Here is a 42,417-nt window from a genome sequence, read left to right as displayed (position 1 = left end):
TTGCCACTCAGTCGCAACTTAATAGTTAGTTGACTTGTGGCTTTTCCGACATGCTACACTCCCCGTCGGGTTTCCCGTTCGGATAAGTCGGCTGTTGATGGGCGTTATAAACACTTGCCCAGTGGTTGCCAAACCACATTTGCTATATGCCCTTATGGGCGCACCATATATTCCTCAAGGCTCACTTCTGTGGCATATACCGCAGAGTGCGTGCCGCCCAGTCCGATCCAGACTTCCTTGTAAAGGCGCGAGGGATCATTGTTCATATTAATGGAAAGCACCTGCGCCTTTTCTTTATCGGTAAGACCGAGCATTTTTTGGATCTCATCAAATTTGTTCATGTACTTGCGCTGGTCCAGTAGGATTTTACAGTCCGAATTGTTGATGATGCTTTCCTTGACAATAGGGGACTGGATGATGTCATCGACCTCCTGGGTGACCACAATGGCTTCGCCAAAAAATTTACGAACAGTCTTAAAAAGGTACTTCAGATATTCTGCCTTGATCTGGTTGGCGCGGCTGTAGCGGGCCAGTGAGTGCATATTTCTTGCAGATTTTTCAAACCTGCGAAGGCTTTCCTCACTGTTGTCCAAAAACAAATACTGATTGTAAATATGGTTGCAGCCTAGAAGGAGCCCTGCAGGTGCGGCAAAGGACAATCGGCAGTCGCTGCGGTCCGTTGAAAGCTTTTCATACCGGGTATCTGATGACACCGTACCGGGCAGATCATCGGTATCAGACAGCGTGTGAAAGCATAATCTTTTGCTGCCTACGCGCACCTGTTCGCTACCCAGTGCTATATCCTGAAGCGGCGCTCCGGCTTCCCTGGAAAGGGTCAGGTATTGATCCAGTATTCCCTGTTTTTCTTCTGAGCCGATAATATCCTCTTCGCTCAGAGGTTCCAGCTTGATAAATCCGCTGTCACCCATGATGCGCTCGAACTGCGCCACTGCCTCCATAAAACGGTGTATCGTTTCTTTATCCCTGATTTCCTTTGGCAGCAGCGAGCCTTTGCAGAGCGAGGAGAAATTGCTTTGGGCCGCCATGCGCTCTTTGGTAGTCTTGGTCAGAAAAAGATAGCAGTAATGGTTCAGAAACGGGCGCTCGTTGAAATGGCGCTCGTAGGACTTCGCTAAAAAACTCTGGTCCTTGTTTTGTATTTCTGGCTCGTAGCTTTCTTTGATATACCAGTCCTGTTTGTGCACCACCGTGAAATCGGGCAGGGTCTTAATGGCTTTATGCCAGGCAGCATGTATGGCTTCATACTCAGAAGCGCCAACTGTAAAGAGTTCGGGCAGCTGTACTTTATAACAGGCTGTTATATCTGCATTCTTGGATACTATGCAGTTGTTCTCCACTGCCAGCAGGGGAAACCTGCTCTCTAGTGTGGCGGTCTTTGCTGAATTTCTCATACTCTGTCTTCTTTAGTATTCAACTTTAGCGGGCTCCCTGCAGCCCTTCGGGAGATAAGGTAGCGCGGATGCCTTTTCTTTGCGCCCATTTTCATCAGTCCGTGCTGGCCGTACTTTTTGTTCAGCGCGAAGGTCTGCCACACCAGAAGCGAAGCGCCGCCTGCACCCAAAAACAAACAGATGTAGGAACCGGCGCCAGCCATATAGAGTATCATGACCAGAATAAGGATTCCAAGCAGTCCGCCGGCGAAGATGAACAGGTACTGCGCTTTTAGCCCCTTAAATTCCACTGTTCTTCCAATTCCCTTATTGATGCTGTAAGTGCTCATAACGTTGCAGATTAAAGGAAGAAGGAGCGAAGAATGGTCGCAGCTACGATAAGGAAGATGCAGGCGCCAAACCAGCTTGCTGCGGTTTTGCTGGTATCGGGATCCCCGCTGCTGAATTTGTTGTACACCTTAACCCCTCCGATCAGCCCTACCACAGCTCCAATGGCATAGATGAGCTGCGTGGCGGGATCAAAATAGGAGGTGACCATCTGCGTGGCTTCTGTGATGCCCGCTGTACCGTTTCCCTGCGCCGCGGCGCCCAAACCTGCCAGCATTGTTAGTGCTGCCAGCAGGATTTTTTTTCTTTGTTTTTTCATGATCAATCACTTTAAATTGTTGTCTGTATCCCGCAGGATGCGGGTCTCAGCAGCAAAAGTGTTGTGAAAAACAGCAGTGTATAATGAATTGGAAACCAGCGGTATTACTTGTCTGGCAGTGGCAGTACCAGTAGAGAATCGGACATAAAAAAGCGCCCAAACCATTTGATTTGGGCGTTTGTGTTTCTAATGGAATATGCTTGCGGGCATGCTATAATTTTCGTCCCTTTTTAATTGGTAAAGAATTATCGGGTCCCATTTCATCTGAGGGTTTATTCTGGTCCTGTATTCTTTTTTCCTCCAGATTAAGCTTTATGCTGTTGGGGATATTGGTCGCTTCCCAAGGCAGGGTCTGGGCTTTAAAATGCAGCTTATATTGGTCTTCTTTAATACAGTGGGCGGGTCCAAAGCCATATTTTACATTCCATCCAACCCGGTCCAGCTCCTGAAGATGCGCAAACTTTACTACAATTATGTCTTTGGGCAGTTCTGTAATTTTGAGATGGTCAATTTCCTGGAATTCGTGTGTTTTAGGATTGTAGGGAATGATGTAGGCTCGGGCAAAGCGGTCATAGTACTCGAGGATCTGCTCAAGTGAGATTCCTTTGGATTTAAAATCATCTTTTGGACGCAGTTTTCCGGCGGCTATATCAACAAAAAAAGGATGTCCGGCAATATTTAATATGGGCAGTATTTTTTTATTCCATCTTAAGTCCAGTGGGCTTCCCGGGGTTATAGTCAGCTCAAAATCGGTTTTCCCTTTTATATATTCTACCGTCTGCTTGTACCTTTTGGCCATCCCTTCAGGATCAAGAGCAGTAAGATTGGGAATACTGATGTTTTTTATGTGCCTGTTATTGGTTAAATGAGTATATGATTCAAATGCAGCCAGATTCTTCGTGTTGATGTCATAATGAAAATCATAACCAGAGCCTGTATAAAGCATGTTTGTAATATTCATCCGATTTATAGGATCTGCTTTTTCTATCAATTGCTCATTCAGGCAATCAACGATAAATTCGGTTCCTTCAATGTTCAGTGTAGGGAATATCTTTTCCATGATGGGTGTTTATAAAAAAATGGGGATTTTTATCCTTAGACAAAATCCCCAATATTAAAATCATTCAAATCATCCTTTTGCAAATTAATGAGGCCGGCTCGCTTTTCAGAAGAAAAGCTCTCGTCCAGCAGCGCTGTTATTTTGCGCGAGGCACTGTCAATGGAATTCTCCAGCAGGCTGAATAATTCGGTCCCCTGTATTTTATGAACTAAAGTTATCGCTGTTTGCTTTTCAGAGGGCTCCAGTTTGTTTTTTTGAAGGAGCATCTCTACAGCGCTTAGTTCTTCTAAGGTAACCCCTTGGGCCAGACCGTCATCGCTGATGGAGATTCCATAACTGTTCCATTCCTGCTGCTCTTGTTTCAAATCAGCTGCATTTTTGAAAACATCATCCAGCTCTTCAGACAGATGCTGCATCTGGGGATCTTCGTTGATTTCAATATCAAAATTAGCTCTTTGCGCTTTCCCATTTTTATCGGGGCTCTCAGCAGTACGCTTTGGCATCAAAAGGCTTCTTAAAGGTTTAGACTTCCCCATAATATCGGGCAGTTTGGGACGTTTTTTTTGCTGCGCTGATTTTTTCTTTTGACTTTTAGCTGTCGGGATTTTATCGCGCAGGAGCAGGACAATAATAACGAGCAGGCAGATAACAATCAGATTTTCCATAATTATAAAATAGGTTTGTATTTATCGTTGAAACTTGTGGTAATCTGCTCTCTGAATTCCTGAAAATGATAGTCAAGAAGATTGTCCAGATAGGCGTAAATAGTTATTTTATCTTCGCCGATTACCTGTACGATCCGCGTGAGTTTCTCATGAAAATCCGGCCGGATATATACCGTCTTTCCATTACGCGCATTGGTTGCGGGTCTTTTGAAAAACACGCTTTCATAATCCTTTTCGTTTACTTTTTTAACCTTGTGACGTTCCTTCACTGCAGGCTTTTCAGGTAAAGCTTCAATAGGATCTTCAGGTTCTTCTTTGGGAAGCCGCAGCCCTTCTTTTTTCACACCGTCCACCATCAGACTCATCATCAGCTCCTCGTTGATTTCAGGAATTGGCTTTTTCTTATTGTATTTTTCCATAATCTTACAATTGAACAATTCTTAAAAATTCGCTCATAAATTGATCCAGTCGGCAGGCTTTCATCAGTCGCTCATCGGGTGGCATTAAAGTGGAGCGAAAACAGTTCTCGCACCCGCTTCGCTTTCTTTGCGGAAACGGGTGCTGTTCATGATCTGGGATTGCATCAAAGGGAGGCCAAGCTCATCAATAAGTGAAGTATAAACTTCGTACAGCGGGGAGCGTTCGCGCCCGTCTACCTGATTCCAAAACAGGTTAATGGATTTGATTGCCGTTTCACCTTTTTTCATAATGACATCCCGCATGAGCTGGGTAAAAATAAGCGTACTTTCCATAACCACACGGTCAGCGGTAATGGGAGTGAAGATATGGTGCATACCGGCAAGGGCTTTTAAAATCCCAGGTGTGTTTACAGTTCCCGGAAGGTCAAAAAAGATAAAATCAACCGGGACGGGGAGAGCTTCTATAAAATCATTTGCCGCCTGAAGCACCCCTTCGGCTTTATGCTGGATGACGGGATACGCTTTTTTGTTAATGGCTGTAAACTGTCTGAATGCCGCCCTTTTTAAAAAGTCATTTTCCATGACCATAGCCAAGTCGCGTGCCTTCATTTTCATAAGGCTGTATTGTGGGAAGTCGGCATCGAATACCGCCACGTTGTAACCCATTCGATAATGAAGGGTACTAGCGGCAAGAGCGGTAAAAGTGGATTTACCTACACCTCCCTTCTGGGAAGAAAAGGCAATAAATACGGGTTTGTGTTCTGTTTTCATTTTTAATGGTATTTAATTATTTATTTATGTTGGTGTGCAGGCAGGCAGGTAGCTATCAGCTGATGTATGTATAGAGTTACTCAAAAAAACAGGCAGCTCTTTAAGCAGTTATTGCCGGGCATCCATAGATACTCAAAGAGGTATAATTACAGCTGTGCGGCTAAATATGCTGCTACCATCAGATTTAAATATGTACATCTCCAGTCACTTTTCCTAGACGGATTAAATGATCTCAAAGGCTGGTTTTTTGTTTTACTAGAATCAATCTATTTACAAATTGATTTTTAGCCAGACTCAGCAGCGCTGAGTATTTTGTTAAAGCGCAGGTTTTATATGGCGTTTAGTGTCGCCTTTTGGCAATACATCACCTTATGCTCTTTTTATTCCGATGTCATTACTTTGTAAAGGGTTTAAGCCAGTTCCTATTGTGTTTTGAAAAAAGCAAGCGGGAGTTGGGCAGAGCCTTACTCGCTTGCCCCTTTGCTGGGGCTGCGGGGGTTTTAAGTATACTCGGGGTATATTCACAGACCTGCAGAGGTATTTATGTAAAGCGATTAGGTATACCCGATGGTATACCGCCATATAGAATGAATAATAGGGATTAAAAAAAAGGATGTTATGAAAGAGAGAGAGACCAACAGTATCCGATATCCAAAAGAAACGGATGATAAGATGCAGAAGCTTTCTAAAAACTTCAGGAGAAGCAAGAAAGAACTCTTCTGCCAGATGGTGGATTATTTTTATAGAAGCAAAAAAGATCCGGCAGACCCTGGTGATGAAATGCTAAAGCGCGAACTGTCTTCGGGCATCAGCCGTATAGTGTCTTTTATACGCCAGCAGGAGAAAGATTTTCTGCTGCCGCTGCTCAGCGATACAGGTAATTTGAAGGCTGTTTTTTCCCGGCATATGGAAATTCTTGAAGGGATAGGCAGGCATCTTTTAGCCGAAAGTGAGAAAAATGTTATTCTTGCCAGCCACAGCCAGCAGCTTATAAATGGTATTAAGCACCTCATTTCAAAGCAGAAAGAGAAAGAAATGCTTAAAGAACAGTTCAGCCAGTTACTGGATTATTACATATCTCAGCGCGAAGAAATGGGCTGGGGTAAAGCGGCGGCAAGGAAAGAAGAACTCATGGTTCGTGTAAAAAAGACACTCGCAAACCTATAGTTATGTATATCAGCATTACGGATTCTGAGACCGGCAGCAATAAAGCAGGCTCTGAGCAATTGGTAAATTATCTGGAAAAGGAGAATCGGGCCGTACGTGAAGACGCTGCTAACGCAAGGGAATTGTGGTTCAATACTGCCAGCAAGGAGATCATCCCACAGGAAGTCAGGATAAGAATAGACAATAATATTGCTAAGCTGGGCAGGAATGATGCGAAGTTTTTCCTTATCAATATCAGTCCAAGCCAAAAAGAGATTGGCTTTTTAAAAGAACGTTTCGGGGTGCAGGGAGCAGAAGAGAAACTAAAACAGTATGCTGTGAGGGTAATGGACGCATACGCTGATAATTTTAAACGGCCTTCAGTTCATGACAGTAAAGATCTTTTGTGGTATGGTAAATTAGAGCGCAACCGCTATTACAGTTTTAAGGATGACGAGGTTATACAGGGAACAGTCAAGGCAGGAGACCGCAAGCCAGGGGAACAGCTGCATGTACAGATCATTGTCAGCAGAAAAGACATCTCAAACAAAATAAAACTGAGTCCTCTGAACAATTCACGGGGACTAAACAAAGAGCATTCCGAGAAGCTGGGCCAGTTTGACCGTGTGGCTTTTAAAGGCTCGGCAGAGCAGATTTTTGATCAAATGTTCGGATTTGACCGACCGCTGGAAGAAACCGTTAACTATGCCCTGACCATGAAAAAGGGCTGCACAGATCAGAAACAGGATATTTATCTGAAAAATCAACTTCAAAGCAGACCAATTGATTCACAACAGAACTCGCTCTATGATACAGTCAAGGTTATTTCCCCTCACAATAAACCTGAACTGCAGCAGCTCATTGATGGAATTGATTTTCCCGCAGCAGGCCTTTTTGATATCCTTTCTGCTGACAATGGTTTAGTCTATGAGAATATGGAGGATCAAATCAAGGACTTCAGGAAGAAAAAAAAGAAAAAAAGGCGTCCACCAGGGATTTAAGCAAGCACAAGGTAAATAATCAAACAGTTCCTATCCGTGCCAAATATCGCCATATTATTAATTGCCCTCTGCGCTTGCTATACTTTCATGTCCAATATTGAATAAGTGAAAAATGCAGGGAGACGATGATTTAAGAGGGCTTGCCAAGATTATGGCTTTTATGAGAGCAGTTAGCATACTCATTGTGCTGATGCATTTATATTGGTATTGTTACGGTTTTTTTCTTGAAAGAGGGTGGACTCTGCAGACCATCAATAAAATTTTACGTGGATTCGACCAAAAAGCGGATTTATTTTCGCACATACTATATACCAAAGTTTTCGCCTTACTGCTGCTGGCCTTAAGCTGTCTGGGAACCAAAGGTGTCAAGAATGAAAAAATTACATGGACAAAGATCTATAGTGCTTTAGGGATCGGTTTTGTCCTTTTCTTTTTCAATACTCCATTACTTAAGCTTTCACTGGAAACCGCAGTTTTCTTTTATATCCTCACTATGGGAATTGGTTATATCGCACTTATGATGGCTGGTGTCTGGATCAGCCGTCTTTTACGTACGAACCTTATGGAGGATGTTTTTAACAATGAGAATGAGAGTTTCCAGCAGGAAACCCAGCTTATGGAAAATGAATATTCGGTTAACCTTCCAACCCGTTTTTATTATAAAAACAAATGGAACCATGGCTGGATTAATATTGTTAATCCGTTCCGTGCGACCATTGTGCTGGGTACTCCGGGATCGGGTAAATCCTATGCCATTATCAATAATTATATCAAACAGCAGATTGAAAAAGGCTTTTCGATGTACATCTACGATTTTAAATTTGATGATCTTTCTACCATTGCCTACAATCATTTATTAAAGCATCATGATAAATACAAAACAAGACCAAAATTCTACGTCATCAATTTTGACAATCCTAGAAAAAGCCATCGGTGCAACCCGCTTAATCCTGAATTCATGACCGATATCTCGGATGCCTACGAGGCTGCTTATACCATTATGCTTAACCTGAATCGCAGCTGGATACAGAAGCAGGGAGATTTTTTTGTAGAAAGCCCGATAATTCTTTTAGCAGCCATTATCTGGTTTCTTAAAATCTATGATTCCGGAAAGCATTGTACTTTTCCGCACGCCATTGAGCTGCTTAATAAAAAGTATGCTGATGTGTTTACCATCCTGACTTCTTATCCTGAACTTGAAAATTATTTATCACCCTTTATGGATGCCTGGCAGGGAGGAGCTCAGGATCAATTGCAGGGACAGATTGCATCAGCTAAAATACCACTGTCCCGGATGATCTCTCCGAGTTTGTACTGGGTCATGACAGGTGATGATTTTTCATTGGATATCAATAATCCGAAAGAACCTAAGATACTTTGTGTAGGGAATAATCCCGACCGCCAGAACATTTATTCTGCGGCACTGGGATTGTACAATTCTCGTATTGTAAAACTGATCAATAAAAAAGGGCAGTTAAAAAGTTCTGTTATCATCGATGAGCTGCCCACTATATACTTTCGGGGACTGGATAATCTCATCGCCACTGCCCGTAGCAACAAAGTAGCTGTATGTCTGGGATTTCAGGATTTCTCACAGCTGAACCGTGATTACGGGGACAAGGAAAGCAAAGTGATCCAAAATACGGTAGGTAATATCTTCAGCGGCCAGGTGGTAGGAGAGACCGCTAAGAACCTTTCGGAGCGTTTCGGGAAAGTACTCCAGAAAAGACAAAGTTTGTCCATCAATCGAAATGATACCTCGACATCCATTTCCACACAGTTGGACAGCCTGATTCCGGCTTCTAAAATTTCTACACTTACTCAGGGAGTTTTTGTAGGGGCTGTATCGGACAATTTTGATGAGCGTATCGAACAGAAAATCTTTCATGCAGAAATTGTTGTGGATAATGAAAAAGTGGCAGCCGAAACTAAGTGTTATAATAAAATACCAGAGATTTTATTCTTTCTGGATGAAAAAGGTGAAGATAATATGAAGCAGGAGATTGAAGCGAATTACAAGCAGATAAAAAAAGATATCGTTTTGATTATCGAAAGCGAACTGGAACGTATAAAGAATGACCCTAACTTGCAGCATTTGATACCGAAGGATCCTGGTAAAGCAGATAAATAAATGTAAAAATAATCCGGAAATTCATTTTTAAGATAGCGAGATCTTTGATTGGCTAAATTAAAAAAAACATCCCTATGGAAAGGGCTTAGGAACTGACGGGACATAAATGGCTGTTAACAATTGTGATGCATATTAAAGTGAGCATATCAGAGCAGAGAGAATTGATAAATAGATATTTTCCTGTTATATAATTTTATTACTTTTGAGAAAACATTTAAATTGTAACCAGATTAATTGATGAAAGAAATTGCGGATAAGATATTAGAAACTATTAAAGATTATAGAAATGATGACGGGATTTTTTTAGACAGCGACTATATTATCAATTGGGGAAAACAGTTTAATGAAGATGCTGAATTTGTGCTTAATGAAATCAGTGAGATAATACCGAAGGTTTATGTGTCAAAGGAAAAAGCAAAGGAATATGTTGATCAGCATATTCAAGCTCTGCTGAAAGATTTTAAATATAATAATATATCTCAATTTTTAATTGATACTGAGTTTTTAGATCTGCAGCTGCCTCATAAGAGCCAGCCTGCAATTTTAAGCATACTCGAAACGCTGCTGAATGAAAAATACGACGAGTCATATGTAAAATATAAAACTTATCCCAAAATTAATTTTATTTACTTGGATGATATTTTAGCATCCGGGAGTACAATAGGTAACCATTTGGTAACTTGGCTGAAAGAAACTAATTCGGAAGGTGTGAGTAATTCAGATAATATCTTAAACGATAATTATAAATTGTCAATTAATTTATTTTGTCTTCATAACTGGGGACATTCTTTTCAGAAGTTTAGATTGATGAAAGAATTTGAGGATAAGATTGATAGAAAAATATTTTGGTATTGGAATTATCGTATAGAGAATCATGCTAAATGGAATAATCAGTCTTTAAATGTTGCTTTCCCAACTGATGAACAGCCTACCAATGTCAAATCATATCTGGCAAATTTAGAAGCACCCAAGTATGAGGATTATGCATATAGAAAGTCTAATCAGCCTGCTGCGGAAAGTTTTTTTACATCTGCTGAAAACAGGATTCGTTACGAAAATATTATATTGCAGAAAGGAATATCAATTATCGAAATGATCCAAAATGAAATAAAACCCAATATAAGACCGTTAGGATTAATAAATCCGAGTTACAAAACATTTGGGCTGGGGACACATTTTTTTACTTGGAGAAATATTCCTAATAACAGCCCGCTTGTGTTTTGGTGGGGAGTAGCCGGCCACGATTGGATTCCGTTATTTCCTGTTGCAAATAGAGGTTAGTATAATAAAATTGTTTTAATTTGTATTATGAAAATTAGTGAAAGAATATACAACAAGAATGAAGTAATTACTTTTAGTAAAACTACTGGCAGATTTGGAGGTCTTTCGAATATGGCTCCCGGCTATTCTATATTTGTAAATGAAACTAATATTGCAAATTCTGAAATTCTATATCAGGCGTGCAGGTTTCCATTATTTCCAATGATTCAGGAAGAAATCATTTCCCAGACCAATCCAATGGATGCAAAAGAGATCAGCCGAAAATATAATCAATTTACCAGACAGGATTGGGAGACAGTGAAGTTTGATGTAATGCGCTGGTGTTTACAGATAAAACTTATTCAGAATTTTGATAAATTTTCTGAGATTCTCTTGAGTACAGGAAACAGTACTATTGTTGAGTTCTCAACTAAGGACAGTACATGGGGAGCAATGCCCGTAAATAAAGATGAACTAAAGGGGAAGAATGCATTAGGCAGATTACTGATGGAAATAAGGGAAGTAAACCTCAAAAATCATCAGGATTTAGAATATGTAAAACCATTAAGCATACCCGCATTTTTACTTTTTGACAACCCTATAGATAAAGCATATAAGCCTGAATTTGTCATACATGATCTAGACGATATCTATGCCTATTAAATAGAAAAAATGAAATAAATAAAATGGAAAAGCCCTCATTAATGAGGGCTTTTCCATTTTATAGTAAATTTTTCTTGCACCTGATCATCATCAATTTTAATAGCTTTTTCTTCATTGAGCTGCTCTTTACTTTCAGCAGTAATTGATGACTGTATCTTTCTTTCAATGGCAGCCAATTCTGTTTTTAGTTCGCTTAGTCTGCTCTCTTTAGACCAGCTGGATCTTACTAGCTCCTCAAGCACAGGAAGATCCCTTTGCATTTCTGAAATTTTCTTTTCTTCCTCTTTGATATATCTTGGAAGTTTTTCCAATGCATTGAGAAAATTAAGAGCCGCTGTTTGGGGATCTTTAGCCATTATACCATTGTTGTAAGTGTACTTGATATTGCCGTCGCCCTGAACAAAAAAACGGTTGAATTTTAAATCAATATCCTCTTTTTCCGATATTTCAGTTTTGACCAATGCAATAAAACCATAAAGGGTTCCGATTTCTTGGTATTGGCCTGCTGTTTGGGATAACTCGGCAAGTTGGTTCAGTTTGGTTCCCATTTGTTTAAAATCAGAGTTTATTGGAAGTCCGTCAAGCTGCAGCTGATTTACAATAGTTCCGTCAGGAAGCTTCTGAAGTCGTTTCTTTAAGTTTTCTCAGTCAAGGCTTATACGCTGCAGACGAGTTTGGGAAGAGCCAAGTGATGCTTTAATATCTTCCAATTTATATTTAGAGCCGTACTTGGAACGGTTGAAGGCTTGTTTCTCGCTTTCGAGTCCGGCAACCTGTTTTTCAAGTTTTGCTTTTTCCAAAAGATCCGTATTGCCAGATAGTATGGCAACGTATTCTGAGAAGTTCATCCCCGATTTTTCATCCATGCTTCCTTCATCAATGGTACGCTTGCCTAGGGTGTTGTTCTTGAGCTGGTTTATGAAAAGCTGTTTATTGTAAAGAAGGTTGAATTTATAACTGTCCAGGGATTTCTCTACAGCATAAATAATCACATCGACGTTGTTAGCTGCAAAAAACTTGGCTATCTCATTGCCTTTACGAATAGCCCTGCCATCGCGCTGGGCGAGATCACTTGGCCGCCACGGCGTATCGAGGTGATGTACGGCAACTGCTCGTTTTTGTGCATTTACGCCCGTACCAAGCATATCAGTAGAGCCGAACAATATTCGAATCCTGCCGTCATTCATAGCATTTATGAGTTCCCTGCGCTGTTTATCATTTTTAGCTTCCTGTATAAATCGTATTTCGGGAGCTGGGATGCCGTGGTCCTGCACCAGTTTGCGTTTGATTTCCGAATACACATTCCACGCATCAGGTTTATAAGTTCCTAAGTCCGAAAATACAAACTGTGTTCCTTTTTGTGCCTTAAATCTGCTGTGGTATTTGGCTATATTAGCCGCGCAGTGTGATGCTTTATTATCAGGATGGTCATCATATTTACTGCTTACCATCCGAAGATCCAATGACATTTTACGGGCATAATCTGTTGCAATTAGCATTTTGGCTTTTTCTTCACTCTGCGATAAAGGAGCCCGTCCAAGTAGAGCCGCATTGCCTGTTCTTGCAAATTCCATAAGGTTTTTAATAAAGGCTTCCTGTTGGGGTGTAGGTGTTATGTTGTAAAGGATCTCATTTTTTTCCGGACGGTCAATACCGATATCCCTGGCAGTGCGATAGTCTGTGATTTCGGAATAAAACTGCGCCAGCTCAGGCACTTTTATAAAGTAACGGAATCGTTCTTTCTGCACTATATTATTGGCCACCGAAAATTCATAGTCCGTTGTTTTTCTGGCATAAATAGCTGCCCAGGCATCAAAACAATGGATCCCTTGTTTCTCTAACGCCTGAGGACGCAGGTATTTAAAGAGCAGGTAGAGTTCAGTGAGTGAATTGCTTATGGTAGTGCCCGACAGAAAAGTTGCGCCCAGATCCTTTCCCGTTCGCTCCTGAATGGTGCGAATGGCAAAAAGCAGGTTTATTGCCTTCTGGCTTCCTGACATATTGCCCAGACCGGCAACCCGCTCATGACGGGTATTAAACATCAGGTTTTTAAAACGATGACTTTCATCTACCAGTAAATGATCAATGCCCATCATCTTAAAGTCTACAACATCATCTTTGCGGTTTTCAATATCGTGCTCCAGGGTTTTAAGTTTTACTTCAAGGTTCTGTTTTCTAAGAATCACACCTTTGAGCATTCCTCTTGATATTTCACTGCCTTGTGCCTCTAAGGCTGAAAGGTTGTCCTGAACAGAATCAAGCTCAGCCTGCAGTATCTGTTTCTGTATTTCAGGGGACTGCGGTATCATCCCGAACTGGTCGTGGGTGAGTATTACACAGTCCCAATCGTTATTTTTAATATCTCCAAAAATTCTGTGGCGTTTTTGAGGTGTAAAATCTTCTTTTCCAGGGTATAGTATTTTTGCATGCGGATAAGCGGTCCTGTAAGTTTCAGCAATTTCATGTACATTGGCCTTAAGTCCCATAATCATGGGCTTATGCACCATTCCCAGCCGTTTCATTTCCTGCGCCGCGCTGCACATAATGAGCGTTTTACCAGCGCCTACTTCATGATCGCAGATTGCGCCACCATTTAGTTTTATCATCCACACTGCGTCTTTCTGGCTGGAGTAAAGGTCTTCGATGCCTAAGGCTTTTCTGTCAAGTCCCGGGAAATCCTGATGACCGCCATTATACCTTGGGCGGACAAAGCAGTTAAAAGTGTTGTTGTACTGATCGGTCAGCTGTTTTTTAAACTCTTCATCTTGCGCATGAAGCCAATCGGTAAAAGCAGTACGGATCTCATCAATTTTGGTATTTGCCATCTGTATGGCCTCCATATCACGAACTTTTATTTCCTTATCATCAATTGTAATTTTCTTGGTTATCTCCGGTGTGGTGTTGACCAGCGCGTGCTTGAGCAGTGCTATTCCATCATAAGTGCGGCTATCGGATTTGACTGCGTATTTATCGCGTATGTGCACGTTTTTAACATTGCAGTTAATATTAAAATCGTCGCTGTCCTCAGAGAAGTGGACACGTACCTCTGAATCAAATAAATGCGAAGCGAAATCAGCATAAATGCCGGTAGGAATCCACCGCTCGCCAAGGTTAAAGTCGAGTTCTTCAAATTCGATGCGTCGAGGCTGGGCTTCTTCCAGTGCAGTAAGGCTTGCCTTGGATTCCCCAGTATAAGAATTCCTTTCAAAATAAGATTTTAGCTGCTGGGATTTTTCAACTACATTTCCTGCTATCCATCTTTCGGCTATTTCGTAATGTTTTTCAATAGGATTATAAAAAATTTGCCCCATCAGCGCTTCTTTCAAATCGTGCTCGTTCATACCGCTTATTCTGGACATGTAGTCCAAATCAACATTGCCGTATTTGTTCAGTGATGCAGCTAGCGCTTCATCAGGATTGCCTGCTGTGAGTTCAGTAATGGAGAAACTAACGGGATGGTCGAATATATCAGCCTTATGTACCACACCGCCGATAATACGCTCCAGATAAGGGATTTCTTTTCCTGAACTGTCGGTTTTAATGAGCTTGATATTTTCTGAGCTGTTGAGTCTGCCGTAATTTTTTACAAAAACATCGTATAGTCTGTTTAGGTTTTCCCTTTCCTCAGTATGTAGTGTCTGCAGCTTTGCCTCTTTCTGATAGAGATCCAGATAAGAATCTCTGAGATTAATATACGCCTCGGTTCTTGCTTTCTGTAATACTGGAAGCTTTAAAGGGTGGAAAATCATCTGGCTGTTGTTGTCCTCAGAATCTTTGAGATAGCCTACCCATCCATGATCCATAGCAAGGCAGCCGCTTCGGTAAAAAGACTGCTTTGCTTTGGAATAAATTGCAGGCTGGGGGATAGTTCCGTTTTGGTAAATTGTTTCAGTCTGATCGTCTGCTCCCAAACCTGAAAATAGGTCACCGGTAATAACCAGCTTGCTTTTATTGCTTTGTGTATTCTCTCTGTTGTAAGAGTCAGATTTGTTTAGAGTATCAACTTGTTTCAAACCACTGAAGAGATCCGGTTGCTTTTTGCCGATATTTCTGCTTTTTTTAAAGGTTTGTTTTTTAGTTTTATCAGATGGAGGTGATGTAATTATTTCTCCAAGGTCTTCAAATATATCAAAAAGGCTCAATTGCTTTTCTTGTTTTCTAGCAGAATTATTGTCTTGGGTTTCTGTTGTCAATACCGATGCAGCTGGTTTAGTATTTAGTAATTTTTGAGAATCAGACGACGTGTTTTCAGGAAGCGAAAGCTTTTCATCTCTCTTATCTCTGTACAATCCTAAATCCAGATGATTTGTAAGGTCTTCTACTAGCATTCTTTTTAAGTCTTTAGCAATTCCCTGTACGCCGTCCTGATGGTTATAGATCATTGCCGTCCTTCCATAGGGATCGGTGCCCAGCGTACTGCTAGTATGTATGATTCTTTTGTTGCCGTCAAACAAAGCATTTCCGGCAGTATTGTCGTGAATTAGACTTTGGCAAAACAGTTCTTCGTCTAGGGTCAGGTTTTTCTTTTGTGTATTCTTCTGCAGTATGATCAAATCGCTGCCCACTTGTGTACCAGCATACTCAGTAAACAGGTTGTTAGGCAGCCTGATTGCTGAAACTAAATTGTTATCCTGCATAAGCGCCCTGCGGATACTCTCATTTTTCGGGCTGTTCACGACTCCTTGTGAAGTTATAAAAGCCAGTATGCCACCATCACGGATCATATCGATTCCCTTAAGAAAAAAGTAATTATGTACACTTCTTGCAGCCTGCACTCTTGCCTCATTTTTGCTTCTCGAATACGAAAGGTCAAAAACGGAGGCATCTCCGAACGGGATATTGCTGGCTATAACATCATAGCCGTTTTGTTCTTTTTCTGGCACTTTTTCAAAACCTTTTATCCGAATTACACTATCTGGATAAAGCTGCTCTAAAATCCTGCCGGTAAGCAGGTCCTTTTCATAAGCCACAGCCTGTAATTGGTTTTTACTAGCAAAAGATTCGATAAAAGAGCCGATTCCGGCAGAGGGTTCCAGAAATTTCTTGATATCTAGGCTACTTTCCTGCAGTGAAGCTGCTATGACATCTATAACCTGAGGAGGGGTATAAAATGCTGTAAGTACAGAACTCTGCATGCTCTGTACATAACTTTGGTACTGCTTTTGATCAGCTGCGTTTTCTTTTAACAGCTCGTACAGTTTCTGGGTCAGAGGGAAAAGTTCCTGTTCTGTTTTTCTCCAATGCTTAATGTCCAGAGAGTTTTCAGCTGGGTACAAAACAAATTTAAGACCGCCAAATCCGCTGTATTGCATCATTTGCAGTCTTTCATCTGTTGAGGCTTTTCTGTTCTCCTTTTCCAGTTTAAAAGCAATTCTCAGTGCCTCAATATTGCCTTGGAGATGCAGTCTTTTATTGAAGGCCATTTTCTTCTATCCAGATGGCTATGGTTCCGGTCAGTTCGGTATAGAGCTGGTCAAAGTCCGCGCTGTAGGCAAAGTCATCTGTTAATTTGTAGTTGCTGAAAACTGCTGAGCAGACAATTAGCATCTTTAGGGAAAATGGACGTAATTCCTCATCAGCCATTCTCCTATCGAATTCATTGCAGACAACCTGAAAGATTGTATCAAACCTTGAGAAGTACAGCCCTTCAAAGAGAATATGCAGCGCAATGTCATCGCATTGAACTGCAGGGTTTCCTGCTATGAATGCCCCTTCATAAGCATTGGCTGCCCAAGAAGAACGCTGGTCAATAAATTGAACATCGTGCGCTTTTTCGGGAAAGCTTGTATTTAAAAGTTCTTGAAGCCTCAGCCTGTAATAGGATAGTTCTTTATTTTGTATATTCATGTTACTTGATTTATTTAATTATTAAAGAATTGAATTTAGAGTGTCCTGCCAGCGTTTATAGTCGTTCTGGAAAAGTGGAACTCTTTTGTCTAAAGTTTTTTACTGCCAACAGTAAGCTATATTTACCTTCATCTCCATTTAATTAGAATAGTACCGTGACTTATTTATTCTTTAGTTTGAATTTTTCAAATTCAAAAGAACTTTCGGCCTTATTATTAAGTTTTATATAAGCATCAAACTTTTTTCCAGTTTTACTTTGCATGGCTTTAATAAGAGGAGTTTTACCGCTGCTCACAAGACTTTCAATATCATATGTGCTGAGCTGTACACCGCATACGTTACGGAATTGAAACCAGCTGCAAACGTCATTCGGGCACTTGACAATTTTGCTTGTGATTATTAATTGTTCTTTATTGCATTTAGGACACAAAAGGTCAGGAAGATTGGTCTTCGCGACCGAAGTTTGAAGTAGTTCGTCCGTAATAAAGACTGCATATTTTTCCATTCTATTTTGGAAATCTGCCGCATCAGCTTTGCCCTTTTCAATTTTCAGCAGTTCTTCTTCCCACTCAGCGGTCATTGAGACATCAGAAATCTTTTTGTCTTTTACCAGTTCGTACACCTGCAATCCTTTTTGGGTTGGTACCAGATGTTTCTTTTGCCTCTCAATGTAATTACGGGCAAAGAGTGTTTCTATATCAGCTGCTCTTGTGGAAGGCGTACCGATGCCAGTATTTTGTAATGACTTGCACTCCTGCTGATCCTGAACCTGTTTTGTGGCAGTTTCCATTGCCGATAAAAGATCTGCCTCATTATAGAGCATAGGTGGTAAGGTTAATTTTTCTAGACTGCAGGCATTTTTTATTTTTAGTTCATTACCCTCTTTAAGTTCCGGCAGTACTTGCAGATTTTCAGTTTCATCATCAGAAAAACAACCGTTGACCAAACGCCAGCCTGTTTCTATGATTTTAGAGCCTTTCAGGGTAAATTCATAATGCAGAATCTGTAATGAAACGGCAGTGATCTCTTTGATACAATCCTGCGATATTGCTTCAAGTATTCTCTGAGCAATCATATTGTAAAGGGCATTTTCTTTGGCAGATAATGCAAAGGGTATTTTTTCTGTAATGAGAAGGCCATGATGGTCCGTAATACGCAGGTCGTTAACGATACTTTTATTTAAATAGCCCCATTTAACCCCACTTAAAGTATGGTTCCACTTTCCTGTTTTCTGCATGGCCCTTAGGATGCTGGATATTTCTTCCCACAAATCTTCTGGAATGTATTTACTTGAGGTGCGCGGATAGGTAATGAATTTCTTTTCGTACAGGTCCTGTGCAATGTTTAGGGTTTCCGCAGCTGAAAAATTCAGTTTTTTATTGGCTTCTTTCTGCAGACCAGTCAGGTCAAAGAGCAAAGGCGGCTTCTCGGTTAGTTTTTTGGTTTCAACCGATGTGACAATAGCAGTATTTCCATTTCTTTCGATACATTTCAAGGCATTTTCTGCAGATTTTTTATCTTCCCATTTGTTTTTCGAAAGACTTTTAAAATCTATGAATTCCTTGGTGTGCAATAACTGCAGTTGCCAATATTTCTGTACTGAAAATGCTTTGTTTTCCAGATAGCGTCTGCATATTAAAACCAGGATAGGTGTCTGTACTCTTCCTAGGGAATAATTGCTTTTCCCTGCGGCAATAGAAAGTGCCTGGGAAGCATTAATTCCTATGAGCCAGTCAGCACGGCTTCTGGATAGTGCGGCCTCATATAGACCGTCAAAATCACTTCCCGGTTTCAGGTTTTCAAAGCCCTGTTTTATAGCTTTTTGGGTAAGGGAGCTGATCCATAACCTTTCAAAAGGAATGCTACAGTTCAGATATTGATAAATGTAACGGAATATCAATTCCCCTTCGCGTCCGGCATCGGTGGCTGCAATGATTTTATTACTTTTTGAAATGAGCTGTCCAATTATTTTTAACTGCTTCAGCGCGCCTGCATCAGCGGTGTAGGTGTTGCCTTTTTTCTCTTTACAGGGAGTTAGTAAAAAAGGATTGGGCAGTATGGGCAGTGATCTTTTCTCAAATGAGCAAATTCCATAATCCTCCGGCATCCCTAGTTCCACTAAATGCCCAAAAGCCCATGTAACAAAATAGCCGTTGCCTGTCAGGTAGCCCTCTTTTTTTTCCGTGGCTCCCAAAAGGGTGGCTATTTCCCTTGCTACACTTGGTTTTTCTGCTATAACTGTTTTCATTTATGTTACATTTTACGTCCCTTAGATTTGGCTGGCGCCTGGAAATCTTCCTGCTGTTCCTGCTGTTTTTTATTATCTGGATTTGTCTGTCCTGATTTCAAAGGTTCATTGCTGTTTTTGGTTGCTTCATTGGTTTTTCCTTCTGAATTGACCGCCGTCTGTGTTTTATGAGCTTCAGCAGGTTTTACTTGATCTTTTAGTTTGTCTGGATTTTGGAAAGAAAAATCTGTTTTATTAGTTTCCTTATCAAAGGTGATATAACCATTATATTCTTTTCCTTTCTTATCCACCAGTCCGCTTATATAAACAGTTTGTCCATCTTTGAATTTTTGATATTGCTCGTTATCCAGTTCTTTATCCCTAAAGATTTTAGGCGCTTCCTGAGATTGGTTCTGCCCAGTGACTTGTGACTGTTTATTAGGCTCATTTCTGTCAAAGAGAAACTCCACAAAACGTTTGTCAGCATTGAATTGCACTGTTGCATCAAACGAAGTTCCTTTCTTGGAAATCATTCCTTCTAAATGAAGTGTTTTTCCTTCCTGTAAGGTCTGCTTTTGCTCATTGCTTAGTTTTAATCCTTTGATTTCTTCAGGGATTTTAATAAAATCGGTTTTTAGTGCGACGATTTCATTGGTTAGTCTGTCTATACTAATTAAAGAAGGCATGATCTCATCAGTTCTTGGATTGACCAAATTAACCACACGGCCCATGTTACCGCTCTGAAGAAGATTATCTTTATCTTCCTTGGTAAACTCATGCCCAAAGAACGGATAGTTTAGGTTCGGGGCTTTTCGAATGCCGTGGATAATAGCCACAATTTCTCCTTCATCATTTGATCTAAGGGAAAGACGTGCATCCATTCGAGTAACTGCAGTGCCAAGGTTAAGGGTAACAGGTACAAGCTCGTTAGTCTTGTACCCTTTTAGCAAGGGATCCAGCAGGTTCATTTTTTCCAGTTTATCTTTGCTTAATCCCAGATGATTTAATGTTTCCCAATCAATCTGTTCCGGTTTGAATTTGTATTCATTTGTTTCCGGATTTGTCTGTGTTGTTTCCATACTATTTTTATTATCTTGTTTATTATTTTTCATTTCTTGTGTTTTAATTTCATTCTCCTTCATTACCTGTTCAAACTCAGGTGTTGGATTAAGAATTTGTTTCTCCAATTCTTTCGCCGCGTCAATAGCCAATGGTGAAGGGACCTTGAAAAACATGAAGTTTGTTGGATTACGGAGCTGGCTGAAAAAATTAGAAAAGAAGTTGGAAAATAAATCACCCTGTCTGTCTACCTTCATAAATTGATTCTGATTTTTTTTGGTAGGGTCCACGGTTTTCAGATTTCCATTTTGATCCACTCCTGTTACTGCCTGAATTTTCTTTTTCTCTTTATCAAATACCAGAAGGATATCCGATAATTGTTCAGCAGATTTTATTGTATCTATAACTTGTTCGCTCATAATGATCGGTTTTATAATGTGCTTCGAAATTAAATGCTGCCGGCATTACTAAGTAGTAAGCAGCATTCTCTGGCACTTTTTTTCGCTCGCTGGCTTTATGTCTTGGCCACACGGGCGGTAAAACTATCTCGGATAAACTGATGAACATCAGAGAGTTTATAATATATTTTACCGCTGATTGTGTAATAAGGCAGTCTGCCCGATGATCGGTATCGCTGCAGCGAGCGGCCGCTTATCTTAAGCATTTGTAAAATATCCTGATTATCTAAAAGTTCCTCTCCATCAACACTTGCACGTTTTTTATCAACGTTGGTAATATGTTCAGACAGGAGATCAAAACGTTCAATAATTCTTTCCATCCATGATAGGAATTCAATTCGGTCTAAGTTCATGATGAATTGTTTTGCATTAGTACTGTATATTCTGCTTCATGCAGTATGATAATGCAAAGTTGGGGAGCCTCGAAAGTTTTTACTGCCAATGCCTGCCAATGTAAAATTGGAATTTATGATTTTTTTAACAATCTTTAAATCATAAAAAAGCATTGATTATTAAAGGTTTGCAGTTGGTATATAAAGCGAAGATGTGGTAAATAAAATATTTGCCAATTGCAAACCTATTGGCACTAATTGGCTAATCAATGGAAGTTATATTTCCTTGTCCATATGCTGCTTTAATGAAGACTTGAGCTGGTCCAGAAAAATACTTTTACTATCTGTCCTGTCTTTCATCCTATGGAAAGCGTGGTGGACGTCACCCAATTGAATCCTGAAAAGCAACTGGAAAACCATGCTGATTTTTCTAATTCCAGCTTTTCCGTGAGAAATGCTGCCCGAAGCATGCAGGGCGTATATTAGTTCTATTAGTGCACTTTTTGAATCTGTCCAGAAAAAATCTCTGTTTGCCTTATTTTCTTCTGAAAAAATGTTGGTTTGCTGCGTGTCGGGTTCAATTTTGGAAAGCAGGTAGCTGTAAAGCAATTCGTTGGCAATTATGCGGGCTACCTTGTAATCATAATAGGTAGAAAACTGCGTGTCAATTTCAAAAACAAAACTATTCGCTCCTTCATGAAGATCTATCTTCCCCCGACAAAAAAAGTGATGGTCCCATTCGGTTCTTCCCGTACGGTAGTAGCGATAAAAATCAGTGTTGTAAAAGTGCTCTTTATATTCCTGCTTGAGCAGATTAAGCTCATTGGAAAAATATTTAAGATGCATTTTTCCGGTTACAACGGGGCAGGATGCTTCAATTCGGAAAACTTTATTATAGAAAATAAGTTTTCCCAATATTTGGGGTTTTATACTTTTAAAGAAATTAATCTCTTCATTTTCGTCGGAGAATCCTTTCTCCAAAACATTTTTTTTAACCGTACCAAGCAGGTTTCGAAGCACGGTAGTCATATGGTAGGATTTTTCAATTATATGTTCAGGTTCTAAGCTGAATTGCTGTTCTTCTTTTCGAATAACCTGAAGTGCGTTTTCACATGTAGATCTTATCATGGCGGCAGAATTTAGATTTATTTGAACAAGGAAAAGCGTGGGCATTGCTGCCCTAATAAGTTATGACGTTACTTTTCGCTTGGTTTAATATATAGATATTTCAGCGCGGAATATTGGTTTCATTTTGCAGTGTCAGCATGAGTTCCATAGCATAATTATCCCGAGCCTGTACATAAGCTGTTTTCGGTATTACTGAAGCGCCAAGCTTTTTCTTTTCAAAAGTTGCCGATATCCCGAAATCGATTCGTCCAATTTTAAGCTCTCGTGCTCTTTTGATTGTCTGATACAGAAGCTGTCTGTATAAATTGAAGCCTTCGCCGGAAATATAGTCCATTCCTATAAGTTCAGGAACATATACGTTAGATGAATTTTTGTAGCAGAACATTATTCCGATAAAATTCCTTTCAGATGCATCTTTTAGTGTTAGAATTATGAACTCCCAGTTTTTACAGCTGTTCATATTTTCAAATACCTGCCTGCAGTAAGTATAGGTATTAATGGCCAGATTTCTGTCTTTAACGTTGCAGTACAGCCGGTAAGCTCTGTTTAGTTCTTCCTCGTTGAGACAGTCTTTTATTTCAACATTATAGTATTTTTCATATTGTAGTACATCTCTATTGAAATGCTGGCGGGAACGGGGTGTAAGTAAAGAACCATAATTCTCTAATTCAAGCAGATGCTTCTCTTCAATAACGCATGACTCTGGCATATCGATCCTGAAATAACCTTGGTTTCTTATGAGTTCATCCCATCGGAATCCGTGCTCAAAATCACGCAGGACGAGCATATCTACACCCAGCGAATTGTACTTTTCTTCCACTTCATTGAGAAGCATTCTAATTGATTGTTCTGCCAGAGGATGATTCTGGTCAATATAGCAGTGTAAACCTGCAGTAAATAGTGAGCCTGTGCTAAGTACTTTGGAAGTCATATGCATTGGATCTGTTTTTCTAATTTCTTCCAGGTGCCTTGATACTGATTCTGTAGACAGCATATCATCTTTCCAAATTCCGATGGTACAGAATGTCATTAAAAGCACCTGCATGTTCTGGTCACGGATTATATAATAAAAGAAATCCAATTTATTGGCAGGGTCCTGATTATTTGTAAAAGTGCGCTCTAGATAAAGCATTCCTTCCCAATCAAGAATATTGTGACCGCCCAAATACTTGTTCCATTCCTGTTTATCGATGTTATCAATTGTGGTTTGCTCTTCAATCTGAAGCAGTTCTGACTGTTGTTTTGCCTCAGGGAGCTTCGTTTTACTGTTCATTCTAAAAGCCTGCCGAATCTTTTGCTCACTGCTTCCAGTTTCTTCTACTGCTTTGTGTAAGTGGTAATCCATTGCACGGGCAAGTTCTGTTATATCTTCCATTTTATTATGTGCAGATATAGTGATACGGATACCGGTATTTTTTATGGGTACTGCCGGATATATACCAAGGTTTAGATAAAAGCCTTCTGAAAATAGGCGTTTTGTGAAATTATAAGCAGTTGAGGGTGTCCCCATTCCAAGAAAGAAAACGGGAGAATCATTTTCAGAGACTAAAGGCAGACTGCTTTTTGAAATCAGACTACCGAAATGCATTATTTTTTTTGCAAGTTCAGCCTGATGCTCATTTATTTCCGCAGAGAGATGTATATTGCACGATGCGATTGCAGCAGCGACTGATGCAGGTTCAAGCTGAGCTGAGAATGTCAAAGGACCGCCAAAAGTTTTAATCTTTTCGCGTAATTTACGATCGGTGCAGAAAAATGTGGCACCGCTGGCACCAAAAGTCTTACTCAGAGTACTAACAATAACTATGTTTTCTTCCAGCGTTCCAATGGTGTCAAATATAAAACCTGTACCATTTTTTCCTTTCCAGCTCATTCCGTGCACATCATCAAAATAGAGGTGAAGCTGCGGATACTTTTGGGTAAGGTTCAGCAGTTCTTGTACTGGCGCATAATCGCCGTACATAGAATAAACACCATCTGCCATGTACCAGATTTTGCCCGATTTGCCGCTCAGCGCCCGAATTTTATCTTCAAGCATTTCAAGGTTATTATGACGTATCATCTCAACTGGTATTCCCCTAAGCTTAAGAACTATACAAGCATTCTGAACACTCCAATGCGCCTGATGATCGATAATAACGGCATCTTCATCCCTGATCAGGGTTGGGATGATTGCCAGATGTCCAAGAGTGCTGTTCTTAGTTATGATCGGCGGTATATCATACATCTTTTCTATTTTGCTTTCCAGCTCAGCATATAAGGGATGTGAAAGATAAGTTTTAGAAAGCGGGAACTGTGTTCCATAATTATTTATAGCTTTAATTGCAGCCTCTTTGAGTCTTTTGTCCTGTTCTAGTCCGAGATATCCTGTAGTTCCGAAATGGAGCATTTCATTTCCGTTAATTTTTATGGTTCGCCCGTTGAGATATTCTCCTTCTGCATAGAGGTGCAGAATGCCTTTTTCTTTTGCATTTGAAAAAACGGTGTCAACTGTATCAATAAAATTGTTGTGCTTTATTTTTGCCATTTTTATAAGATATTTAGGTTTTAGAAGTATTATTTTTTAAATTGCTGAAAAACAGATATCTAAAATTCCTCATAAAAACTGAAAGTACTTTTGTTTTCATATATTTTACTCCCAATTAGGCAAGGGTAATTCCCGATTTAACAACAAATGGATGTGTTTTGCAAGAAATAATCCACAATTGACAATTAGAATGTTTCTTAATCTTTATATTTTTGTTAAATTACAACCCTTTATTTAAAAACTGATAGGACATGATTGCGGCACATGAATCTTATGAGAATCAGAATGCAAAGTTTTGGATTGAAAAGGGGATTCTCTTTTTCGAATATAAAGCTAATTCGGCAATAGATCTGCAGGTAGCAATGCGCGTAGTGGCAGACAGGATTGCATTTCAAAATGAAAGGCACCTTCCGGTCTTCTGTGATACCAGGGGTATCATCTCAATTGACAAAGCTGCCAGAGACTATCTCGCCAAATCCGGCTCACTGCTTGCAAAAGCAGTCGCTCTGATGGGCAGTGAGAATGTTTCAATGACTATGAGCACTTTTTATCTGCAGATTAGTAAGCCCTCTGTACCTACACAAATTTTTACTGTTGAACAGGAGGCGATAGATTATCTTAAAGGCTTTCTTTAGAAAAGGTCTTAACAGGCAGACCAATATATTTAAAATCAGAACCGATGAAAAGACCCCACAATCGCCAGCGGCTGCTATCAATGCACAAGATGTTATTTGAGATGGCACAGGGCAATTTCAATGGTCATATTCCTCTGAGCATCTATGATGATGAAATTGAAACACTGGTAGTTCTGGTAAACATGGTTGCCGAAGAGCTCAAAGAATCCGCCTTTCATTCCGGTTTTGTAAATCCCTATATTACCCACAGGATGGTAACTCCTGCAACTTTTATTTTAGATGAGGACCATTCTATAAAAAATGTAAATCAGGGTGCCTTGGAAATTTTGGGTTACAATGCATCAGAAATGCTCAGACACCCGATACAGGATTTCTTAATCGATGACTTTAGCAGTATGTCTGAGCTTGAGAGAAAAGAATTGGAAGAAATGCTTTTATCAGGCGAGATCATCACATTGAATTTTATAACACTTGAAAAGCTGATAGTAACTGCCGAGTGTTCGGTATCCCGATTATCGGATGGTAAGTTTACCGTCCTTAGTTTTGTTGCTCCCTTTCTGCAAGTTCATGAAAATGCTTCGGAATTGATTGAAATTAAATTAAACAGGCATTATAATTTCAAACAAACTGATGCGCGGCTGATACAGCGTGTTTATGATTATGTGCTGGCAAATTTAACAGAGCCATTGCCGTCCATTAAGGAACTGGCAAGACAGTTCGGTACAAATGATTTTAAACTCAAAGATGGATTCAGACATTTTTTCCATACAAGCGTGTGCAAGTTCTATACAGAACAACGCCTCAAAAGGGCTTATCTTATGATAGAGCAGACCGATATTCCTCTAAAGAATATTTCCTTTATGAATGGTTTTAACAGCTATCCCAATTTTTCGAAATCATTCAAGAAGCAGTTTGGATTTTCTCCTAAAGAACTCGGCAGAGGTAAAACCGGAAGTCTTTTTCCTCTGGAAGACCTTAATCCTTCTTAATCAATTTTTGCTCCCGATAGTATAAGTGTTATGGTTTTGGAATTCAGAATTTTACATTGTTGAATTTAAAGGACTTAAATATGATACTGAAAACAAATACGAGCTTAAAAAAAATTATAGTTGAGGTTATCTGTCTTGTTTATATATTACTTTTTATTTATGCGGCAGTCAGTAAACTTTTAGACTTTGAAAACTTTCAAGTTCAATTAGGGCAATCACCTTTAATCAGTTCATTTGCAGCTTATCTGGCATTTCTTGTACCTGCAGCAGAAATACTTATAGGTGCACTTTTAGGAGTGCCTAAATTCAGAAAAGCAGGTTTGTATGCGGGGTTTGGACTAATTGTTATGTTCTCGATTTATATTTATTTAATCTTAAATTACAGTTCTTATATCCCTTGTTCCTGTGGAGGAATTTTGGAAAAAATGAACTGGGACCAGCACTTTTATTTCAATATTTTTTTCTCCATTCTTGCCTTAATTGCATTATATTTTTTGGAAACAGATGGATTACGTCTCTATAAAAGAATTACAGTCTCTATTGTTTCTTGTATTATTCTAATGGTTGGACTTTATATACGATCAGATGAATTAGCACATAAGCAGAATAATTTTACCAGAATATTTCCACCATTTCCTGCTACGCGTGAAGCGGCTCAAAATCTAAAAGCTAACACCTATTATTTTGCAGGCCAGAATGGAGATAAACTATACCTAGGAAACCCTACGGCGCCTGCAGTTATAACTGAAGTTCGTACAGATTTTGGTCAAATGCGGACTTATCATTTTCAAATTACAGATACTCTCTTTAGATTTCTGAACATAAAGCTAAAAGTGATGCCTCCTTATTTTTTTGTATATGATGGTAAAGTTCCGTGCATTTTTAGAGGAAGACTCGACCAGTTAAAAGCTGAATTGCAGACAGCAAGGATACCCGGATTTACAAAAGCTTCCGTTATAGATTCTACCACATTTATAATTCGGAATCTGAACAATAAAAGGGAAAATTTACTTTCACTATTGGATATATCGAGTTCTAAGTTACAGCCTTCATATGAACTCCTCCAAAAGCAGTCTGATGGTCTCTTTGATACAGATGGTATTTTGCAGTACAGTAAAGAGACAGAGAAATTTGTATATCTATATTATTATAGAAACGAATATATAGTGACTGATAAGAAACTTAAACTATTGCACAGAGGTAACACAATTGACACCACTAGTAAGGCTTCACTGAAAATTGAATATATAAAATCTAAAAACCAACGTACATTTTCAAACCCTCCATTATTGGTTAACCGCCTTAGCACGCTTCATCGTAATTTACTATTTGTCAATTCTATGCTGCCAGGGCGATTTGAAGGGAAAAAAATGTGGCAAAATGCCAATGTAATTGATGTTTATAATGTACTTAATAAATCTTATTTAATGAGTTTTTATATCTACAAGGTGGATGGAGAAAAAATAGATGATATGATAGCCACAGATTCACATATCTATATTATTACAGGAAGTAGAATGGTTTCATACAAGTTCAGTAATCCGCTTAAAAATAAATTCAAATTTTAAAATGTTATATGTCGGGCCGGCAACAGGAGTGAGATCGAAAACCTGTAGAATAGAGTAGATCAATTTTATTTCATATTAAATTTTAGAAATCATGAAAGTTTTATCAATTAAATTACTTCTGCCAGTGGCTGCTTTTGTAATGGCTTCTGCAGGAGCAGTGAGCACCAGCAACTCAGTGAGTGCTATCAAGACTACAGATGTTCAGGGATGGAAAAGAATCGCACCTTCTAACTGCGAGCCTGTACGTGAGTGTAATAATATAAGCGAAGCTTTTTGTGTTGATGCATCCAATAATCAAATGTATGGAAAACCAACACCTGCTTCCGATTGTACTGAATTGCTTACACATCAGCCTTAATATCATCGATTAGGCTGAGAATCAAGCAGACAATAATTTGTTATTGTCTGCTTTTTTTATTGTAATGCTTTTTTAATCCAATCTTTTGGAGGCTCGTTTTTTAAATAAAAAGCCAGCCAATCATTAAGACGATTATATAAATCAATCTGGCTTTTTTTAAGCATTAAAGAGTGCGATTCTGTTGGATACATAAGTAAAATGCCTTTTTTCTCCAATCTTCTTAACGCGAGATATAATGCAACACTTTGATCAGGATTTACCTGTCTGTCTTCAGTTCCAGACCAAATTAACATTGGAGTACTTATACTTTTCACATAAGTTGATGGAGAATTTCGTTCATAATTCTCTCTTCCTTCGAATAAGGAAGTACCCATTCTCCACTGCTGTGATTCAAATCTCCATAATTCAGGTTTTCCTGAACTTTCACTTATTGATAAATACATCCTTTCCAAATCAAAAATTGACACTCCTGAAATAGCTGTCTTAAAGAGATTAGTTTGAGTAACGATAAAATTAGTCTCATAACCACCGAAGGATTGTCCCATCAATGCTATTCTTTCTTTATCTACTATTCCTGATTCTATTACTTTTTTAGTCGCAGCCAGTACACAATCGACAGCGGAGAAACCAGTATCACCGATTTTATATTTAATGTCAGGCATTAAAACAAAATAGCCTGCTGCTGTCAAGGACGATAGATTAAATCCTGTCAAGTTATATCGGGAAGGATTAGTATAATATAGATTCCTATAGCTGAGTTCTTCATATACAAATACAAGCATTGGATATTTAATTGTAGCGTCATAATTAAAAGGATAATACAAAGTTCCATTCAACTCCTCATTTGCTGAATTTTTGTACTTTATGAATTCCTGTCTACCCCAATTATAATTAAAATGATGAATATTACTCTGGAAGACTAGCTTTTTTTCCTTTGTCTTAGGGTTTAGATAAACGAGACTCGGAGGAGAGTCATAGGACTGAGTTATGTATATAAATTTATCAGCATTAGCGGATTTTGAAATTTTGGATTGTAAAGATCCGCCATAACAAATCTCTTTGAGCTCTCCTGTTGGAGAAAGTACGAAAAAACCAGTTTCGTTTTCACCTGTAGCGGATAGTGTAATTGGTTTGTTTAAGTCTACTTCCTGGCCAATATTTCCTGAATTAGGGAAAAAAACTTTTTTGTCACTGACTACAGTTCTGAATTTTATTTTTTTTTCTTGACCTCTGGTTATTTTTGAAGTTTTTTTTCCGTCTAAAGATGCTTTCCAAATATCAAAACGGTCATACAGCAGTATATACTTCTCGTCTGAGCTCCAGCCGCCGATGCCATGTGACTTTTGTTCCTGAGCATATTCTATGTTTTCAAAATTTATGCTATCTGTATTGGCAAGTTTTATTTTTAGTTTTGTCTTAAAATCATAGACCCACCAGTCATTATTGCTTAAGTAAGCAATGTATGAACCTCTGGGAGATATACTGGTGTTGTGCAGGCCCGTCAGATGATCTTGAAGAAGCAGATGCTGGCTGCCTGTTTTAAGATCTGTCACATAGTAGTCTACTTTTCGATTCTCACTGTATTGGGGTTTACCCTTGTTAAAGCCAAAGACCAAGGCAAAATCTTTGGAATTGTTCAGTACACAGTAAGGTTTGTCATTGTCTGTTATTTTTAAAAATCTTCCGTTTTGCGGTTGCCATGAAACTGTAATAAGTGTATTGTCTAATTCTCCTGAATGCACTTTTTCTGAATAGACAACTGCATCATTCGTGTTCCAAATTTGGACCGGATCGAGAATTTCAGATTTGAGCGTTTTAGAAATATTGAAGATCAAACGGGTGTCGTCTGTGGAGATGGTTAAAGTATTAGGCAATGTACTTACTTGAAATCCCTCAGGGAAGTCCTCTGTACTCTGAGGAATAAATTTGGAGAGTGTCTTTTGTTTAACCAAATAATGAAATAACTTGTTTTGGTTTTGTTTACTGTTTTGAGCTAAAAATGCAAATGAGCCGCTGCTTTCGCTCCACGTTAAATTAGAATAAATTCCCTGGCTTCCTTCCAAAATTTTAATTTTTGAAATGACTGCGCCTAGTTTAATTAATAAAACACTTTTAATCTCTTGGTTATCAATAAAGCCAACCAAAGCATTACCAAAATTATTCATTTTGTATTCCTTAACACCTGAAATCATCTCTAGAATTTTGCCTTCTAAATTTCTTATCGACAATAAGTTTTCCTTTTTGTTTTGTTCTAATGTTATTAGATATCGATTATCTGGTGAGACAGAATATTTCTGGATACTATCTAGTTTTATAAGTGTTCCTTTTTCTAAATCAAGTGAATGCAGTGATCTTGCTTTGTCTAAAAAAATGAAAAGCTTTTCATTAATAAACATACCTTCATTTGCATTAGGGAATTGAAAGCTGATTTTATTTTCGACGTTTTTCACGAAAAGTGTGTCTGGGGCGTCGTCATACTTCATGCAGTAAGAAGCCCAATCTCCTTTTTTTGAAAGTGATTGATTCATCAAAGTACCCCACTTACTGTAATCAGAAACTGTTATATTCTTTTTTAATTTTACCTGACCGCTTAAGGTATTAGCGAATAGTAATAAAATAAGATTTAAGACTCTAAAGTTGTAAATGCAACAAAAAATCTTCTTTGTATTGAAAAATAGAATCATATTAATATCCGGGATTTTGTGGAGTTAAAAATGGATTTGAGTTCATTTCGGACAAGGGAAGTGGCCAAAGTGAATCTGTTGTGTTCCATCCGGTTTTTGTACCTAAAACATTCTCTAACTGATTCCATCTTTTTAGGTCAAAAAAACGATGCCCGAATTCGCTGAATAATTCAACTCTTCTTTCATGTTCTATGGCTTTAAGTATATCATTTTGAGAAACTGCGGCCGTTCCTGATAATCCGGCACGATTGCGGATTACATTTAAATCTTCAACTGCGCCGTTCAGCTCTCCTTGCATGGCTCTGGCTTCAGCCCGGATTAAGTATTGTTCTTCAAGTCTCAGTACAACAGAATTTTCCTGAGTGACAGATGTATTGTTGTTTTGCTTGTATTTAAAAGGATGGTACCATTTGTTGTTTCCATTTGTAACGGTTTTTATCCATGAAGTTTTTCTTAAATCATTTGTTTCAAACTGAGTAATTAAACTTTCAGTAAGCGAAACCCTGGAAGGCGGACCCGCCTGAAAAATAAAGGTAGCACCTTGATAGGTATTGGCACCATTTGGGCCCGATGATAACTGCCATATTGTGGCCGGGCTGTCTTTTAAAAATACAGTATTGAGATTAGTACCAATACTATACAATGATTTTTCATTTAAAACAGCCGACGCCATTGTTTGAGCTTCTTCGTAATTATTGTTATACAAATAAACTCTTGCCAGTACTGACTGAACTGCTGAACGATTTGGACGGATTCTGTCCGATTGGCTGTATGTTTTTCCAAGCAAACTCGCTGCATCTTTCAAGTCGTTAATTACTTTTTGATTTACTTCGGTGCTGTTTATTCTCACTGCATTTTTATTTTTATTATAGTCTGTTGTAGTAATGTAAGGCACATCACCATATAGATTAACAAGATGGAAGTGTAGAAAGCCTCGGAGAAATAAAGCTTCTCCCTTTAATTGTTTTTTTACATCTTGTGATAGTGCAGTTGAATTTTCAACTCCTTCTATTACTGCATTTACTGCATATATCTGGCTGTATGTCCTGTTCCATATATTTGAAATGTATGTCATTGATGGGGATAATGTATTGGAATAAAAAGGTGCTGTTGTATAAATTCCATCTTCAAATGAAATGAGCTCGTCTGCATAAGTTCCCAAAAGACAGGAAAGGCCATTAATTTTTCCAGTAATTAAACCCTGTTCTCGCATCTGCGCATAAATATCAGTCATAGCAGCATTTGCCGTGGCAGCATCCCTATAGACGGATTCAGTGATCAATTGTGAATTAGGCTGCTCTATTTCGACAAAATTGTCACAACTATAACTAATGATTAATAATCCACAGATTATTAGCTTTATATAGTAAACTTTCTTAAAAAAATATTTTTTCATAAGTAACTGCTTTTGATATTAAAATGTAAACTGCATTCCAAGAGAATAAATCCGCAGAGGCGGTAATGTACCCCCTAGTGTAAATTCAGGATCTGCTCCCTTATAAGAAGTTATTGTAAAAAGATTTTGTGCCTGAAATGATAGACGGCAGCCCATATTAGGTGTTAACTCTTTAGGGAAATTGTAAGATAGCGAGACGTTTTTAAGCCTTATAAATGATGCATCACTTACAGCCCCCGTACTTAAACTGAAGAATTCACTACGCTGTGAGGCTGATTGATTTGTGTTTGTTGCATATCTCTGATAGGGCGCTATATTCCCGGGCTGACTCCAGCTGTCAACATATTCAGTTGGTTTATTGGCGAAATGTCCTGCCGAGCGCTGGGTATTAGCAAAATTAAAGTTCTCTTGTTTCACAAATTGAAAAAGAAAGTCGAGTTGCAGTCCTTTAAAAGTAAGCAGATTGTTCAATCCTCCGTAAAATTCAGGATTGAAATCTCTAACTGTTTCGCGGTCATATTCATAGGAAATGATTCCATCTCCGTTTACATCTTCAAATTGATACAGACCTGTTTGAGGATCAACCGATTTGAAGTTAAATAATTTTCGAATTGTAGTTGGCTGGCCCACTACAAATTGACTTCTATAACTTGAGTTTTCCAAACCGGGATATGAGAGAAGTTTATTACCTGCTTTAGTTATATTGAAGTCAGCCGTCCATGTGAAATTTTTGGTCTTAAAGGGATTTATATGTAAGGTTACTTCAAGTCCATAATTTTCCACTTCTGCATTAAGGTTCTGCTGAATTGAGGCAAATCCGGTAGTTCCCGGAAGAGGTAAGCCAACCAGTTGGTTAGAAGACCGGTTTTTATAGTAGGAGGTTGTTAGAAAAATTCTGTCGCGTAGAAAACCCAGTTCCAAGGAACCTTCCCACTTCTTATTTGTTTCCCAGCTAAAATCAGGGTTGTATAAACGGGCAGGAAGCAGGCCAATGACGCCCCCGTAATTTAAGTTGGAACTGAGGTAGGTATCTAGAAATTGATAGTCTCCAATCTGGTCATTTCCAGTTGTTCCATAACTTGTGCGCAATTTTCCAAAACTTAAAAAATTAACTTTATCTTTTATAAATGATTCATTAGAGAATATCCAGGCAAGCCCTGCTGCTCCAAAAGTTGAAAACTGTTTACCAGGACCAAATCGGCTTGAACCGTCCCTTCTGGCAGTCAGATTAATTATATATTTGCTGTCATAGGTGTAGTTTAGACGCCCAAAAAAGGCTTGATATTTATAGATGATTTCATCGTTATTTAGAATAACGGTCTGCGATGCTGATGAACTATTATAAAGCAGACTGTTGCTTGAAAATCCGCTGGAGAGAAATGCTAATTTCTCGCTTTTTTGATTTTGATATGTTGTACCTGCAAGAATGTCGAATGAAGAGCGTCCAAAAGTTTTATTCCAGTTTAGCTGCGGTTCAACAATCCATGAGTTTCTGTTAAACTGATTTTGATAAATTGATGATTGCTGACTGGTAAGATTAAATGAGGGATTATACATTGTGGAAGGAAGTGAGCGACTGTCAATATTCTTTAAGTCTGTAAATCCAAAATTGGACTTAATTAACAGGTTGTCAATTATTTTATAAGAAATAACAGAATTCGCGATCAAATCCGTTGTGTTTGCTAAACTTTTGCTTTCTAGATTTGCTAAGGGATTCTCCCAAGTATTGTTTTCCCAGTTCAAGTTTCCATATTGGTCGTATAAATTTGGAGCATTCGGTGCAAGCTGACGTGATAAGGTTACAAAATCTATCCACGGAAGATCATTGTCTTGTGCCATATAACTTGCTGAAAAATTAAAAATGAAGCGATTGTCTACTGACTTATGATTAAAACTAAATCGGCCGCCGCCTTTTTTATATAAAAAATCGCCGGGATAAACACTGCTTTCGGTTCTGTAATTCCCGCTAAAGAGGTATCGTGATTGTTCAGTGCCACCGCTTGCGGTGGCTTGGATGAAAAATGTTTCAGCCGTCCCGCCAATAAGCTTTTTTTGCCAATCGGTGTAGCGGTTCTGATCCCATGTTCCGTTCACATCATAGGCGTTAGCAGGGTATGTTGTAATTCCGTCATTAGCAAATGCTTCCCTGCGCATTTTAAGATATTGGTCAGTGTTCATCATTTTCATCATTTTTGTTACTTTACCAAATGAATGGTTAGTGTCAATGTTGAAAGTGGTTTTTCCTGTTTTTCCTTTTTTTGTGGTTATCAAAACTACTCCGTTCGCACCTCTTGAACCGTAGATTGCAGTTGCATCAGCATCTTTAAGCACTTCAATGCTCTCAATATCATTCGGGTTAATGCTGGCCAAAGGATTGCCGTCACCGGGAATTGAAGTAGAAGTCTGCCGGTCGCTGATAGGATCACTGGAGTATGGAACGCCATCGATGAGGTAAAATGGTGAATTTGCACTGGTCCTAAGACTATTAAGTCCCCGGATATTAATTTGAAAACCGCCGCCCGGAATGCCGCTTTCCTGAACAATGTTTACACCTGCCATTCGGCCCTGCATAGTACCTACAATATTCGTTATAGGCTGTGTTGCTATATCCTTCGATGTAATTCTGGCAATACTTCCGGTTCGTTCTTTGTCTTTTACATTATAATAACCTGCATTGACAATTACTTCCTGTAGTGTTTTGGTATCAGTTAAAAGTATGATGTTTACAACTGAACGTCCCTGAATGGGAATTAGAGAAGTTTTAAAACCTATATATGATACTACCAGAGTGTCATATGGAGAGGAAGAGAGTGTAAATTGACCGCTGTAATCTGAAATTACGGCATTGTTTTTTTTATTTTTAATGGCAATGGTGACGCCAGGCAGAGGATTGGTACCGTCTGTTACAGTCCCCTGAACCTTATGCTGTTTAGGAAAAGAAATGTTATGCCGATCCGAAGATTTGGCGAAAAGAGATGAGAAAGACAGACATAGCCACATAAAAAAAAGGCAATAAATAGCTTTCCCATCCTTATAAAATGAAAAATTATTCATAATATTGGATTGGTTAGTTAAACGATGATTTGATTAGCTATGGTCCTCTAGTCAACCGCCAAGAAGAGTTAGAGGACCTTTTATTTTATCTTGAAATGAAGTTGAAATTTAAATTTTTTCTTCAATGGTTTATTTCATACACATTTAAGTTTATTTGTTAATGATTGGGAAGTCTCAACTCCGTTTACTTGTGGTTGTCTTGCATGTAATGGATATTTTTATTTATTCAAATCAATCCATCCATCAGAATTTAGTTAATCTGAAGGAATTGTTTTGATGTGAATTTTTAGAAAACATTTTAAACTTTCAGTTGTGAAATAGAAATAAAGGATATACTTTTAAAGTGCAAGTTTAAAAGAGATTTATGCCGACATTCTAGGTATAAAATGAAAGAGTGAATATTTATGATAGTTTTCAATAGAAGCTATTATAAATATTTTGCAAATAAGTTATTCTCGTAGGAGAGTAAATTAATAATGTAAATGCCTCGTTTTGTCTTGTAAAGGCAATCAAAAAGTTGACCTTTAAGGTGGACGGACAATAACTGGTTTAAAGTAGTTCGTTCTCATACATAAGTTTTTATGGAACGATATTTCGGAATGTGAGATAGCTTGCAAAAAAAGCAAGGAGCGGTCTCACACTTTCAATCCGCAGGTGTCCTAATACCTACAATAATAAATTATTGTTGCAATTGAAAGCTTACGTGAGAACCGCTCGCATGCCGTATGCAAAAGTAAGAAACTTTTTGACATGGAGCGACTTCACGACACTCTCGTTTGCTAAATTAGGACTTTACGGAACGAGAAATAATCGTCTATTATGCGCAATTGGCTAATTGTCATTTCGCTAACACAAATATAATAATATTCTTCAAATATCCAACATGTTGGATAAAAAAAATAAACTTATGAATAAAATATTAGAATTTGAAACGACTCAATTTGATTTTGAATTAGTAAATCATGTAAAATTTTTGAGAAAAGAACAAGGTGTGAGCAAGGAAAATTTAAGTTTAAAAATGGGACTTTCCAAAACTTTTGTAGGTAATGTAGAATCATTTACTCAGAGACACAAGTATTCTACTCGGCATTTACCTTTACTCGCCAAGGCTTTTGGTTTTAAAAATATTTCTGACTTAGTTCAGTTTCCTGTACCAAAATATGATAAAATTAGAGTTACAATAAAGCAAACTTTCAATGAAAGTTGCAGTAAGGTAATTAGAAATGAGGTCTTAAGAATTGAAGAGTTGTAGTAGAGTAATAGTTAGAAGGTTATAGATAATATAATTAAAAATTATTTGTTGTAGCTTTATATAATTTAAGTTTATACTGTAATTTATGTAAGCTAGGCTCTATAATTATTAAAAATAGAATCCGAAATCTTACATAGTTTAATCAAATTTTCGCATTTTTGTATTCTAAGAAAATAGTTAATGGATATAGAAACAAATGAATATATTAGTGGATTATCTCAGCTAGAGATGCTCAATGCTGATGGCAATTCCTTTGGTTTAATTCGTACATGTGAGCTTGATAAGGCAAATATCAACTATTATCAACGTTTGTCACTTGAGAAAGCAAAAAAGGTTGGAGCGGATGCTGTTTATTTTAGAAATTTTCCGAATTTAAGTAGTCCCCCAAAGCCTCAACTTTATATCTTTGATTTTACCGTAAAGGAACAAGATGTTGTAGAAATTCATAAAAATGTTTGGAGTAGTACAGAAGTTCGTTTGTACTTAGTAATTACTAAATCGGAAATAAAATTTTTTAATTCATCTAAGCCTGTTGAGCAAACCAAAAGCGGTGATTTACAAGTATCCCCTTTTGAGACGTTAAAAATAGTTGGTGATGCTGTTAAAAAATATAAAGAATATTCAGCAAAAAAATTTGACAATGGTTCTTTCTGGGAACAAACCCAATATGATTTTGGTTATGGAGAAACTGCTTATGAAAAACTTATTTCTCAACTTAAAATAACAAGAGATCAATTTCTTGATGTAATTAAATTAGATAAAACAATTGCAAGCAAGCTTTTAGTTTTAGGGATTTTAGTTAAATACTTAGAAGAAAGAGTAGATGTTGACGAAAATGGAAAAGAAACAAGGGTTTTTGCGACTGATTTTTTTAATCAAGAAAAATTTGGATTTTCTACTGATTTTACAGAAACAATTCGAAAGGGAAATCAATATACTTTAAACCTGTTCGAATATTTGAGCAATCATTTTAATGGTAAAATATTTTATTTATCAGATGCTTATAAAGAACAAATAAAAGTAAAAGATTTGTCTCCTTTAGCTGATTTTTTATCAGGAGTATTAGATAAAAATCAATTCGTTTTTTGGAGATTATATTCATTTAATTACCTACCTATTGAGTTAATCAGTAGTATTTATGAGATGTTTTTAGAGGCTGATAATAGTACAGGAGTTGCTTATACCCCTTCGTATTTGGTTAGTTTTATGATTGATGAGTGTATGCCTATCAATCATCCAAAAGAGAATTTTAAGATATTAGATCCAGCTTGTGGTTCAGGAATTTTTTTAGTTTCTGCTTATAAACGAATTATTGATTGGTGGAGAGTTTCAAATTATGAAAAGACAGGTGAATGGTTTTTTCCTGGTAAAGAAAATTTAAGTGAACTAAAAAGCTTATTAAAAGACAGTGTTTATGGTATTGATATTTCTAATGAAGCTGTTGATTTAGCTATTTTTAGTTTAAGCTTAACTTTATGCGATATTTTGTCACCAAAAGTTATATGGGAAAATCTTCGCTTTGACGATTTAAGTAATAATGTTGTAGGGGAAGACTTTTTTGACTGGTATCCTAAAAACATAGATAAAAAATTTGATTTAATTATTGGTAATCCTCCTTTTATTGAATATGGAGTAAGGGAAACTAAAATTAATAGTGTTATTACTGGATTAAAATTGGTAGAACAAGTGCCTAATAATCAAAGTGCTTTATTGTTTACTATAATAGCTATGAATCTTTTAAAAAAAGAGATAGGATTACTTTCTTTTATATTACCTTCTGGTCCATTATTGTATAATAATTCTCAAAAGCCTATAAACTTTAGGAAATGGTTGTTTGCTGAATACAACATTCCTCAAATAATTGATTTTACCTATTTAAGTAATACACTTTTTAAAAATAAAGGGAATGAGAAAAATGTAGCAGTTTCTGCATTTTTTCTTGAAAACAAAGTTCCTGACAAAAATCCTATTTATCATATTACGGTAAAAAAATTAAAGACAGCAAAAGAGCGTCAATATTTTGAGATTGATCATTATGATTTTCATAAAGTAGGTAAAACGGATGCTTTAGATAATCCTTTTATTTGGAAATCTAATTTACTTGGTGGTGGTCGATTGGTTCCTTTCATAAATAGACTAACTAGTTTTCAAAGTTTAAAAGATTTTTTAGATCAGAGAAAGAAAAAAGGATGGATTTATGGTGATGGATTTATTAAAGGAAAAAAAGATGAAGAGTTGGTAGAATCTGATTTTGAAAAGAAAAAAGGAGGATATTCTGAAGCCGATTACCTTATGGACCTTGATTATGTTGAACCCGAATATTTTTCTGAAAAAGGGATTGAAAAAACAGAAAAAAATACTTCAAAATATTTTCAGTGGCCTAGAAATGAAAAAATATTTGAACCACCATTATTATTGATTAAAAAGAATATTGGTTCACATTCAATTCCGGTTTTTTTTAGCGATCTCAAACTGGGATATAAAAATGAAATCATTGGTATCCATTCTCCTTTAAGTGAAAGGGAAGAATTAAAAAATGTTTATTTTAGGATTAAAGATAATCCTCTTTATAGATTTTATATTCTAGCGACTAGCGCCAGAAGTGGTGTAAGCCGTTCAACAAAAACTACATTACAGAAAGATATTTTAGGTATACCATTTCCAGAATATGAAGAAGAAATTGAACTAACGCAGTTTGATAAAATTTTGATAAATGATACATTGGATTACGGTTTAGAATTTTTAGGAAAAGACAATAATGTTAAAGCTTTAGAAGTTACGACTGAAAAAGATTTGAATCGTTTTGCAGAAACATTTGCTGGTATTTTGAATTCATTGTTTGAAACTAAAGCCAAAAAGTATTTGCAAAAAAGCATTTATCAAACAGAATCTTTTATTTGTTCTATTTTTGAGTATGGAGATGAAAACAACATTATATTCAGGACTCTAAAGACTGAAATAGAGATTGAAAATCACATTTCTGAATTAGTTTACAATAAGATAGGGACTAGTTACAGAATAAATAGAGTTGTAAAAATATATGATGGAGATTTAATCTATTTGATTAAACCCAAAGAGTTAAGGTATTGGCTGCAATCTATTGCTTTAAGAGATGCTGATGAAACTATTGTTGATCTTTATTATGCTGGATACTAATGCTAAAAGATAACCATAACTTAATAGGTAATGCTCCTAATCCGTCAATAAAAAAAGGTACAATTAAAGAAAAACTAATTGTTTTTTTAGAAGAAACTCTATGTAAGTTTCAAGAACATTTTAAAGGTAATGTAATTGATTCTGAAGAAAATTTAAATGAACAGCTTGGTAAAACATTAAGCTATTTTTCCAAAGACCAAGCGTTTATTTTTCAAGCAGAAACCAAACAAAAACAAATTAAAGGTATAGACAGGCGGGTCGATATTGGCGTTTTTAGACATTTTTCTGATTCAACACCTTTTTTCACTATTGAAGCTAAACGATTAACAACTTCAATGCCTGTTAATAGAGAAAAAGAATATGTTTTGGGTAGTGATCCAACTAAGTTTTCTGGAGGAATTGAACGATTCAAGTATAATGTTCATGGAGTAAATTTAGATCATAGTGCAATAATTGGTTATATTCAGAATGAAGATGGAAAGTACTGGCATTCTACTATTAACAATTGGATTCAAGAATTGATTGATGGTAAAATTAAATCACCTTTGAGCTGGTTTTCAAATGATTTGCTTTTTAATACTTGTAATTTTCAGGATGTTAGGATAGTTAAATCTATTTCTGAAAGTGAAAAAACAAATCAAACAAAGATTAGGTTAAATCACTATTTTGTTAATTTGTGTGAATAATATTTTGTCTTATTGTTTAATAAATAATGCTGTTTATATCTCTTTTTTATGTTATCTGGTAATATTTTAGTGTTCGAAACCTAAAATAGATTAGTAATCAAATGAATTATAAAGATTTTATGTAATTTTTATGGATCATCTTTGCATATTTTTATAAAGAGCTTACAGGCTCTCCAATGCTTAATGTAGATGATGCTGTTAATTTGTATCAATCATCTAATAATAATCCTCATTTTGAAGGAGAAGTTCACTTGGTGATTGATTTTGTTTCACGAAGTACACTTGAACAAAATCTAAATAATTTAAAAGACGGAATTCCTTTTGCAAGACGTAGGGAAGCGATCCAAATTTTATGGTTTGTATCTTCTTTAATATCAAGTAGCCATGAAGTAAATAAAGATGGTTATGTACATTGCAAACCATGGCTATATTATTTAATCTATGTTTTTAAATATCTGAAAATTAAGATAGGTACTATTGTTTATAATTTTTTGTTAGTATCAAGTACTGGTTTGTTCTATTTTATATTGCTACATTTAGTAATTAGTATTTAAATTGGAATAAAGTATGAATCTTTACCTTTTATTATTCTTTATAAGATGTAATTTTTAGCTAAATTTATCTTCAAATATTTTAATTTAAATTGGTTTGTATGGACCTACCAAACTCACATTTTTTACCAGTCGGTAAATTGGCTTCAGTTTTCGCTAATACTTCTGCAACTTACAAGTTTTATTGGTTTTTAGCTATTCTTGAATTAGTAGAGGAGGGGAACATAATTATTAAAAAGAGGGAGCTATTCTCAAGAATGATAAGTAATCCTTGGTATACCGTTAACTATTTTCATGTTTCTTTTGGTAAGCAGGATCTTATTCAAGATTCAGTAAGGGCTATCATAAAAATCGAAAATCTAACAATAAATGAAAACAAAAAAGTCATAAATTTTGTTTTAGAAAATACCAAGAAGATCGAGACTATCAATATTTTGAATCATTTTGATAAAAATGTTCCGCATTGGTTTATTTCATCTTGGTTTTCAGGAACACGTAATGAGATCTATTTGTTTTCGCAGAATTTTGATAATGGCTGTCTCTATCGTTTAGAAAAAAATCATATTGAGATAAATCCAAGTTGGATTTCTTATCTTAAACTAAATTCAAAGATACTTAAGGGCTTCTGCTATTGGAATTTGTCGATTTTTCTTCAAAAGAGAAATCCAAATGTTCCGGATATTCCAAATAAAATATACAAGACAATTACAAGAAATTCACTAATTAAACAAACAAATGAATATTGGAAATTTGTATTTAATGAATTGGGGGCAGTAGATTGTATTTTTACAAATAAAAAATTGGTTTTCGATGAGAAAAAATATGCTTTGGACCATTTTGTACCTCATGCATTTGTTTCTCATGATTTAATTTGGAATCTAATTCCAATTGATAAAAATTTTAATTCGTTTAAAAGTAATAAGCTCCCTTTGATAGATAAACATTTTGATAAATTTTATACTCTGCAGAAGACAGCTTTTGAAGTAGTTAAAAGTTATAACTCCAAGAATAAATATTTGGAGGAATATCTTAGTATTTTTCCTGATTTAGATGATAACGGGTGGGATTATGTACGATTTAAAGAAACAATCCAGCCTTTAATTACTATTGCCAGTAATAATGGTTTCTCCTATATGAAAGATTAATGGCATTAATTTTTATACATAAAAAAGCCCTTCAGAATCTGAAAGGCCAATTTAGTAAAAGTAAGAATGAATTTATTTTTTTGATTCTTCAATATTATCAAAAGATATTGATAATATTGAAAATCAGAAGAAATAGATTATCACAAGTAGATAAACATTTTATTTCAAAACATCCTGACTATACAGGATAA

The 42,417-nt window shown here is 37.2% G+C and carries 29 protein-coding genes and 2 pseudogenes; 14 read left to right on the top strand and 17 right to left on the bottom strand.

Annotation, left to right across the window (positions count from 1 at the left end; genetic code table 11):
- Positions 1–152: 152 nt before the first annotated feature.
- The 7 genes and pseudogenes from RB618_RS22805 to RB618_RS22775 form a co-directional block, all read right to left on the bottom strand.
- Entirely contained in the window at positions 153–1,412 is a 1,260-nt protein-coding gene (locus tag RB618_RS22805; protein WP_308070934.1) for a TraG family conjugative transposon ATPase, read from the bottom strand.
- On the bottom strand, positions 1,409–1,741 hold the full coding sequence (locus RB618_RS22800; RefSeq protein WP_308070932.1) for a DUF4133 domain-containing protein: 333 nt from the start codon (positions 1,739–1,741) through the stop codon (positions 1,409–1,411). Before RB618_RS22800 ends, RB618_RS22805 begins: the two co-directional genes overlap by 4 nt.
- Positions 1,742–1,752: 11 nt before the next feature.
- Complete coding sequence (locus tag RB618_RS22795) at positions 1,753–2,058, bottom strand: DUF4134 domain-containing protein (protein ID WP_308070930.1); 306 nt, start codon at positions 2,056–2,058, stop codon at positions 1,753–1,755.
- A 211-nt stretch (positions 2,059–2,269) separates the two neighbouring features.
- Positions 2,270–3,118 carry a hypothetical protein gene (locus RB618_RS22790; RefSeq protein WP_308070928.1) on the bottom strand — a complete coding sequence of 283 codons (849 nt, stop codon included), beginning with the start codon at positions 3,116–3,118 and terminating at the stop codon, positions 2,270–2,272.
- Positions 3,119–3,153: 35 nt separating this feature from the next.
- On the bottom strand, positions 3,154–3,783 hold the full coding sequence (locus RB618_RS22785) for a conjugal transfer protein TraD (protein ID WP_308070927.1): 630 nt from the start codon (positions 3,781–3,783) through the stop codon (positions 3,154–3,156).
- Between the two features lie 2 nt (positions 3,784–3,785).
- Positions 3,786–4,202 (bottom strand): DUF3408 domain-containing protein, encoded by a 417-nt coding sequence (locus RB618_RS22780; protein ID WP_308070926.1) that lies wholly within the window; start codon positions 4,200–4,202, stop codon positions 3,786–3,788.
- Between the two features lie 4 nt (positions 4,203–4,206).
- Positions 4,207–4,973: pseudogene (locus tag RB618_RS22775) on the bottom strand (ParA family protein).
- 618 nt (positions 4,974–5,591) lie between these two features.
- Between RB618_RS22775 and RB618_RS22770 the strand changes: the two are divergent.
- The 5 genes from RB618_RS22770 (at position 5,592) to RB618_RS22750 (ending at position 11,174) form a co-directional block, all read left to right on the top strand.
- Positions 5,592–6,140, top strand: a complete 549-nt coding sequence (locus RB618_RS22770) for a BfmA/BtgA family mobilization protein (protein ID WP_308070925.1) — start codon at positions 5,592–5,594, stop codon at positions 6,138–6,140.
- Between the two features lie 2 nt (positions 6,141–6,142).
- Positions 6,143–7,120, top strand: a complete 978-nt coding sequence (locus RB618_RS22765) for a DUF5712 family protein (protein WP_308070924.1) — start codon at positions 6,143–6,145, stop codon at positions 7,118–7,120.
- Between the two features lie 112 nt (positions 7,121–7,232).
- Positions 7,233–9,251 carry a conjugal transfer protein MobC gene (mobC, locus tag RB618_RS22760; protein ID WP_308070923.1) on the top strand — a complete coding sequence of 673 codons (2,019 nt, stop codon included), beginning with the start codon at positions 7,233–7,235 and terminating at the stop codon, positions 9,249–9,251.
- A gap of 237 nt (positions 9,252–9,488) precedes the next feature.
- The gene (locus RB618_RS22755) at positions 9,489–10,532 is read left to right on the top strand and encodes a hypothetical protein (RefSeq protein ID WP_308070922.1); all 1,044 of its coding nucleotides are present in this window, start codon (positions 9,489–9,491) and stop codon (positions 10,530–10,532) included.
- 27 nt (positions 10,533–10,559) lie between these two features.
- A complete protein-coding gene (locus RB618_RS22750) occupies positions 10,560–11,174 on the top strand; it encodes an NADAR family protein (protein WP_119790813.1) in 615 nt (204 codons plus the stop codon).
- A gap of 38 nt (positions 11,175–11,212) precedes the next feature.
- Here RB618_RS22750 and RB618_RS22745 read toward each other — a convergent pair.
- The 7 genes and pseudogenes from RB618_RS22745 to RB618_RS22715 all read right to left on the bottom strand — a co-directional run bounded on the left by RB618_RS22745 (position 11,213) and on the right by RB618_RS22715 (position 24,752).
- Positions 11,213–16,597: pseudogene (locus tag RB618_RS22745) on the bottom strand (N-6 DNA methylase).
- The gene (locus tag RB618_RS22740; protein ID WP_308070921.1) at positions 16,584–17,021 is read right to left on the bottom strand and encodes a DUF1896 domain-containing protein; all 438 of its coding nucleotides are present in this window, start codon (positions 17,019–17,021) and stop codon (positions 16,584–16,586) included. The pseudogene RB618_RS22745 and the gene RB618_RS22740 overlap by 14 nt, the downstream one beginning before the upstream one ends.
- A 160-nt stretch (positions 17,022–17,181) precedes the next feature.
- Entirely contained in the window at positions 17,182–19,269 is a 2,088-nt protein-coding gene (locus RB618_RS22735; protein ID WP_308070920.1) for a DNA topoisomerase, read from the bottom strand.
- Between the two features lie 5 nt (positions 19,270–19,274).
- Entirely contained in the window at positions 19,275–20,726 is a 1,452-nt protein-coding gene (locus RB618_RS22730; protein WP_308070919.1) for a DUF3945 domain-containing protein, read from the bottom strand.
- A gap of 95 nt (positions 20,727–20,821) precedes the next feature.
- Positions 20,822–21,118, bottom strand: a complete 297-nt coding sequence (locus RB618_RS22725; protein ID WP_308070918.1) for a helix-turn-helix domain-containing protein — start codon at positions 21,116–21,118, stop codon at positions 20,822–20,824.
- Between the two features lie 255 nt (positions 21,119–21,373).
- Positions 21,374–22,222, bottom strand: a complete 849-nt coding sequence (locus RB618_RS22720; RefSeq protein WP_374121163.1) for an RteC domain-containing protein — start codon at positions 22,220–22,222, stop codon at positions 21,374–21,376.
- A gap of 103 nt (positions 22,223–22,325) precedes the next feature.
- Complete coding sequence (locus tag RB618_RS22715) at positions 22,326–24,752, bottom strand: aminotransferase class I/II-fold pyridoxal phosphate-dependent enzyme (RefSeq protein ID WP_308070916.1); 2,427 nt, start codon at positions 24,750–24,752, stop codon at positions 22,326–22,328.
- Positions 24,753–25,003: 251 nt separating this feature from the next.
- Here RB618_RS22715 and RB618_RS22710 point away from each other — a divergent pair, with 251 nt between their 5' ends.
- The 4 genes from RB618_RS22710 to RB618_RS22695 all read left to right on the top strand — a co-directional run bounded on the left by RB618_RS22710 (position 25,004) and on the right by RB618_RS22695 (position 28,302).
- Positions 25,004–25,387, top strand: coding sequence for a hypothetical protein (locus RB618_RS22710; RefSeq protein ID WP_308070915.1), 384 nt, complete (start codon positions 25,004–25,006; stop codon positions 25,385–25,387).
- A 44-nt stretch (positions 25,388–25,431) separates the two neighbouring features.
- A complete protein-coding gene (locus tag RB618_RS22705) occupies positions 25,432–26,376 on the top strand; it encodes a helix-turn-helix domain-containing protein (protein WP_308070914.1) in 945 nt (314 codons plus the stop codon).
- Positions 26,377–26,456: 80 nt separating this feature from the next.
- Entirely contained in the window at positions 26,457–27,944 is a 1,488-nt protein-coding gene (locus RB618_RS22700; protein WP_308070913.1) for a MauE/DoxX family redox-associated membrane protein, read from the top strand.
- 91 nt (positions 27,945–28,035) lie between these two features.
- Positions 28,036–28,302 carry a DUF6520 family protein gene (locus RB618_RS22695; protein WP_308070912.1) on the top strand — a complete coding sequence of 89 codons (267 nt, stop codon included), beginning with the start codon at positions 28,036–28,038 and terminating at the stop codon, positions 28,300–28,302.
- A 56-nt stretch (positions 28,303–28,358) separates the two neighbouring features.
- Here the strand turns inward: RB618_RS22695 and RB618_RS22690 are convergent, their stop codons facing one another.
- From RB618_RS22690 to RB618_RS22680, 3 genes are read right to left on the bottom strand one after another with little or no spacing between them, the layout of a single operon-like run.
- Positions 28,359–30,986, bottom strand: coding sequence for a prolyl oligopeptidase family serine peptidase (locus tag RB618_RS22690; protein ID WP_308070911.1), 2,628 nt, complete (start codon positions 30,984–30,986; stop codon positions 28,359–28,361).
- Between the two features lies 1 nt (position 30,987).
- On the bottom strand, positions 30,988–32,382 hold the full coding sequence (locus tag RB618_RS22685) for a RagB/SusD family nutrient uptake outer membrane protein (protein WP_308070910.1): 1,395 nt from the start codon (positions 32,380–32,382) through the stop codon (positions 30,988–30,990).
- Positions 32,383–32,400: 18 nt separating this feature from the next.
- A complete protein-coding gene (locus tag RB618_RS22680) occupies positions 32,401–35,436 on the bottom strand; it encodes a SusC/RagA family TonB-linked outer membrane protein (RefSeq protein ID WP_308070909.1) in 3,036 nt (1,011 codons plus the stop codon).
- Positions 35,437–36,343: 907 nt separating this feature from the next.
- Here RB618_RS22680 and RB618_RS22675 point away from each other — a divergent pair.
- The 5 genes from RB618_RS22675 to RB618_RS22655 all read left to right on the top strand — a co-directional run bounded on the left by RB618_RS22675 (position 36,344) and on the right by RB618_RS22655 (position 42,226).
- A complete protein-coding gene (locus tag RB618_RS22675; protein WP_308070908.1) occupies positions 36,344–36,688 on the top strand; it encodes a helix-turn-helix transcriptional regulator in 345 nt (114 codons plus the stop codon).
- A gap of 180 nt (positions 36,689–36,868) precedes the next feature.
- Positions 36,869–39,844 carry an Eco57I restriction-modification methylase domain-containing protein gene (locus RB618_RS22670; RefSeq protein ID WP_308070907.1) on the top strand — a complete coding sequence of 992 codons (2,976 nt, stop codon included), beginning with the start codon at positions 36,869–36,871 and terminating at the stop codon, positions 39,842–39,844.
- The gene (locus RB618_RS22665; RefSeq protein ID WP_308070906.1) at positions 39,844–40,530 is read left to right on the top strand and encodes a hypothetical protein; all 687 of its coding nucleotides are present in this window, start codon (positions 39,844–39,846) and stop codon (positions 40,528–40,530) included. Before RB618_RS22670 ends, RB618_RS22665 begins: the two co-directional genes overlap by 1 nt.
- A gap of 176 nt (positions 40,531–40,706) precedes the next feature.
- Complete coding sequence (locus RB618_RS22660) at positions 40,707–41,084, top strand: hypothetical protein (protein ID WP_308070904.1); 378 nt, start codon at positions 40,707–40,709, stop codon at positions 41,082–41,084.
- 98 nt (positions 41,085–41,182) lie between these two features.
- Complete coding sequence (locus RB618_RS22655) at positions 41,183–42,226, top strand: HNH endonuclease domain-containing protein (protein WP_308070902.1); 1,044 nt, start codon at positions 41,183–41,185, stop codon at positions 42,224–42,226.
- Positions 42,227–42,417 lie beyond the last annotated feature (191 nt).

This window comes from Flavobacterium sp. LHD-85, from assembly GCF_030929595.1.
GTDB lineage: Bacteria > Bacteroidota > Bacteroidia > Flavobacteriales > Flavobacteriaceae > Flavobacterium.
This window is presented reverse-complemented; position numbering and strand designations above follow the sequence as displayed.

Excerpts from the sequence above, each read along its gene's own strand:
- RB618_RS22805 (WP_308070934.1), bottom strand. The coding sequence starts at position 1,412 with ATGAGAAATTCAGCAAAGACCGCCACACTAGAGAGCAGGTTTCCCCTG.
- RB618_RS22800 (WP_308070932.1), bottom strand. The coding sequence starts at position 1,741 with ATGAGCACTTACAGCATCAATAAGGGAATTGGAAGAACAGTGGAATTT.
- RB618_RS22795 (WP_308070930.1), bottom strand. The coding sequence starts at position 2,058 with ATGAAAAAACAAAGAAAAAAAATCCTGCTGGCAGCACTAACAATGCTG.
- RB618_RS22790 (WP_308070928.1), bottom strand. The coding sequence starts at position 3,118 with ATGGAAAAGATATTCCCTACACTGAACATTGAAGGAACCGAATTTATC.
- RB618_RS22785 (WP_308070927.1), bottom strand. The coding sequence starts at position 3,783 with ATGGAAAATCTGATTGTTATCTGCCTGCTCGTTATTATTGTCCTGCTC.
- RB618_RS22780 (WP_308070926.1), bottom strand. The coding sequence starts at position 4,202 with ATGGAAAAATACAATAAGAAAAAGCCAATTCCTGAAATCAACGAGGAG.
- RB618_RS22770 (WP_308070925.1), top strand. The coding sequence starts at position 5,592 with ATGAAAGAGAGAGAGACCAACAGTATCCGATATCCAAAAGAAACGGAT.
- RB618_RS22765 (WP_308070924.1), top strand. The coding sequence starts at position 6,143 with ATGTATATCAGCATTACGGATTCTGAGACCGGCAGCAATAAAGCAGGC.
- mobC (WP_308070923.1), top strand. The coding sequence starts at position 7,233 with ATGCAGGGAGACGATGATTTAAGAGGGCTTGCCAAGATTATGGCTTTT.
- RB618_RS22755 (WP_308070922.1), top strand. The coding sequence starts at position 9,489 with ATGAAAGAAATTGCGGATAAGATATTAGAAACTATTAAAGATTATAGA.
- RB618_RS22750 (WP_119790813.1), top strand. The coding sequence starts at position 10,560 with ATGAAAATTAGTGAAAGAATATACAACAAGAATGAAGTAATTACTTTT.
- RB618_RS22740 (WP_308070921.1), bottom strand. The coding sequence starts at position 17,021 with ATGAATATACAAAATAAAGAACTATCCTATTACAGGCTGAGGCTTCAA.
- RB618_RS22735 (WP_308070920.1), bottom strand. The coding sequence starts at position 19,269 with ATGAAAACAGTTATAGCAGAAAAACCAAGTGTAGCAAGGGAAATAGCC.
- RB618_RS22730 (WP_308070919.1), bottom strand. The coding sequence starts at position 20,726 with ATGAGCGAACAAGTTATAGATACAATAAAATCTGCTGAACAATTATCG.
- RB618_RS22725 (WP_308070918.1), bottom strand. The coding sequence starts at position 21,118 with ATGAACTTAGACCGAATTGAATTCCTATCATGGATGGAAAGAATTATT.
- RB618_RS22715 (WP_308070916.1), bottom strand. The coding sequence starts at position 24,752 with ATGGCAAAAATAAAGCACAACAATTTTATTGATACAGTTGACACCGTT.
- RB618_RS22710 (WP_308070915.1), top strand. The coding sequence starts at position 25,004 with ATGATTGCGGCACATGAATCTTATGAGAATCAGAATGCAAAGTTTTGG.
- RB618_RS22705 (WP_308070914.1), top strand. The coding sequence starts at position 25,432 with ATGAAAAGACCCCACAATCGCCAGCGGCTGCTATCAATGCACAAGATG.
- RB618_RS22700 (WP_308070913.1), top strand. The coding sequence starts at position 26,457 with ATGATACTGAAAACAAATACGAGCTTAAAAAAAATTATAGTTGAGGTT.
- RB618_RS22695 (WP_308070912.1), top strand. The coding sequence starts at position 28,036 with ATGAAAGTTTTATCAATTAAATTACTTCTGCCAGTGGCTGCTTTTGTA.
- RB618_RS22690 (WP_308070911.1), bottom strand. The coding sequence starts at position 30,986 with ATGATTCTATTTTTCAATACAAAGAAGATTTTTTGTTGCATTTACAAC.
- RB618_RS22685 (WP_308070910.1), bottom strand. The coding sequence starts at position 32,382 with ATGAAAAAATATTTTTTTAAGAAAGTTTACTATATAAAGCTAATAATC.
- RB618_RS22680 (WP_308070909.1), bottom strand. The coding sequence starts at position 35,436 with ATGAATAATTTTTCATTTTATAAGGATGGGAAAGCTATTTATTGCCTT.
- RB618_RS22675 (WP_308070908.1), top strand. The coding sequence starts at position 36,344 with ATGAATAAAATATTAGAATTTGAAACGACTCAATTTGATTTTGAATTA.
- RB618_RS22670 (WP_308070907.1), top strand. The coding sequence starts at position 36,869 with ATGGATATAGAAACAAATGAATATATTAGTGGATTATCTCAGCTAGAG.
- RB618_RS22665 (WP_308070906.1), top strand. The coding sequence starts at position 39,844 with ATGCTAAAAGATAACCATAACTTAATAGGTAATGCTCCTAATCCGTCA.
- RB618_RS22660 (WP_308070904.1), top strand. The coding sequence starts at position 40,707 with ATGCTTAATGTAGATGATGCTGTTAATTTGTATCAATCATCTAATAAT.
- RB618_RS22655 (WP_308070902.1), top strand. The coding sequence starts at position 41,183 with ATGGACCTACCAAACTCACATTTTTTACCAGTCGGTAAATTGGCTTCA.